Annotated in this window: 40 protein-coding genes and 1 pseudogene (1 of these 41 running past the window's edge); 31 read left to right on the forward strand and 10 right to left on the reverse strand. The window is 62.7% G+C overall.

Annotated elements, in window-relative coordinates; translation table 11 throughout:
• A partial coding sequence (locus ACTHNE_RS11740) for a UTP--glucose-1-phosphate uridylyltransferase (RefSeq protein ID WP_440269337.1) occupies positions 1 to 804 on the forward strand: 804 nt, incomplete at its 5' end.
• 120 nt (positions 805 to 924) lie between these two features.
• Here ACTHNE_RS11740 and ACTHNE_RS11745 read toward each other — a convergent pair.
• Positions 925 to 1,683, reverse strand: coding sequence for a DUF2182 domain-containing protein (locus ACTHNE_RS11745; RefSeq protein WP_324946590.1), 759 nt, complete (start codon positions 1,681 to 1,683; stop codon positions 925 to 927).
• A 76-nt stretch (positions 1,684 to 1,759) separates the two neighbouring features.
• Positions 1,760 to 2,527 carry a DUF899 domain-containing protein gene (locus tag ACTHNE_RS11750; protein ID WP_440269339.1) on the reverse strand — a complete coding sequence of 256 codons (768 nt, stop codon included), beginning with the start codon at positions 2,525 to 2,527 and terminating at the stop codon, positions 1,760 to 1,762.
• A gap of 94 nt (positions 2,528 to 2,621) precedes the next feature.
• Between ACTHNE_RS11750 and ACTHNE_RS11755 the strand changes: the two genes are divergently transcribed.
• From ACTHNE_RS11755 to pbpC, 4 genes are all read left to right on the forward strand, one after another.
• Complete coding sequence (locus tag ACTHNE_RS11755) at positions 2,622 to 3,848, forward strand: helix-turn-helix domain-containing protein (RefSeq protein ID WP_440269340.1); 1,227 nt, start codon at positions 2,622 to 2,624, stop codon at positions 3,846 to 3,848.
• 299 nt (positions 3,849 to 4,147) lie between these two features.
• Positions 4,148 to 4,780 carry a Vgb family protein gene (locus tag ACTHNE_RS11760; protein WP_324942515.1) on the forward strand — a complete coding sequence of 211 codons (633 nt, stop codon included), beginning with the start codon at positions 4,148 to 4,150 and terminating at the stop codon, positions 4,778 to 4,780.
• 274 nt (positions 4,781 to 5,054) lie between these two features.
• Positions 5,055 to 11,141: an alpha-2-macroglobulin family protein gene (locus ACTHNE_RS11765; protein ID WP_440269341.1), complete on the forward strand. Its 6,087-nt coding sequence runs from the start codon at positions 5,055 to 5,057 to the stop codon at positions 11,139 to 11,141.
• A gap of 186 nt (positions 11,142 to 11,327) precedes the next feature.
• Positions 11,328 to 13,706, forward strand: a complete 2,379-nt coding sequence (gene pbpC / locus ACTHNE_RS11770) for a penicillin-binding protein 1C (RefSeq protein WP_440269342.1) — start codon at positions 11,328 to 11,330, stop codon at positions 13,704 to 13,706.
• 12 nt (positions 13,707 to 13,718) lie between these two features.
• On the opposite strand, the gene ACTHNE_RS11775 is transcribed toward pbpC, so the two are convergent.
• The gene (locus tag ACTHNE_RS11775; RefSeq protein WP_440269343.1) at positions 13,719 to 13,916 is read right to left on the reverse strand and encodes a type II toxin-antitoxin system HicA family toxin; all 198 of its coding nucleotides are present in this window, start codon (positions 13,914 to 13,916) and stop codon (positions 13,719 to 13,721) included.
• A gap of 3 nt (positions 13,917 to 13,919) precedes the next feature.
• Entirely contained in the window at positions 13,920 to 14,198 is a 279-nt protein-coding gene (locus ACTHNE_RS11780; RefSeq protein WP_440269344.1) for a DUF1902 domain-containing protein, read from the reverse strand.
• A gap of 116 nt (positions 14,199 to 14,314) precedes the next feature.
• Between ACTHNE_RS11780 and ACTHNE_RS11785 the strand changes: the two genes are divergently transcribed.
• The 4 genes from ACTHNE_RS11785 (at position 14,315) to ACTHNE_RS11800 (ending at position 16,837) form a co-directional block, all read left to right on the forward strand.
• On the forward strand, positions 14,315 to 15,604 hold the full coding sequence (locus tag ACTHNE_RS11785) for an NAD(P)/FAD-dependent oxidoreductase (protein WP_440269345.1): 1,290 nt from the start codon (positions 14,315 to 14,317) through the stop codon (positions 15,602 to 15,604).
• Complete coding sequence (locus tag ACTHNE_RS11790; protein WP_324937014.1) at positions 15,601 to 15,948, forward strand: tRNA-binding protein; 348 nt, start codon at positions 15,601 to 15,603, stop codon at positions 15,946 to 15,948. The genes ACTHNE_RS11785 and ACTHNE_RS11790 overlap by 4 nt, the downstream gene beginning before the upstream one ends.
• 1 nt (position 15,949) lies before the next feature.
• Complete coding sequence (locus ACTHNE_RS11795; protein WP_440269346.1) at positions 15,950 to 16,405, forward strand: GNAT family N-acetyltransferase; 456 nt, start codon at positions 15,950 to 15,952, stop codon at positions 16,403 to 16,405.
• Positions 16,406 to 16,501: 96 nt separating this feature from the next.
• The gene (locus ACTHNE_RS11800; protein ID WP_324937010.1) at positions 16,502 to 16,837 is read left to right on the forward strand and encodes a hypothetical protein; all 336 of its coding nucleotides are present in this window, start codon (positions 16,502 to 16,504) and stop codon (positions 16,835 to 16,837) included.
• Positions 16,838 to 16,874: 37 nt separating this feature from the next.
• On the opposite strand, the gene ACTHNE_RS11805 is transcribed toward ACTHNE_RS11800, so the two are convergent.
• Positions 16,875 to 17,771, reverse strand: a complete 897-nt coding sequence (locus ACTHNE_RS11805; RefSeq protein WP_440269347.1) for a glycosyltransferase family 2 protein — start codon at positions 17,769 to 17,771, stop codon at positions 16,875 to 16,877.
• Positions 17,772 to 18,766: 995 nt separating this feature from the next.
• Between ACTHNE_RS11805 and ACTHNE_RS11810 the strand changes: the two genes are divergently transcribed.
• From ACTHNE_RS11810 to ACTHNE_RS11820, 3 genes are all read left to right on the forward strand, one after another.
• Positions 18,767 to 19,135, forward strand: a complete 369-nt coding sequence (locus ACTHNE_RS11810; protein ID WP_324937006.1) for an HU family DNA-binding protein — start codon at positions 18,767 to 18,769, stop codon at positions 19,133 to 19,135.
• A gap of 276 nt (positions 19,136 to 19,411) precedes the next feature.
• The gene (gene aqpZ / locus ACTHNE_RS11815; RefSeq protein WP_440269348.1) at positions 19,412 to 20,155 is read left to right on the forward strand and encodes an aquaporin Z; all 744 of its coding nucleotides are present in this window, start codon (positions 19,412 to 19,414) and stop codon (positions 20,153 to 20,155) included.
• A gap of 164 nt (positions 20,156 to 20,319) precedes the next feature.
• Positions 20,320 to 21,312 carry a DedA family protein/thiosulfate sulfurtransferase GlpE gene (locus tag ACTHNE_RS11820; RefSeq protein ID WP_440269349.1) on the forward strand — a complete coding sequence of 331 codons (993 nt, stop codon included), beginning with the start codon at positions 20,320 to 20,322 and terminating at the stop codon, positions 21,310 to 21,312.
• Positions 21,313 to 21,666: 354 nt separating this feature from the next.
• Here the strand turns inward: ACTHNE_RS11820 and ACTHNE_RS11825 are convergent.
• Positions 21,667 to 21,957: pseudogene (locus tag ACTHNE_RS11825) on the reverse strand (IS5-like element ISCARN85 family transposase); the annotation flags it as partial.
• Positions 21,958 to 22,277: 320 nt separating this feature from the next.
• Between ACTHNE_RS11825 and ACTHNE_RS11830 the strand changes: the two are divergent.
• From ACTHNE_RS11830 to ACTHNE_RS11855, 6 genes are all read left to right on the forward strand, one after another.
• Positions 22,278 to 24,074, forward strand: a complete 1,797-nt coding sequence (locus ACTHNE_RS11830; protein WP_440269350.1) for an alpha/beta hydrolase family protein — start codon at positions 22,278 to 22,280, stop codon at positions 24,072 to 24,074.
• A 298-nt stretch (positions 24,075 to 24,372) separates the two neighbouring features.
• A complete protein-coding gene (locus tag ACTHNE_RS11835; RefSeq protein ID WP_440269351.1) occupies positions 24,373 to 33,000 on the forward strand; it encodes a GH36-type glycosyl hydrolase domain-containing protein in 8,628 nt (2,875 codons plus the stop codon).
• Positions 32,997 to 33,683, forward strand: a complete 687-nt coding sequence (locus ACTHNE_RS11840; RefSeq protein WP_440269352.1) for an HAD family hydrolase — start codon at positions 32,997 to 32,999, stop codon at positions 33,681 to 33,683. Before ACTHNE_RS11835 ends, ACTHNE_RS11840 begins: the two co-directional genes overlap by 4 nt.
• Positions 33,684 to 33,846: 163 nt before the next feature.
• On the forward strand, positions 33,847 to 35,496 hold the full coding sequence (gene pgm / locus ACTHNE_RS11845; protein WP_440269353.1) for a phosphoglucomutase (alpha-D-glucose-1,6-bisphosphate-dependent): 1,650 nt from the start codon (positions 33,847 to 33,849) through the stop codon (positions 35,494 to 35,496).
• 116 nt (positions 35,497 to 35,612) lie between these two features.
• Complete coding sequence (locus tag ACTHNE_RS11850; RefSeq protein WP_324936990.1) at positions 35,613 to 35,936, forward strand: type II toxin-antitoxin system RelE/ParE family toxin; 324 nt, start codon at positions 35,613 to 35,615, stop codon at positions 35,934 to 35,936.
• Positions 35,933 to 36,274 carry a helix-turn-helix transcriptional regulator gene (locus ACTHNE_RS11855; protein WP_324936988.1) on the forward strand — a complete coding sequence of 114 codons (342 nt, stop codon included), beginning with the start codon at positions 35,933 to 35,935 and terminating at the stop codon, positions 36,272 to 36,274. Before ACTHNE_RS11850 ends, ACTHNE_RS11855 begins: the two co-directional genes overlap by 4 nt.
• 29 nt (positions 36,275 to 36,303) lie before the next feature.
• Here ACTHNE_RS11855 and ACTHNE_RS11860 read toward each other — a convergent pair whose 3' ends face one another.
• Complete coding sequence (locus tag ACTHNE_RS11860; RefSeq protein WP_324936986.1) at positions 36,304 to 36,795, reverse strand: DUF6496 domain-containing protein; 492 nt, start codon at positions 36,793 to 36,795, stop codon at positions 36,304 to 36,306.
• Between the two features lie 177 nt (positions 36,796 to 36,972).
• On the opposite strand from ACTHNE_RS11860, the gene ACTHNE_RS11865 reads away from it, so the two are divergent.
• Entirely contained in the window at positions 36,973 to 37,995 is a 1,023-nt protein-coding gene (locus ACTHNE_RS11865) for a cupin-like domain-containing protein (protein ID WP_440269354.1), read from the forward strand.
• Between the two features lie 92 nt (positions 37,996 to 38,087).
• On the opposite strand, the gene ACTHNE_RS11870 is transcribed toward ACTHNE_RS11865, so the two are convergent.
• Positions 38,088 to 39,860, reverse strand: a complete 1,773-nt coding sequence (locus ACTHNE_RS11870) for a DUF2334 domain-containing protein (RefSeq protein ID WP_440269355.1) — start codon at positions 39,858 to 39,860, stop codon at positions 38,088 to 38,090.
• 408 nt (positions 39,861 to 40,268) lie between these two features.
• Between ACTHNE_RS11870 and wecB the strand changes: the two genes are divergently transcribed.
• Genes wecB through ACTHNE_RS11890 form a run of 4 tightly spaced genes read left to right on the forward strand, consistent with a single transcriptional unit; the run spans position 40,269 to position 47,418 of the window.
• Positions 40,269 to 41,381, forward strand: coding sequence for a non-hydrolyzing UDP-N-acetylglucosamine 2-epimerase (wecB, locus tag ACTHNE_RS11875; RefSeq protein ID WP_324946771.1), 1,113 nt, complete (start codon positions 40,269 to 40,271; stop codon positions 41,379 to 41,381).
• Between the two features lie 15 nt (positions 41,382 to 41,396).
• Positions 41,397 to 43,619 carry a glycosyl transferase family protein gene (locus ACTHNE_RS11880; RefSeq protein WP_440269356.1) on the forward strand — a complete coding sequence of 741 codons (2,223 nt, stop codon included), beginning with the start codon at positions 41,397 to 41,399 and terminating at the stop codon, positions 43,617 to 43,619.
• Positions 43,616 to 46,522, forward strand: coding sequence for an NfrA family protein (locus ACTHNE_RS11885; RefSeq protein WP_324940916.1), 2,907 nt, complete (start codon positions 43,616 to 43,618; stop codon positions 46,520 to 46,522). Before ACTHNE_RS11880 ends, ACTHNE_RS11885 begins: the two co-directional genes overlap by 4 nt.
• Positions 46,516 to 47,418, forward strand: coding sequence for a DUF4434 domain-containing protein (locus tag ACTHNE_RS11890; RefSeq protein WP_324940914.1), 903 nt, complete (start codon positions 46,516 to 46,518; stop codon positions 47,416 to 47,418). The genes ACTHNE_RS11885 and ACTHNE_RS11890 overlap by 7 nt, the downstream gene beginning before the upstream one ends.
• 98 nt (positions 47,419 to 47,516) lie before the next feature.
• On the opposite strand, the gene ACTHNE_RS11895 is transcribed toward ACTHNE_RS11890, so the two are convergent.
• Positions 47,517 to 48,491, reverse strand: a complete 975-nt coding sequence (locus tag ACTHNE_RS11895; RefSeq protein ID WP_324940910.1) for a hypothetical protein — start codon at positions 48,489 to 48,491, stop codon at positions 47,517 to 47,519.
• Between the two features lie 534 nt (positions 48,492 to 49,025).
• Here ACTHNE_RS11895 and ACTHNE_RS11900 point away from each other — a divergent pair.
• From ACTHNE_RS11900 to ACTHNE_RS11925, 6 genes are all read left to right on the forward strand, one after another.
• Positions 49,026 to 50,015: an LLM class flavin-dependent oxidoreductase gene (locus ACTHNE_RS11900; RefSeq protein WP_324940907.1), complete on the forward strand. Its 990-nt coding sequence runs from the start codon at positions 49,026 to 49,028 to the stop codon at positions 50,013 to 50,015.
• A 328-nt stretch (positions 50,016 to 50,343) separates the two neighbouring features.
• A complete protein-coding gene (locus ACTHNE_RS11905) occupies positions 50,344 to 52,353 on the forward strand; it encodes a PAAR domain-containing protein (RefSeq protein ID WP_440269357.1) in 2,010 nt (669 codons plus the stop codon).
• Positions 52,354 to 52,361: 8 nt separating this feature from the next.
• On the forward strand, positions 52,362 to 53,033 hold the full coding sequence (locus ACTHNE_RS11910; RefSeq protein ID WP_440269358.1) for a DUF2931 family protein: 672 nt from the start codon (positions 52,362 to 52,364) through the stop codon (positions 53,031 to 53,033).
• A 72-nt stretch (positions 53,034 to 53,105) separates the two neighbouring features.
• The gene (locus ACTHNE_RS11915; protein WP_324940898.1) at positions 53,106 to 53,762 is read left to right on the forward strand and encodes a DUF2931 family protein; all 657 of its coding nucleotides are present in this window, start codon (positions 53,106 to 53,108) and stop codon (positions 53,760 to 53,762) included.
• Positions 53,763 to 53,842: 80 nt separating this feature from the next.
• Positions 53,843 to 54,502 carry a DUF2931 family protein gene (locus tag ACTHNE_RS11920; protein WP_440269359.1) on the forward strand — a complete coding sequence of 220 codons (660 nt, stop codon included), beginning with the start codon at positions 53,843 to 53,845 and terminating at the stop codon, positions 54,500 to 54,502.
• A 71-nt stretch (positions 54,503 to 54,573) separates the two neighbouring features.
• Complete coding sequence (locus ACTHNE_RS11925) at positions 54,574 to 54,759, forward strand: hypothetical protein (protein WP_324940892.1); 186 nt, start codon at positions 54,574 to 54,576, stop codon at positions 54,757 to 54,759.
• Here ACTHNE_RS11925 and ACTHNE_RS11930 read toward each other — a convergent pair.
• Positions 54,753 to 56,219 carry an MFS transporter gene (locus ACTHNE_RS11930; protein WP_324940889.1) on the reverse strand — a complete coding sequence of 489 codons (1,467 nt, stop codon included), beginning with the start codon at positions 56,217 to 56,219 and terminating at the stop codon, positions 54,753 to 54,755. The genes ACTHNE_RS11925 and ACTHNE_RS11930 overlap by 7 nt on opposite strands.
• Positions 56,220 to 56,491: 272 nt before the next feature.
• On the opposite strand from ACTHNE_RS11930, the gene ACTHNE_RS11935 reads away from it, so the two are divergent.
• Together ACTHNE_RS11935 and ACTHNE_RS11940 are read left to right on the forward strand one after the other, a co-directional pair.
• The gene (locus tag ACTHNE_RS11935) at positions 56,492 to 57,148 is read left to right on the forward strand and encodes a response regulator transcription factor (RefSeq protein ID WP_324940886.1); all 657 of its coding nucleotides are present in this window, start codon (positions 56,492 to 56,494) and stop codon (positions 57,146 to 57,148) included.
• Positions 57,145 to 57,671, forward strand: partial view of an ATP-binding protein gene (locus ACTHNE_RS11940; protein WP_440269360.1) — the beginning only. 883 nt of this gene lie beyond the right edge of the window; the window shows 527 of its 1,410 coding nt (coding positions 1-527); the start codon lies at positions 57,145 to 57,147; the stop codon falls past the right edge of the window. The genes ACTHNE_RS11935 and ACTHNE_RS11940 overlap by 4 nt, the downstream gene beginning before the upstream one ends.

Raw genomic sequence — 57,671 nt, forward strand, 5'->3', positions numbered from 1 at the left:
AAGGTGGTCGCCAAGGAAATGCTGCCGGTGCTGGACAAGCCCCTGATCCAGTACGCCGTCGACGAAGCCGTCGATGCCGGGGCCGATACGCTGGTCTTCGTCACCAATCGCTACAAGCACGCCATCGCCGACTACTTCGACAAGGCGTACGAGCTGGAAGCGAAGCTGCAGGAAAAGGGCAAGGACGAACTGCTCGCCCTGGTGCAGGGCACGCTGCCGCGCCACGTGCGTGCCATCTTCGTCACCCAGCCCGAGGCGCTGGGCCTGGGCCACGCAGTGCTGTGCGCCAAACCGGTGGTGGGCGACGAGCCGTTCGGCGTGGTGCTGCCCGACGACCTGATCTGGAACCGCGGCAAGGGCGCCCTGCGCCAGATGGCGGAACTGGCCGAATCCGAATCCGCCGGCGTGATCGCGGTGGAAGAAGTGCCGCACGACCAGACCGACAAATACGGCATCGTCGACGCCGAACCGATCGATGAGCGCAGCGCGCGCATCCGCTATATGGTCGAAAAGCCCAAGCCGGCCGATGCACCGTCCAACCTGGCCGTAGTCGGCCGTTACGTGCTGCCGGGCCGTATCTTCCAGTTGCTCGAACAGACCAAGCCGGGTGCAGGCGGCGAAATCCAGCTGACCGACGCGATCGAAGCACTGTTGACGGAGCAGGGCAAGGTGCTCGCCTATCGCTTCGAAGGCACCCGTTTCGACTGCGGCAACAAGGCTGGCCTGGTGCGCGCCACCATGCATATGGCGATGCAGGACCCGAGCCTGGCGAAGGTCGTGCGCGAAGTCGCCAAGTCGTATTGATTTATGCCGAAACATCGTCCCGGCATTCGCTGGGGCGATGATCGTAGGTTGGGGTGCAAACCCCAACATCGCCACGTCTGGTAGATTGCAAATGTTGGGGTTTGCACCCCAATCTACGAGCTAGACGATCAAAACCAATCCCGCACCGATCGCTATGACGCCGATGGCCTGCGCCACCAGCTTGCTTGCCGGCACAAGCCGTTCCGCCGTAATCGCCGCCGTCACGAACACCATGGCGCGCAGGTCCATCACACCGATCACCAGCTGAATCGCCGTCAAGTTGGTGCAGCTCAAGCAGCAATGCAGCCCCAGGCACATGCCCTGCCGCCACGCGTTGCCGGTGTGCGCATGCCGCAGTACTTCCCGGCACCGAGCAAGCTGCCGCGCTTTCCAGGGCGTGAATTGGAATACGCCAGCGACCAGGGCGATCGCGCCAGCTGCCTGCGGTACGACGCGCGCCAAGGCCGGCCACCGCATTTCCACCGCCGCCAGCGTGACGCCCAGCGGAAACACGAGCAGGCCGAACACCGTCCATACGAAGAAATAACCCGCACCCATCAGCATGGTGAGCCGTTCCACCTGCACGCCATCGCGCGCACGCACGGTCTGGCGGTAGCGCTGCAACGCAGGCACCAGGGACGGCAGCATCATTGCGGCCATCATCAGATCCCACATCAGGATGAACGATGCCGCCGCGCCGCCCCAACTCTGGCCGGGCATGCGCATCCAGGTCATCGACATCGTCCAGCCACCCGGCATCGGCATCGCATCCATGCTGGACATGGATGCGCATCCGGCGATGGTCAGCACCGCGCTGATGGCGAAAAGCATCGCCGAGGTGGCGAAGAAGGCGCGTTCGGAAGTCTGGGCGGCGATCATGGGAATGCCTCGATGCGGCAGGGTCATGGGATCGACGAAGCCGGTACCGCGTTTTCGACACCGGCCGGAAAGTGCGTCAGCGCTTGCCGTACTCGTCGTGGCGGCGCCACCACACGCCTGTCTCGTTGCGTCCCTTGGGCGCCCGGTCCAGCCACTGGAACATGCCCCACAGGCCGTCCAGGCCGCGCGCATAGGTGGAATAGCTGTGATAGACAACCCCGTCTTCCAGCACGAATGCGCTCATGCCCGGCCGTTCGCGCACGTAGGACAACGCATCCGTTCCGCTTGCGCGCGCGTGATCGATCACCACCTGCGGGAACTGCGCCGTCTCATCCATCGCGTGGCCGCCGCGCTGGTAGTTGTATTCGTAGTTTCCCTCGCGCTGTTGTTCCTCGGTGATGGAAACGGTGAAATCGAAATTGAAATCGCCGCCCAGCGAGGACGCCCACGGAAACGTCCATCCCAGACGCTTCTTGTAGGCCTGCAGTTTCCCCAGCGGTGCGCGCGACACGGCCCACAGCATCACGTCATGGTTCGCCAGATGTTCGGCAATACCGTTGAAGCCATCGGCGATCGCCGAGCAGGACGGGCAGCCGGCGGCAAAATCAGGTCCGAACATGAAGTGATAGACGAGCAGCTGCGAGCGTCCGCCGAATAGGTCCGCCAGCGAAGCTCCGCCTTCATCGGTATCGAAGCGATAACCCTTGTTGACTGGCACCCACGGCAGTTCCTGTCGCTGGCGCGCCAGCTCGTCGCTGCGATGGGTGAGTTCCTTCTCCCCCTTGAGCAGTTCCAGCCTCGCTTCCAGCCATTGTTCGCGTGTTCCAACCGTATGCGTGGTCATGATCGTTCCTCCGTTCGTGAAATAGCGGGTGTCTAACCGTGGGATATAGTTGACGCTTAGGCTCCGAACGGGTGGGAGTGACAAGTGTGGCGCGATGGCTATGGACTCCCTGATCACCGCCGCGGCGCGCGCACTTGCCGCCGGTGATCCGCTTGGCGCGCTGAAGCGGGTCGCCTTGCGCGAAGATGCGCCCAGCCTCGCGCTGCGCGGCATCGCCATGGCGCAGCTCGGCGACCTGGCTCGGGCCAAGGCGCTCTTGCGCAAGGCAGCGCGCGGATTCGGTCCCAAAGAGGCAGTGGCCCGGGCGAGGTGCATCGTGGCCGAGGCGGAAATCGCGCTGGTCTCGCGCGAACTGGGCTGGCCTGCGAAGGCGCTCGAAGCCGCACGTGCAACGCTTGAAATGCATGGCGATCGCGTCAACGCCGCACACGCGCGGAATATCGAGGTTCGCCGTCTGCTCCTGCTCGGCCGTCTAGACGACGCCGAACACATGCTGGCCGAACTCGACCCCACGCCATTCCCACCCGCGTCGCGGGCCGCGCACGAACTGGTCGTGGCAGGCATCGCGATCCGCCGTCTGCAAACCCAACGGGCACGCGCTGCGCTCGACCGGGCCGCGCACGCGGCGCATGTGGCGCGCATCCCCGCGTTGATGGCGGAGGTCGAAAGCGCCGCGCACGTACTGAACGCACCCGCCGCACGCCTGATCGCACGCGGCGAAGAACGTCTGCTGCGGCTGGATGAGGTCGAAGCGTTGCTGACTTCGCCGGCGTTCGTGGTGGATGCATGCCGCCATGTGATCCATGAGGCAGGTAAGGCGATTTCGCTTGCCACGCGTCCGGTCCTGTTCACGCTTGCGCGGCTCATGGCTGAAGCCTGGCCTGCCGATGTACCGAGAAGCATGCTTGTCGCGCACGCCTTTCGCGCCAGGCACGCCGATGAATCGCACCGTGCGCGCTTGCGTGTCGAAGTCGGGCGACTGCGTGCGATGCTGCGAACGGTGGCGGAAGTAAGCGCGACGGAACGAGGCTTTGCGCTGACGCCACGCCACGCACGCGAGGTGGTCGTGCTGGCGCCGTCCGTCGAAGACCGGCATGCGGCCGTGCTCGCCTTGCTCGCCGACGGCGAGGCATGGTCGAGTTCGGCCTTGTCGATGGCGCTGGGTGCTAGCCCACGCACGGTGCAGCGAGCGCTCGATGCGCTGGCGGCAAGCGGCAAGGTGCAAGCGATCGGCCGCGGCCCTGCGCGTCGCTGGATGACGCCGCCGGTACCGGGTTTTCCGTCGATTTTGTTACTCCCAGGCCCGTTGCCGGGTGACTAGGGCCTGTTCGCACTATTGGCGTGGCCCGCGCGGGGAGCTTGTTGCCCGCCAGGAAAGGAAGAGCGAGGGTGTGTTCGTCGGAACACGACTGAGCGATGACGCGGCATGGCGCGCAAACAGACCCGGCCCTTCGGGTTGTCGTTGAGTGGCCGTCATGCGGCAGCGCGCGGCTTGCCTTGGCAGCCAGCCAAGGCTGCGCCACGCACTACCACCTGACAGCCACTCAATGACAACGCGGGCTACGCCAATAGTGCGAACAGGCCCTAGGATGGCGATCACCGACTGACCAGGACAGAACCATGAAACGATCCGCAGCCCAGATTCTGCGCGAGTACGGCCCCTTTCCCGGCGTCGACCAGGTCGGAGGCGTGACCTACGATGGCCAACAAGTCTGGTTTGCCGCCGGCGACAAGCTCAACGCCCTCGATCCAGCGACCGGGAACATGCAGCGCTCGATCGACATCGCCGCACATGCGGGCACGGCGTTCGATGGCCAGCATCTGTTTCAGATCACCGAAGATCGCATCCATAAAATCGATCCGGCCACCGGCCAGGTGCTCGCCACCATTCCAGCGCCCGGAGGCGGCGGCGATTCAGGGCTCGCCTGGGCCGAAGGGTCGCTATGGGTAGGTGAATACCGAGCCCGCAAAATCCACCAGATCGATCCCGAAACCGGAGCAATTCTTCGCACCATCGAATCGAACCGTTTCGTCACTGGCGTCACCTGGATCGACGGCGAGCTCTGGCATGCCACGTGGGAAGGCGATGAGAGCGACGTGCGGCGGATCGATCCGCAAACGGGTGAAGTGCTGGAGCGATTGGATATGCCGCCTGGCATAGGCGTATCGGGGCTCGAATCCGATAAGGAGGGGCGGTTCTTTTGTGGGGGTGGTAAGAGCGGGAAGATAAGAGCTGTTTTGCGGCCAAAGTAAAGCGTCGGTGCGAGCAGGTTGCTGGTGTCGCCTAGCGTAGTGGCTTATAGAACTTTCTGAGCGAGCCCCACAGCACTTCGCCATCCTTCTGCCCTTACGCTTCCACTCATGCCAGAATTGCGGCGGCGCTCTGCCATGATTCCTTGGCAGTATGCACATGGGGAATTCCATTCGTAGCCGTTCATGCCATCCGGCCTGAGCCTCCCTGTAGCTGTGCGAACGCCACGGCAAGTATTGCCGTGGACCATTAACGGATTGAACTTCGGAAAGCATTATGGATTTGCTGCGTTTTCTGCTTCTGTTGCCGGTACGGCTGCTGCGTGGCGTATTGAGCGCGCTGGGATGGATGTTGCGCCCATTGCTTGGCCAGGTGAGCTGGTCTGCGCCGGGCTGGATGCTCGCCGCGCGGCGGCGTCCCCTGCATACGCTGGGCGTGATGGCGGCCAGCCTGGCGGTGATTGCCGGTGGCTGGTTCGGCTGGCATTGGTACAAGCATCGGCCACGGCCCCACGAACCGGTGCGCATCACCTGGAAGGTCGAAGCGCCGGACGTTACGGACTACAGCAAGCTGCCGATCACGATCCACCCGTTGGAGATCGCGTTTTCGGCCTCCGCCGCGCCGATCGAGCTGGTCGGCAAGCCAGTGACCGACGGCATCGTCATGCAGCCGCAGACGAGCGGCCAGTGGACCTGGGTGGACGACAAGACGCTGCGCTTTACGCCGGCCGCCGACTGGCCGATCGGGCAGCACTACAAGATTCGCTTCGACATTCCCAAAGCCTTCGCCCATCACGTGCTGATGGCCGATGACCATTTCGAGTTCGACATACAGCCGTTCAAGGCCGTGCTGGGCAAGGGCGAGTTCTACCAGGATCCACAGGACCCCACCGCCAAGAAAACCATCATTCCGGTCGACTTCAATTATCCGGTCGACCCGGCGCAACTGGAAAAGCGCATTGCGCTGAGCCTGGCCGGGCAGGGCGATCGCTCCTCGACGCCGTTGAAGTACAGCGTTACCTACGACCAATACAAGCTGCGCGCATGGATCCACTCGCAACCGCTGGACCTGCCGCGCGACGATGGCGCGGTGGCGCTCACGCTCGACAGCGGCGTGCGCAGTGCGCGCGGCGGCAACGGCACCGAGGCCGAATTGAAGACCAGCGTGCGCGTGCCGGGCTTATACAGCCTCACTGTGGACGACGTGAGCCCGACCCTGGTCGACAACGATAAATACGAGCCCGAGCAGGTGCTGGTGGTCAACCTGAGCGGCGCCGTGCGCGACAGCGACCTGGCCTCGCTGGTGCACGCCTGGGTATTGCCGGAGCGCAATCCGAACGCCGAGCGCAGCGACGAGGAAGGCAGCCAGGACGGTGAGAACAATGAAGAACCGGCCGCCTACGACTGGAGTGCCGGCGAAGTCGGCGAGGACGTGCTGCGCAAATCGCAGAAGCTTCCGCTGGAAGTGGTGCCGACCGAAAACGACTACCAGGCGCTGCAGAGCTTCAAGTTCCACGCCAATCCGCGCCAGCGCATCTATGTGCGCGTAGAGAAAGGGCTGAAATCCTTCGGCGGCTACGTGCTCGGCAAACCGGCGAGCGCGGTCGTCACCGTGCCGGATTATCCGAAGCTGCTGCGCTTCATGGCCGACGGCTCGCTGCTTTCGTTGAGCGGCAGCAAGCGCGTCTCGGTGGTGTCGCGCAACATGGCCGGCATGCGCCTGCAGATCGGCCGCGTGCTGCCGGATCAGTTGCAACACCTGGTCAGCCTCAACCAGGGCGACTACAAGCATCCGCAACTGCCTTACGACTTTACCGAAGAACACATCGTCGACCGCTTCGAACTCAAGCGTGCATTCCCCGCCGGCGATCCGGCCCATGCGCATTACGAGGGCGTGGACCTCGGGCAGTATCTGCAGTCCGGCAAGCGTGGCGTGTTCCTGCTGCATCTGTACGATTTCGATCCGGCGCAGGCCAAGAAGCAGGCCGAGCAGGAAGCCAAGGCGAAAGCGCGCGCGAAGCAGGGCATCGCACCGCCGCCGCCCGGTGCGCAGCCTGATCCGGAGCCCGATACGTCGGCGGCAACTTCCAGCGATACGCCCAGCGATGAAAGCGGCAATGGCGAAGAAGAAGGCGGTCCTTCCGCGCAGGACAGCCGCCTGATCGTGGTCACGGACCTCGGCATGCTGGTGAAGCATGCGCTTGACGGCAGCGAGGACGTGTTCGTGCAATCGATCCGCACCGGCCAGCCGGTGGCGGGCGCGAACGTCTCCGTGTTGGCGGTGAACGGCCAGACGCTGTTCGCGCAGGACACCGGCGCCGATGGCGTGGTGCATTTCCCCACCTTCAAGGGCCTGGATCGCGAGAAGCGTCCGGCGCTGTTCGTGGTGAAGAAGGCGGATGATCTATCGTTCCTGCCGATCGGCGGCGCCGACCGACAGCTCGACTACTCGCGCTTCGACATCGGCGGCGAAGCCAGCGCAGTCAATCCGGGCACCTTGTCGGCGTATCTGTTCTCCGATCGCGGCATCTATCGTCCGGGCGATGAGATGCACATCGGCCTGATCGTGCGCGCCGCCAGCTGGCTGCGCAACGTCGCCGGCATTCCGCTGCAGGCCGAAGTGGTCGATCCGCGCGGCGTTACGGTGAAGCAATTGCCGTTGAAGATGGACGATTCCGGCTTCGGCGAGCTGAGCTACACGCCGGCCGAAACCGCGCCGACCGGCACCTGGACGATCAACCTCTACATCGTGCGCGACGGCAAAGCCGACACGCAGATCGGCAACACCACCGTACAGGTGAAGGAATTCCAGCCCGACCGTATGAAGGTGACGGCGAAGCTGTCCAGCCAGGTTGCCGAAGGCTGGGTGAAACCTACCGGGCTCAAGGGCCTGGTCGATGCGCAGAACCTGTTCGGCACGCCGGCGGCAGATCGCCGCGTCGAAGCCTCGCTGACGTTGCGTCCGGCATGGCCGTCCTTCCGTAGCTGGCCCGATTACCACTTCTACGACGTCCATCGCGCCAAGGACGGTTACGACGAAAACCTGCAGGACGGCCAGACCGACGACAAAGGCCACGCCGAATTCGATCTGGACCTCAAGAAATACGCCGACGCGACCTATCAGCTGTATTTCCTGGTCAAGGCGCACGAGCCCGAAGGTGGCCGCAGCGTGGCCGCCGCCACGCAAACGCTGGTGTCGAGCAACGATTGGCTGGTCGGCTATCGCAGCGACGACGCGCTCGATTACGTCAGCCGCAACGCCGTGCGCAAAGTGCACCTGGTGGCGATCGACAACCAGGCCAAGTCGATCAAGCTGGACGGACTCAAGGCGCAATTGATCGAACGTCGTTATGTGTCCGTGCTGACCAAGCAGGATTCGGGCGTCTACAAGTACGAATCCAAGCTCAAGGAAATCCAGCTCAGCGAGCAGCCGCTGAGCATTCCAGCCGGAGGGTTCGATTACATCCTGCCCACCGACAAACCCGGCAACTACGCGCTGGTGATCCTGCGCGGCAGCGATCGGGTGGAAGTGAACCGCGTGGGCTACTCGGTGGCGGGCGACGCGAACCTTTCGCGCTCGCTCGACCGCAATGCGGAACTGCAGCTCAATCTGGAAAAGGCCGATTACAACCCCGGCGACACCATCAACATTTCCATCCGAGCACCGTATGCGGGCAGCGGCCTGATCACCATCGAGCGCGACAAGGTGTATGCGCACGCCTGGTTCCATGCCGATACCACCAGCTCGGTGCAGCAGATCACGCTGCCGAAGGATTTCGAAGGCAACGGCTATATCAACGTGCAGTTCATCCGCGATCCGTCGTCGGATGAAATCTTCATGAGCCCGCTAAGCTACGGTGTGGTGCCGTTCTCGGTGAACCTGGATGCACGCCGCGATGTGCTCAAGGTGGATTCGCCCGACGTGGTGAAACCGGGCGATACCGTCACCTTCAAGCTGCATGCGGAGCATCCGGCCAAGGCGGTGGTGTTTGCGGTGGATGAAGGCATCCTGCAGGTGGCGCGCTACAAGCTGGGCGATCCGCTGAAGTTCTTCTTCCGCAAGAAGATGCTGGAAGTGCAGACCTCGCAGATCCTCGACCTGATCCTGCCAGATTTCGAAAAGCTGATGGCCTTGTCGGCAGCGCCCGGCGGTGACGCCGATGCGGCGATCGGACGCCAGCTCAATCCGTTCAAGCGCAAGCGCGACAAGCCGGTGGTGTTCTGGTCGGGCATCGTCGATGTCGATGGCGACAAGGACTTCACCTACACCGTGCCCGATTACTTCAACGGCAAGCTGCGCGTGATGGCGGTGGCGGTATCGCCGGATCGCGTCGGCACCTTTGAAGGCGCAACCACGGTACGCGGCGATTTCGTGCTTTCACTCAACGCACCGACCACGCTTGCGCCGGGTGACGAAACCGAAGTGAGCGTCGGCGTGGCGAACAACCTCACCGGCCTGGGCGGCAAGCCGGTGCCGGTGGCGGTCACGCTGCAAACCGGACCGCAACTGCAAGTGGTCGGTGCGGCCACGCAGAACGTGAGCCTGGCCCAGATGCATGAAGGCGTGGTGAAGTTCCGCGTCAAGGCCACCGACAAACTCGGCTCCGGCCATCTCGCTTTCACTGCAGCATATGCCGGCAAATCCGCGCGCCAGGCAGTGGATGTGTCGGTGCGACCGGCAGCGGCGTATCGTACCCAGGTCGATGTCGGCCAGGTATTCACGCGCAGCCAGTCGGAACTGTCGCCGCTGCGGCAGATGTTCGATGCGTACGCGGCGCGCGATGCGGCAATCTCACCGTTGCCGATCGTGCTGGCGCAGGGCATCACCAGCTACCTGGTGAACTACCAGCACTATTGCAGCGAGCAGGTGGTGAGCATGGCGATGCCGCGCCTGATCGTGGCCAAGTGGCCGCAGGTGCCGGTGTTCGCACATGCGCTGCAACCGGCCTTCGGCGGCGAAGACGCCAAGAAGATCAGCAACGAGGAGGCCATCACCAAGCTGCTGGACGTGCTGCATGCACGCCAGAACAGCGAAGGCGGTTTCGGCCTTTGGGTGGCCACGCCCGATTCGGAGCCGTTCGTATCGGCCTATGCGATGAACTTCATGCTGGAGGCACGCGATCGTGGCACCGTCGTGCCGCAGGACATGCTCGATGCCGGCAACAAATACCTGCAGCAGTTGGCCGCCAACGATGGCATGGATTCGCTGGATCAACTGCGCCAGCGCGCCTATGCCGCGTATCTGCTGACGCGCCAGGGCAACGTCACCACCAACGCGCTGGCGTCGATCCAGAAGCGCCTGCAGGAAGCGTATCCGAAGGTGTGGAAGAACGACCTGGCCGCGGCATGGCTGGCCGCTTCCTACAAGCTGCTCAAACAGGACGACGAAGCCAATCGCCTGATGGCGGGCCCCGAGCAGGTGCTGACGCGCTCGAAGCAGGACGACAAGTTCGTCTACAGCTACTACTACGATCCGCTGGTGCGCGATGCGAGCGTGCTGTACCTGTTGTCGCGGCACTTCCCGGAGCGCGCAAAAGCGCTGCCGGCGCGCGTGTTCGAAAACATTGCCTGGCCGTTGGCGCACGACAACTACAATACCTTGTCGTCGTCGATGACGATCCTGGCGCTGGACAGTTACGCCGGCCAGAACGGCGCCGAGCTGGACAAGCTGGGCATCCAGGAAGTGCATGCCGACGGCAGCACCAAGACCATCTCCAGCGTGCAGGGCAACCTGCTGCAGGCCGGTAGCTGGGACGCGGCGGCGACCAAGCTGCGCTTCCTCAACCAGAGCGACCTGCCGGCCTGGCGCGTGGCCAGCCAGAGCGGCTACGACCGCGTGCAGCCGGACAAGGCGATCGCCAACGGCATCGAGATCATTCGCGAGTACACCGATGCGCAAGGCAAGCCGCTGGACGCGATCACCTTGGGCGAAGAGATCGACGTGCACGTGAAGATCCGTGCCACCGGCAGCGATGCGGTCGGCAACGTGGCGATCGTGGACCTGCTGCCCGGCGGTTTCGAACCGGTGATCGAACCGCCGCCCGCGGTCAGCGCACCGCAGAGCGATGACGCTTCCAGCGACAACGCAAACGGCGACAGCAACGCCAGTCCACCACAGGCATGGCGTTCGCCGATCGGCCTGGGGATCTCGACCTGGCAGCCGGAATACGCGGATATCCGCGAGGATCGCGTGGTGATCTACGGCGAGGCGACGCCGGACGTGCGGCAATTCGTGTATCGGATCCGTGCCACCAACGCGGGTACGTTCGCAGTGCCGCCGGCGTATGCCGAATCGCTGTATGACCGGACTTGTCAGGCGCGTTCGGCGGGTGGGTTGTCGTTGAAGGTGGTGGCGAAGCCTTGAGCGTAACGAAGCCGAAGATGTTGCTCCCTCCCCTACGTGTTGTAGGGGAGGTTTGGGGTGGGGTGAAGCAACCTCGCGGGAAATGACTGCCGTGCGGCAAGCTTGCATAACCCCACCCCAGCCCTCCCCTGCTTGCAGGGGAGGGGGCCATTTCCCGCGCGCGTGCAGATTGAGCTGGCTGCACCCATGAAACTCCTGCACATCACCCATCGCTGGATCGTGCGATGGCAAAACTGGCTCATGGCAGCGCTGCTGCTGTTCGCCATACTCGCCGGCTGCCGCCTGTGGCCGCATCCACCGCTGCGCAGCTGGTTGCCCTCATCGACCGCGGTCTACGACAGCAAAGGCCATCTGCTGCGCCTGACGCTCGCCAGCGACCAGCAATATCGCCTGTGGGTGCCACTGAAAGACATCTCGCCGCAACTGGTCGATGGTGTGCTGCTGCATGAAGACCGCTGGTATCGGTGGCATGCCGGCGTCAACCCGTACGGCTTGTTGCGTGGCGCGTGGATCACCTACATCCGGCACGGTTCGCCGCAGGGCGGTTCCACCATCACCATGCAGCTCGCGCGCTTGTTGTGGGGACTGAACACGCGCACCCCCCTGGGCAAGCTGCGGCAGATCGCGCGCGCGATGCAGCTGGAACTGTTCCATTCCAAGCGCGAGATCCTCGAGGCCTATCTCAATCTCGCGCCGTATGGCTCGAACGTGCAGGGCATCGCCACAGCAAGCCTGGTGTACTTCGGCAAACCGGCCAGCCAGCTCTCGCTGCCCGAAGCGCTGACGCTGGCGGTGATTCCACAGAATCCCTCGCGCCGTTTGCTGGCCGGGCAGGGCGGCAGCAGCGCATTGATCAGCAGTGGCCTGGCCGATGCGCGCAATCGCCTGTATCAGGCATGGCTGGCTACACATCCGCACGATGCCAACCTGAAACCGCTGTTCGCGCTGCCACTGACGCTGCGGCCGCTCAGCCGTTTGCCGTTCGAGACACCGCATGCGGTGGAGCAAGTTCTGTCCGCGCAATCGCTGAATGGCGAAGCGCGCAGCGCCGTGGTCACCACCACGCTCGATCTGGATCTACAGCGCACGCTGGAGCGCCAGATTGCGCTGTACATCAAGCGCAAGGCATCTAGCGGCATCGCCAATGCGGCGGCGATCCTGGTCGATACACGCGACATGGGCATCAAGGCGATGGTGGGCTCGGCCGATTACCGCAACGCCGCCATCCAGGGCCAGGTGAATGGCACGCTGGCGAAGCGATCGCCGGGCTCCGCGCTGAAGCCTTTTATCTATGCGCTGGGTTTCGACCAGGGGGTGCTGCATCCGCAGACCGTGCTGCGCGATGTGCCCACCGCCTTCGGCCCGTATACGCCGGAAAACTTCGACGGCAATTTTCTCGGGCCGATCACAGCTACGCAGGCCTTGATCCGCAGCCGCAACATCCCCGCGGTATGGGTGGCCTCGCAGTTGCATCAACCCAGCCTTTTCGATTTCCTGCAGCAGGCCGGCGTCAGCCGCATGGCCAGCGAGCAGCATTACGGTTTGTCGCTGGTGCTGGGCGGCGGCGAAGTGAGCATGCAGGAGCTGGCCGGGCTCTACGCCATGCTCGCCAATCGCGGCGTACTGCGTCCCTTGCGCCTGCGCGTGGATGATCCCAAAACCGATGGAACGCGCCTGCTCAGCGACGAAGCCAGCTACATGGCGATGGACATCCTGCGCCAGAACCCGCGCCCCGACGATGCCGCGGACATGCAGGGCACACGTTTGCCGGTGTACTGGAAAACCGGTACCTCCTGGGCCTTTCGCGATGCCTGGACGGCAGGCAGTTTCGGCCCCTACGTGCTGGTGGTATGGATCGGCAATTTCGACGGCAGCGGCAACCCTGCCTTCGTCGGCATCGACGCGGCGGCGCCGCTGTTCTTCCAGATCATCGATGCGATGAATGCCGAACACGTGCCGCTCAACGAGCCCATTCGCGCCATGCCGCCAAACCTGCGGCGCGTACAGATCTGCCTGGCCAGCGGCAACCTGCCTACGCAATGGTGTCCACAACGCGGCATGACCTGGTTCATTCCCGGCAAATCGCCGATCCGCGTCGACAGCATCTACCGCCCCGTGGTGATCGACGATGCGACCGGCAAGGCCGCCTGTCCGCCGTTCGACGACAAGCGCACGCATGTGGAGGTATACGAATTCTGGCCTTCGGACTTGCAGCGCGTGTTCCAGCAGGCCGGCATGCCGCGCCGGAAGCCTCCTGTGAACGAGGCCTGCAACGACAACGAACGCATCAGTGGTGCGCCCCCGCGCATCACCTCGCCCTTGCGCGGCAGCACCTACACCTTGCGCCTGAAGCAGCTCGCTGAAGAAAGCATTCCGTTCACCGCCACCAACGATGCGGACGTGCGCGCGCTGTACTGGTTCGTGGACGATGCCTACGTCGGTCGCAGCGCGCCCGGCGAATTGATGTATTGGCAGCCGCACGGCGCAGGGCGGCATACAGTGCGGGTGGTAGATGACCATGGACTGGCGGATCAGCGGATTCTGGATATCACGCTGGCCGAATAACGTCGGCGAGGATCAAAGTTTCCTGTTGATGCCGGCTTGCTTGAGGATGACGTTGGCGGTGTGCCTGTTCTCCACCGTCACCGCAACCGGGAATCTCGCCTTGTTGATGGGGCTGTACCATATTTCATGGCTCCCCTTTCCTTGGCGGATGCGCTCACATCCGTGAGCGAGCAAAATTTCGCGCAACTGCGCGTAGAAACCGGAACCCATGCCTTACAGCGCGATGGGATGGTTTTGAGCGGAGTCCTCGAACTCGAACCGCAGCCGCATGGTGGCAATATCGATGCCGGGCTGGTTGTATTCGGCCAGTTCCGGGGCGATTTCCCACACTCGGTCGATCAGGCCGTCATAGCTGGCATGCTCGGTGACCAGATGCAAGTCATCGCAGGTCGCAACCCACATCGTGCGCTCGTTTTCGTCTTGCGCGAGCGCATGGATGACCTGGACGTGGAACACCGCGTTGCGGCGCTTGGCGTGGATGACATGGGGCATGGGCGTTAATTTAGCACAGGCCTTTTTTCAAGGCCTGAACCTGCATCCGTACACGCCGGACAGGTAGCCCGCCAACTGCGTTATGCTCGCCAACATAACCGCCCGGCCTATCCCACATGATGCAACCCCCGGTGCCGTCTTATTACCGCGCCACGGCCATGCCGTACGAGCCTTATGCCCCTTTGCAAGGGCGGCAGGAAACGCGCGTGGCAATTATCGGCGGCGGCTTTGCCGGGCTGAATACGGCATTGGGTCTGGCCGAACGCGGTGTGCGGGACGTGGTCGTGCTTGAGCGCGAGCAGATTGGTTTCGGTGCGTCCGGCCGCAACGGTGGCTTCGTGTTCGGCGGGTATTCGCTGGGCGAGGAGGCGCTGCACCATCAGTTGGGTGCGGAGCGCGCCAGGCGTATCTTCGATCTCACCACCGCCGCCGTGCGGCGCATACGCGAACGCGTCACGCACTACGCCATGCAATGCGACATGGTCGACCAGGGCGTGATCTGGGCGAACTGGTTCCGCGATCCCAACGTGCTGCGCAAACGCCAGCGTCTGCTCGCCGACCATTACGGCGTGCATTGGGAATGGCTGGCGCAGGAAGAACTGCGCGAACGGGTGCGCAGCGAACGCTATTTCGATGGCCTTTACGAACGCAATGCGCTGCACCTGCATCCGTTGAACTACGCCATCGGGCTGGCCGCGGCCGCAACGCAGCAAGGTGTGCGCGTGCACGAAAACAGCGACGTCTGGCGCTTGCGCCGCGAAGGCGCGCATTGGCGAATCAGTACACCGCAAGGCGAATTGCAGGCCGAACAGGTGGTGCTGGCCTGCGGCGGGTATCTGGCCGGACTGCGGCGGCAGATCGACCGCTCGGTGCTGCCGATCGCCACTTACGTAATGGTGACCGAGCCGCTCGGCGAACGTCTCGACGAATGCCTGCAAACGCGCGCCGCCGTATACGACACGCGGTTCGCCTTCGACTATTACCGCCCGCTGCCGGATCGCCGGCTGCTGTGGGGCGGCAGGATCTCCGTACGAAACCGCTCCGCATCAGCGGTGCGGCGCGTGCTGATGCGCGACCTGCTGCGCGTTTTTCCGGTCTTGAAAGGCGTGCGTATCGACTACGCATGGTCTGGCCTGATGAGTTACGCGCGCCATCAGATGCCGCAGATCGGCACGGATGGCCAAGGCTTGTGGTGGGCGCAGGCGTTCGGCGGACACGGCCTGGCGCCAACTTGCGCCGCCGGCGAACTGTTGGCGGCGGCCATGGCCGAAAGTGACGAAGGCTGGAAACAGTTCGCCGATTACGGCCTGGCCCACGCCTACAAACCCTTCGGCCTGTTGGGTGCGCAGGCGAGCTATTGGTGGCAGGAGTTCAACGATTGGTTCAAGCGGAGCCTTGAAGGATGAGCGAACAACAACGCGAAGAAATCAGCTGGGCGGATTTCGAAAAAGTGCTGATCGTGGCCGGCACGATCCTCCGCGTGGAGCCTTTCCCCGAAGCGCGCAAGCCGGCATGGAAGGTATGGGTTGATTTCGGGCCGTACGGCGAGCGCAAAACCAGCGCGCAGATCGCCGCGCTGTATACGCCCGAATCGCTGCTTGGAAAGCAGATCGTGGGCGTGATCAATTTTCCCGAGAAGCAGATCGGCCCATTCCGCTCGCAATTCCTGCTTACCGGTTTCCCGACCGAGCAAGGCGTGGTGATCACCACCGTCGAGCGTCCGGTGCCGAACGGCACCAGGTTGGCCTGATATGACGAAAGCGCCCCTCTTGCGCAAGGCGCGCGTGGAGGACGCCGCCGAAGTCGCACGCCTGGCTGGCGAGCTGGGCTATGCGACGTCGGTCGAGACGATGCACGAACGATTGACGGTATTGACCGCGCATCCGGATCACTGCATTACCGTCGCCGAACGCGACGGGCATATGCTCGGCTGGATCGCCGTCGAACGTCGCCGCACGCTGGAGTCCGGCGAACGCGTGGAAATCGTGGGCCTGGTGGTGGATGCGCAACACCGCGGTGGCGGCGTAGGGCGCTTGCTGGTGCAGGCCGCCGAGCAATGGGCGCAGCAGCGTGGTTTCGACACGCTGTGCGTGCGTTCCAACGTGCTGCGCGATGCGTCGCATCCGTTCTACGAGCGCATGGGTTATGTGCGGCGCAAGACGCAGCACTACTACGTCAAGACACTCTTCCATGCAGGCGAACCATGAAGCTGTGCGCCAGCATGAATCCTTGAGGCTCCGTGAACATCGGCGCTTGCATACTCGTGACGGCGACTTGACTACCATGAGGGAGCCATCATGCGTATGAATTCGATCAGGTGCGCGCTGCTGCCGTGCATGCTCTTGCTGGCGGGCGCGGCCATCGCGTCCACACAGGACGAACCGCCGCCCGGTTCCGCCCCAGGCGCGGGTGCGCATATGGCGCACGCCATCAAAGGCAACGACATGGTCAACATGCATGGCATGCACACCATGCCGGCCACGGTCACCGCCGCGGACCCCAAGACCGGCATCGTGGATGTGACGGCCGAAGGCATGGCGCTGCGCGTGCACTTTCCGCCCGCGTCCATGGCGAGCCTGAAAGCCGGTGACAAGATCGGCCTGTATATGGGCTACAGCCAGGCCAATGTGGTGAAGTGACGGCCTTAAGGCAACACTGGATCAGTGTTGCCTAACCTTACGGCTTCAATGCGTGACGCTGCGAGGCCACGCCGGGCGTGGGCGTAAATCCGGGCGGCTTGAACAATGCCCGACGTATGCGTGCCACCAGCCCTACCGCACGCGTGAACAGATATTCGGGAAAGCTGATGAAGCCTTCGCGCCACAGCCGTCGGCGCATGATGCGGCGTGCGCTGTGCACTGCCGCGAAGTTGTCGCTGAGCCCGTGCTGGCCCGGGCTGCGCTTGTTCCAGATCGCCAGCACCTGATCGATCTTGGCGCAGCGGTGGCCGGAAAACAGGACCTGCGACCACAGCAGGTAATCTTCCGAATACCAGACCTGCGGATCGAAGCGGTAGGGCAGGTCGCGGCGCAGCACCACCGAGGCGGTGGGGAACGGATTGTGGAACAGCACGCGGCTTCGGCCGATGATCTGCGCCTGCGGCGAGCCTTGCGGTTCGGGAACAGGGGTGCCGCGCGCGGCCACGATCATCCGGTGCGCGATCAGCGCAATGCCGGGATCGGCTTCCAACGCCGCCATCTGCCATTCCAGCTTGCGTGCGCCCCAGGTGTCATCGGCATCTAGAAAGGCAATATAAGGCTGCGTGGCGCGCTCCCAGCCGATGTTGCGCGCACGCGACGGGCCGCCGTTGGCCTCCAGCGCGATCACTTTGATCCAGCCGTCCTCGTACGCCGCGGCAACGCGATGCAAGGCGGCGAGCGTACCATCGCCGCTGCCGTCTTCCACCAGCAGCACCTCGGCGGGGGGCAGGGTCTGCGCAGCGATCGACGCTACCGCGTCATCGATGGTGGCGGCGCAGCGGAAACAGGGCACCACAACGCTCACCGGAGCCCGCTTGACGGCGGATACGCTGGGGCCTGGCGCGCGGGTTGCGGTCTTCGTTTCGTAAGGCATCGGATGAAATTCCAGGGCCATGCCGCTGGCATGCGAGAGCGCGGCTTCCCTTTGCAGGTTGCGGGCGGCCACCGTGGCGTTTGCGCGCGCTTCCTGGCGCCTGTGCAGGTGCCGTTGTTTGTACGGCAGCTGCGGTGAGTGCGGAATGAAAGGGGTGTCTAGGGGGCGTCATGCGTGTGTATCGCGCAAATGCCTGGCCGTCGGAGAACTTGCGGTCATATCAGAGATGAGGTTGAGCGTTGTCTCATGCTCGTTCGTCACCGACGAACGCTCTCTGCCGCCGGAGAGATGGTTGCCACAAATGTCCCGTCATCCCAGCGAAAGCTGGGATCCAGCGACTTGCTAAGCGTGAACGGCACTGGATTGACCAGCTTCGCTGTTGTGAAGCGCCTCAGCTTTCGCTGGAATGACGAATCGGTAGTACTGAATTTGCAGGCAAAAATCGAGCACCTGGATTACGCGCCAGAAGTCGCTGGACCCCGGCGTTCGTCGGAGCAACGAACATGAAATGAACAGGCCCTAGCTGAGGGTTCGGGCGAAGAGGGATGCAGACATACAACGCAACCCGCAATCGTCGCACGCTGCTCATGCCCTCATCGCATTCCCAAGTTTTGGATAACGATGCGAGAAGGAAGCCGCACGCAACGGACCATGTCCGGAGAGCTCGCACAAAGGGAATCCAGCTTCACTCGCGCATGGCATGTCCGCGCTTCGCTTGGTTCGCCTCGTACGACTATTGGCTCAAAGGGGGATGGCTTTCGATACCGCACGGAGTGCTCAAAAAATGCCCAGCGCACGCCATCTTTTTGCACGCCATAAACCCCGATCGGGTTGGCAAAAAGCTTGCTTCCCGGGGTTTTCCTGCTTCGGGGTGTGCCCGGATGCATCTTTTTGGGCTTTTTTTGCATTTACCAGTTGGCGAAGGCACAAATTTCCCCTACATTTCGCTCGCCGAAAGGCGTATTTCAACAATCCATATAACGATGGGGTAGTCCATGGCAAAGAAGGCAGCAAAAGGCAAGTCGGCATCCAAGGCCGCAGCAGCTCCGAAGCCGATCAAGGATGCATTGAGCAAGTCCGGTCTGGTTGCGCACCTGGCGGAGACCACGGGTCTTGCATCCAAGGATGTGCGTGGCGTTCTGTCCGCGCTGGAAGGTGTTGTGCACGCTTCCATCCATAAGAAGGGCGCTGGCATGTTCACCCTGCCTGGTCTGCTGAAGATCACCGCCGTCAACGTGCCGGCCAAGCCGAAGCGCAAGGGCATCAACCCCTTCACGAAGGAAGAGCAGTGGTTCGCCGCCAAGCCCGCCACCGTGAAGGTCAAGATCCGTCCGCTCAAGAAGCTCAAGGACGCGGCGCTCTGATCTTCGCTTAAGGCTGTTGCGTACGCAGCGGCCCTGCAAACCATACGGGATGCGTCACGCCAGTGGCGCATCCCGTTTTTACGTTTGGCGTTGAGAAAAATCTCAACGCAGCGGCTGCAAAGCGGCAATCTCTTTCATCGAAACGAAAGGCGTGGTATTTACCCGCCTATCCATCGGCATGCGCAGGACTGCGTGCGTGGATGCGAGGGGGCATAAGGCACCACAAGAAAGACGCGTAGCGTTTTCGCTAACCCTTTTGTCGATGGGAGACAATCCATGTTTAAACGACTCTGTGCAGAGTTTTTCGGCACTTTCTGGCTGGTGCTCGGCGGTTGCGGCAGCGCCGTATTGGCCGCGGCCTTTCCGAATCTGGGCATTGGTTTCGCCGGCGTGGCGCTGGCCTTCGGCCTTACCGTGGTCACCATGGCCTATGCCTGCGCGGGCATTTCCGGCGCGCATTTCAATCCGGCAGTGACGGTGGGGCTGTTTTTCGGCGGGCGCTTCAGCGGCAAGGACGTGGTGCCATATATCGTTGCGCAAGTCGTGGGCGCGATCGTCGCGGCCGCGGTGCTGTACGTGATCGCCAGCGGCAAGCCCGGCTTTGACGCCACCGCCAGCGGTTTCGCCTCCAACGGCTATGGCGAGCATTCGCCGGGCGGCTATTCGCTGCAGGCCTGCGTGGTGAGCGAATTCGTGCTTACCGCGATGTTCCTGATCGTGATCCACGGCGCCACCGACCGCCGCGCGCCGGCCGGCTTCGGCCCGCTGGCGATCGGCCTGGCGCTCACGTTGATTCACCTGATCAGCATCCCGGTCACCAATACCTCGGTGAACCCTGCGCGCAGCACCGGCGTGGCGGTGTTCCAGGGTACGTGGGCGCTGCAGCAATTGTGGATGTTCTGGCTGGTGCCGCTGCTCGGCGGTGCGGCGGGCGGGCTGATCTTCCGCTTCCTGCTTGGTGAGGACGTGTCCAAGCCGAGCCTGACCACGACTGCGCAGCCGGGCATAAGCAACGCGTAGCCTGCGCCAGGTTGCAGCCGAAACCCGGCATGACCATCCCAGGCATGTCGGGTCCGGCGGTGTCTCTGCGCCAACCCAAAAAAACCTGCGCGGAGCCCGCCAAAAACCTTGCAATCCAGCGCGTTCGGCCCAACGATGCACTCGTTCCGACCGAGGGTTCCCAGGTGACGCATGCGATCGTCGCGCTGATTGCCGAATACGGCTTGTTGCTGGTTTTCATCAACGTATTGGTGGAGCAGGCCGGGTTGCCGTTGCCGGCCGTGCCGACCTTGGTGGTGGCCGGCGCGCTGTCGTCCGTCGGCAAGCTTCCGCTGGCCACGGTGGTGTTGGTGGCGTTGCTTGCATGCCTGATCAGCGACGTCGCCTGGTACTGGGCTGGCCGCCGGCTTGGTCCCTCGGTGATGCGCACGCTGTGCCGCATTTCGCTCTCGCCCGATTCGTGCGTGAAGCAATCGGAATTGCGCTTCCAGCGCTGGCGCGGGCAGATCCTGCTGATCGCCAAGTTCGTGCCGGGCCTTTCCACCATCGCACCGCCGCTGATGGGCGCCATGAAACTGCGACCGCATATCTTCGTGCTGTTCGACGCCCTGGGTTCGCTGCTCTGGATCGGCGTCGTGGTCGGCCTGGGCTACGTGTTTTCGCAGCAAATCGATTATGTGCTGTTCGCCCTGGCCAGCGCCGGCACGGTGGCGGTGGAAGTATTGTTTGCACTGCTGCTCGCCTACGTCATCGTGAAATGGTGGCAGCGCAAACGCCTGCTGATGTCCCTGCGTCTCGCACGCATCACCGTGGACGAACTGCATCGGCTCGTCGAGGAAGGCGAGGCACCGGTGGTGGTCGACATACGCTCGCAGGCATCGCGCCTGGCCGATAACCGCGTGATACCCGGCGCGCTGCTGATCAACCTGGGCAGTGTCGAGCGGGAACTGGATCACGTGCCGATCGACCGGGACGTAGTGATCTACTGCAGTTGCCCGAACGAAGTCTCCGCCGCAAAAGCCGCCAAGGGGTTGATGGTGCTGGGCTACCGCAAGGTGCGCCCGTTGCTGGGCGGCCTGGATGCATGGGCGGATGCGGGATATGCCGTCGAACACCTGGCGCAGTCGCAGCCGGTGGTTGTGGATGATGCGGCGATGATGTCAGGGCACGCCTCGTAAAAAAAGTTAGTCACCGAAATGCGTGAACGGCGGCGGCTCGTCGTTTCGGGATTTATGGTGTTAAGCGATTGCCCCTGGTCAAGTCTCCTCAAGACAGCGAAAGAAAGTTGGTTTGAATATACTAAATGAAGAATCCTATTGTTTTCATATTTTTAACGTTCCTTGTGCTTGCAGTTGCATGCCTCATTTTTTTTGTCTACGGATTGTCGCTCCTAAATCAGCCCGTAGGATGCCACTATGGTGGCGGCATGAAATCATTCGGATGTTCGACGTCGTTTGGGACGTTTATGACGTTCTTGGGGGGAGGTGTGGTATTGACGATTGTCGCAATATGGAATCGATTTGGTAGGTAACCTAGGGCGTGTTAACACTACCTTTGAGCCCGTCGACGATGAGCGCGAAATGGACGAAGCCAAGAAACAGGACATCCAGTTTGTCGAATCGGGAAAAGACGCGACGAAACCCTTTCAAACGTCGGAACAGCCGCTCCACCTCGTTACGACGCTTGTACATTTCTCGATCATATTCCCACGGCTCAAGACGATTGCTCTTGGGTGAAACAACGGGAATAAAGCCTAGCTCGAGTGCCAGTTGACGTGTCTCGTCGCCCTCGTAGGCCTTGTCCATCAAAAGATGCAACGGCTCCACTCACTCCTTATAGTCTAAGCATCCATAAAGTCTCTAATGTCACGCGTTCTACGAATTGATATACCCACGGAAGACTTGGATGTATGGCCTTCGTTGGAGAGGCGTAATTCTATTTAGACTGGCGAAAATCTCATCTCGCGCGCACAGGGGAATAAAACATGAAGAATGGACGTACGCGTGCCTTCGCGGCCGTGCTGTGTTTGCTGATTCCTGTCGTTGCCGTCGCTGGCGACCAAGTGCCGGTGGAGGCGTTTGCGCGCCGTAGCAGCTTTTCGATGCCCAGGCTTTCGCCTGACGGTAAGTATCTGGCGGTAGCCATGGAGCAGGGCGAAGACCATGCCGTGCTGGTCTACCACCTCGATGACATGAACCACCCGAAAAGCTTGCGGCTACCCTTTCATCAGCTTCCGTACGATATCCAGTGGACTGCGTCCGAGCGCCTGGTAGTCGAACTGGCCAAGTTCGTGGGTTCACTCGATCGTCCGGAGCGGTTGGGCGAAATCGTCGCGGCCGACGCGGACGGCAAGCGGGTCCAGCCCATGTTCAATCGCGAATGGGGCATAACCGGGCGTGGTGGCCTGGAGCGCGTTGCCGACGATGGCTATGGCACTGTCGCCAGCTTGCCGTCGAAAGCCAACGGCCATTTCTACATGCAGACATACATGTGGAACGACGAGAAGAATACCTGGTTGTACGATGTCAATGCCGACAACGGTGTGCGCCATCTGATCGGCCAGATCAATGTCGGCGACATGGACTTCACCTTGGATCCGGATGGCAAGGTGCGCTACGCGCAAGGCCTGGACATAAACAATAATTACGTCGTCTACCGCTTGCAGAACGGCCAATGGGCGCAGCTTGGTAGCGCAGAGCACGGGGATCGCTTCGAACCCATCGCTTTCTCGCAAGACAAACAGCACCTGTATGCAAGTACCAGTGTTAAGGGCGGCCCATTGTCGCTGGTGCAAACGAACGCGGACGGCACCCAGACCCAACTGCTGGCCAAAGACGACTTTGGCAGCATTGGCTACGTACAGTGGACGCCGCAAAACCAGCCTATCGCCGCTGCGCCCGTCACCGGCATTCCGACTCCGACCGTCATCAACGGCGATCAGCCGCTGGCGCAGATTTATCAAGTGCTCCTCGGCAAATTTCCAAACGAGTTCGTCAGTTTTTCCAGCTACAGCGAGGACGGAACCGTATTGATTTTTGAGGTCAGCAGTGATCGCGAGCCTGGCACGTATTACCTGCTCGACAGAAAGGCGTGGAAAGTAGCGAAACTGTTCTCGCAGAACGCAAACATCGATCCTGACAAAATGGGGTCGCGCGTGCCCATGCGTTTCACCGCCAGCGACGGCATGCCGCTGGAAGCGATCCTTACCGTGCCACGCGGTGCTGCCATGAACAATCTGCCGATGGTGCTGATGCCGCACGGTGGCCCGTTCGATATCCACGACAGCTGGTTCTTCGATACGGATGCGCAGTTCCTCGCAAGCCGCGGCTATCTGGTTCTGCAGGTCAACTACCGCGGATCGGGCGGTCGCGGCCCTGGGTTCGTCGACGCTGGGTATGGTAAATGGGGAACGCGCATTCAGCAGGATCTGATCGACGGAGTGAAGTGGGCTGAAGCACAACACTACGGGGATCCCAAGCGCGTCTGCGTTTACGGCGGCAGCTTTGGCGGCTATTCGGCGATGATGACCGTGATTCGCGCGCCCGGCCTGTTCAAATGCGCGATCGGCGAAGCGGGCATTTACGATCTTTCCATGATGTACGACAAGGGCGATATCAAGGATCGGAAGGCAGGGAGAAACTATCTGCAGCAGGCCATTGGCAAGGATGCTGCCGAATTGGCGGCCAATTCACCCGACAAACTCGCCGACAAGATCGATGTGCCCGTGCTGCTGATTCATGGTGAGGCGGATGAACGCGCCCCCTTTGCGCAGGCCAAGGCCATGCGTGCCGCATTGGATGCTGCGCACAAGCCGTATGAATGGCTGACCAGGCCAAACGAAGGGCATGGTTTCTACAAGGAAGAGAACCTCGTGGACATGTACAAGCGTGTGCAGAGCTTTCTCAAAAAAAATATAGGGCCTGGCGTACAAGTGAACTGAGCGGGCCGCCATTCCACGGGAGACCGGAGTCCGTGATTCGTAACCCGACGCCGCCATGCATAGGGCGACGTCAGGTTTCGTCCTGAAGCGAGCCTGGAGCGAAGCCCCAGCCTACTTTCCGCCACACCCGAATATTGCGCCGATAACAACCACCGCAGGCTTTTGCGTACCTTAATTTCACGCTCCGAACGCTATTTTTTTTACGTTGCAGCGCACCGTGACGCATGCCCGCCGGCGTGCGGAAGAACGCCAGGGCATTGCGCTCTGACGGGGAGGTGGCACCACTCGGAACGAAACGATGTTGAGGAGCGAAAACTCTCTTTTGCACGTAGCGCTGCATCCGCAGGCGGCTGCGCGTTATGGCGAAGGGGCTTCGGGCGATGAGCCGATGGAGCCGGCGCTGCGCGCGGAGCTGTTCAGTGCCGAGCAGATGGAGCAGCACGGCATTGCGCTGGCCAGGCAGCACAAGCTCAGTCCGCGTTCGTCATCCGATCACTTGCTCAAGCGCCTGGACGAGAACGCCGGCCTGCTGCTGCAAACCTGCGAATCGCTGACCGCCGCGGCCAAAAGCAACCGGCGCATTTCGCCTGCGGCCGAATGGTTGCTGGACAACTATTACCTGATCGAAGACCAGATCCGCATCGCACGCCGCCATCTGCCGCGGCGCTACAACCGCGAACTGCCGCGGCTGGTGCGCGATGATGCCGAAGGCGACGACTTGCCGCGTGTGTACGTGCTGGCGCTGGAAACCATCGCACACGGCGATGGCCGCGTGGACGACGAAAGCCTGGGCCGCTTCATTTCCGCCTACCAGACCGTGCGGCCGCTGACACTGGGCGAGCTGTGGGCGATTCCCATCATGCTGCGGCTGGCGTTGATCGAGAATCTGCGCCGCGCGGCCGTGCGCGTGATGTCAAACCGGCATTACCGCGACCAGGCCGGAAAATGGGCGGACGTGCTGACCGAAATCGCCGAGCACGATCCGAAGAGTGTGGTAATCGGCGTGGCTGACATGGCGCGCTCCGATCCGCCGATGACGCACGCCTTCGTCGCCGAACTTGCACGCCGCCTGCAAGGGCAGAGCCCGGTGCTGGCGATGCCGCTGACCTGGGTGGAGCAGCGCCTGGCCGAAAACGGCTCCAGTATCGAACATCAGCTGCAGGTGGAAGCACAGGAGCAGGCCGCCAACCAGGTTTCCGTAGGCAACAGCATCGGCAGCTTGCGCCATCTGTCGGCGATCGACTGGCATGCCTTCGTCGAGCGCTCGAGTATCGTCGACCAGACGCTGCGCAAGGATCCCGCCGGCGTCTATGCGGAGATGGATTTCGCCACGCGCGATCATTACCGCCACGTGATCGAGCGCCTGGCGCGTTCCTGCAACCAACCCGAAGAAGCCGTTGCCCACGAAGCACTGGAGCTGGCCGTGGCGTGCGCCTCCGAAAACGCGGTGGCCGGCATTCGCGCGCATGTGGGCTATTACCTGATCGACGAAGGCCTGCCAGCGCTGGAGAAAAAAGTCGGCTACCGCTACCACCGCTGGATGAACCTGCGGCGCACGCTGCAGCGCTGGGCGCTGCCGTTGTATGCGGGCACGGTGCTGCTGCTCACGCTACTGCTGACCGCACCGATCGTCGCGGCCGCCAGCAGCGACCGTTATCCTGCGTGGGCGCTGGTGCTGATCGCCATTCCATCCTTGCTCGCCACCAGTCAGTTCGCGCTGGGGCTGGTGAACTGGATCGTCACCCTTTGCACCAGGCCGAGCATGTTGCCGCGCATGGATTTCTCGCGCGGCGTGCCGCCATCGGCGCGCACGCTGGTGGCGGTGCCGGCGCTGTTGGGCAGCACGCAGGATGTCGAGGACATGATCGAGGCGCTGGAAGTGCATTTCCTGGCCAACCGCGACCAGAATGTTCATCTCGCCTTGCTCAGCGACTTCAAGGACGGCGATGAGGAATGGGAGGAAAACGACCAGGCCCTGCTGCGGCTGGCGCGCCAGCACGTGGATGCGTTGAATGCGAAATACGCCCCCAGTTCGCGCGACCGTTTCTTCTTGCTGCATCGTCCGCGGCGCTACAACCCTGCGGACAAGGTATGGATGGGTTATGAGCGCAAGCGCGGCAAGCTCAATGATCTCAATCATCTGCTGCTTACCGGACGGACCACGCCGTTCATGCTGACCGTTGGCCCGATCGACGTGCTGCGTGGCATTCGCTACGTGATCACGCTCGACGCCGACACCCAGCTTCCGCGCGACGCCGCGCAGGCGTTCGCCAGCGTGATGGTCCATCCGCTCAATCGCCCTGTTTACGACGCCGAGCGCGGGCGCATGCTGCGCGGCCACGGCATCCTGCAACCGCGATTGGGCATCAGCCTGCCGAGCAGCGGACGGTCGCGTTACGCCGCGCTGTTTGGCAGCGAGGTGGGTATCGATCCATACACGCGCATGGTGTCGGACGTCTACCAGGATCTGTTCGGCGAAGGTTCCTTCATCGGCAAGGGCATCTACGATGTGCAGGCGATCGCGCAATCGCTGGACGGCCGCTTTCCGGAAAACACCATTCTCAGCCACGACCTGATCGAAGGCTGCTATGCGCGCTCAGGTCTCTTGAGCGACGTGCCGCTGTACGAGGAATATCCCGCCAGCTATCTCGCCGATTACCAGCGCCGCCATCGCTGGACCCGCGGCGACTGGCAGCTGCTGCCATGGATGTTGCCGCGCGTGACGAATGCGCAAGGGCAATGGGTGAAGAACACCCTGGATGGCCTGTCGCGCTGGAAGATCTTCGACAACCTTCGGCGCAGCCTGGTGGCGCCTTCGTTCGTCGCCTTGTTCCTGATCGTGTGGCTGTGTTTCGTGCAACCGATCGTCTGGACGGTGGCGGTGCTGGCGCTGCTGTTCACCTTGCCGGTGCTTTCGGCGCTGTTGGCGATCGTGCAGAAGCAGGAAGACATTACCGTCGCGTCGCACCTGAAATCCGCGCTGGCGCCGGCAGGGCAGCACATTGCGCGCGCGCTGTTCAATCTCACCAGCCTGCCGCACGAGGTTTACTGCAGCGTGGATGCGATCGCAGGCACGGTGTGGCGCATGGCGGTGAGTCGGCGCAACCTGCTGCAGTGGCGAACCTCGCGCGAGGTACAACAGGAAGACACGCAATCGGCCTTGCGCACCTATCGCATGATGTGGATCAACCCGGCGCTGGCGCTGCTGGGCGCGGTGGCCATCTGGGCCCGGCAGCCGCTCGCCTTGGCGCCGGCTTTGCCGGTGCTGTTGCTGTGGCTGGTCGGCCCTGAACTGGCGTACTGGTCGAGCGGGCGGCGTAAGGAAATCGCGTTCACGCCATCGCGGCGGCAGCGGCGTTTTCTACGCGCGTTGTCGCGTCGCATCTGGGCGTTCTTTGAAACCTACGTGGGCGAGGAAGACCATTGGCTGCCGCCGGACAATATGCAGGAAGTGCCCGCCGCCGTGGTGGCGCATCGCACCTCGCCCACCAATATCGGCCTGTCGCTGCTTTCCTGCCTGGCTGCGTACGATTTCGGCTTCATCACCGCCGGACGCCTGCTCGATCGCGTGGCCAAGACAGTGCACACCTTGCAGAACATGCAGCGCTATCGTGGACATCTATACAACTGGTACGACACCACCACGCTGCAGCCGTTGACGCCGCACTACATTTCATCGGTGGACAGCGGCAATCTCGCCGCGCATCTGCTGACCTTGCGGCCCGGCTTGCTCGCGCTGCTGGAAGATCCGTTGTTCCACCCACGCCTGCTGGACGGCTTGCGCGATACGCTGACGCTGTTGCGCGACGCCTTGCCGGACGGTCAGCACAATGCGGCCATCGCCAGCCTGCGCCATCTGCTGCGCGATAACGTGCAGACGCCACCGCCGTCGCTGGAACGGGTGATGGTGCACGTGGTCGATCTGCAAATGCGCATCGACGATCTGCATACCCTCGTTCCGAACGACCCGGAATCCGAAGCGCACTTCTGGTACCAGCGCCTGCGCGAGCAGTTGGCCGATCTTCGGCACGAGATGGACCTGGTCAGCGCATGGACGGCCGGCATGCCCGAGCGCGACGGCATTCCCACCTTGTGGCAGGTGCTGGTGTCCAACCATCTTGCCGCGGAAGGCACGCCAGCATCGACGCCGAAAGGGCGCCGCGACGAAATCCTGCGTTTGACCGCGGTGATTTCGGAACTGGCCACGATGGACTTCCGTTTCCTGTACGACCCGCGCAAGAAGCTGCTTTCCATCGGCTACAACGTCGACGAACGCCGGCTGGACGCCAGCTGCTACGACCTGCTTGCCTCCGAAGCGCGCCTGGCCAGCTATCTGGCCATCGCGCAAGGTCAATTGCCGCAAGAGAGCTGGTTCGCACTGGGACGCCTGCTCACCGCATCCGGCGGCAAGCCTGTGCTGCTGTCGTGGTCCGGCTCGATGTTCGAATACCTCATGCCGATGCTGGTGATGCCCACCTACGAAGGCACGCTGCTGGACCAGACCTGCCGCGCGGCGGTGGAGCGGCAGATCGAATATGGCCGCCAGACCGGCGTGCCGTGGGGCGTATCCGAATCGGGCTACAACATCGTCGACGTGCATTTGAACTATCAATACCGCGCGTTCGGCGTGCCGGGCTTAGGGCTGAAACGTGGCCTCGGCGAGGATGTGGTGATCGCGCCGTATGCCTGCGTGATGGCCTTGATGGTGGCGCCATCGGAAGCCTACGCAAACCTGGAACGGCTTGCGAGCGAAGACAGGCGAGGGCGTTTCGGTTTCTACGAAGCGATCGACTACACCCCTGCGCGCGTGCCGCACGGGCAGAACTCGGTAGTGGTGAGCTCGTTCATGGCACACCACCAGGGCATGAGCCTGCTGTCGCTGGCGTACCTGCTGCTGGATCGGCCGATGCAGAAGCGCTTCGACAACGATCCGCAGTTCCGCGCCATCGCCTTGCTGCTGCAGGAGCGCGTACCCAAGAATGCCACCGAATACCTGCATGCGATCGGTTTCGAAACGTTGCAGACCGGCACTGTGATGGCCGACAACCCGCTGCGCGTGTTCACCGATCCGAACATGCCGCGGCCGGCGGTGCAACTGCTGTCGAACGGCCGTTATCACGTGATGGTGAGCAGCGCCGGCGGCGGCTACAGCCGTTGCCGCGATCTGGCCGTGCACCGCTGGCACGAGGATTATACGCGCGACAACTGGGGCCAGTTTTGCTATCTGCGCGATGTGGAGACCAAGGAATTCTGGTCGGCCACCTATCAGCCAACGCTGGTCAAGCCCGATCACTACGAAGCGATTTTTTCCGATGCCCGCGCCGAGTTCCGCGTGCGCAAGCATCATTACGACGCGCATACCGAAATCGTGGTGTCGCCGGAAGACGACATCGAACTGCGTCGCGTGCGGCTGACCAATCGCGGCCGTCGTCCGCGCAGTATCGAAATCACTACCTTCGCCGAGCTGGTGATCGCGCCGGCGATGGCCGATGCCTCGCATCCGGCTTTCAGCAATTTGTTCGTGCAGACCGAATGGGTGGCGTCCGCGCAGGCGCTGATCGGCACGCGCCGCCCGCGCGCCAACAACGAACGGGTGCCATGGCTGTGCCACGTGCTGGCGGTGCACGATGCGCAGATCGATGACATCTCCTACGAAACGGATCGCGCGAAATTCATCGGCCGCGGCCGTACTGTCGCCCGGCCGCTGGCCTTGAGCCGGATGGAATCGCATGCGCGGCTTTCCAACACGGTGGGTTCGGTGCTCGATCCGATCGTTGCGATCCGCGTGCGTATCACGCTGCCGCCGGAGCAGTCGGCCACCATCGACATCGTTACCGGCATGGCGGAAAACCGCGACGCCTGCCTGCACCTGGCCGAAAAATATCGCGATCGCCACCTGGCCGATCGTGTGTTCGACCTGGCCTGGACGCATAGCCAGGTACTGCTGCAGCAACTCAACGCCGCGCATGCGGATGCACGGCTGTACGAACGCATGGCCGCCTCCATCCTGTACGCCAACACGCTGCTGCGCGCCGAAACCAGCGTGCTGCAAGCCAACCGACGCGGCCAATCGGGATTGTGGGGGCAGGCGATTTCCGGCGACCTGCCGATCGTGCTGCTGCGCATCGGCGATATCGCGAACATCGAACTGGTGCGGCAGCTGGTGCAGGCGCACGCCTATTGGCGGCTGAAAGGGCTGCCGGTCGACCTGGTGATCTGGAACGAAGACCAGGCCGGTTATCGGCAGGAACTGCAGGATCTGATCCTCGGACTGATCGCCTCGAGCACCGAAGCGGGCATGGTCGATCGCCCCGGCGGCATTTTCGTACGCCCGTCGCAACAGCTTTCGGCGGAGGATCGCGTGCTGGTGCAATCGGTGGCGCGCATCGTGCTCTCCGATAGCCGTGGTGTGCTGGCCGATCAAATTGAGCGCCGCCGCGTGGAAGCGCAGTTGCCGGCGCTGGCGATCAACCGGCTGATCCGCCCGGTGGAGGTGATCGGCGAGGACACCACGCAGGCCTTGATGGACAGCCTGCAGTTGAGCAATCGCTACGGCGGTTTTTCGCCGGACCTGAGCGAATACGTGATCGTGCTGCGTCCGGGCCGTCCCACGCCGGCGCCGTGGGCGAACGTGCTGGCCAATCCCGATTTTGGTTGTGTGGTGTCCGAGGCGGGCAGCGCTTATACCTGGGCGGAGAACTCGCACGAGTTCCGGCTTACGCCATGGCACAACGATCCGGTGAGCGACAGTTGCGGCGAAGCGATGTACGTGCGCGACGAGGAAACCGGCCGCTACTGGTCGCCGACGCCGCTGCCGCATCGTGGCAGGGGCACGTACGTGACGCGGCATGGCTTTGGCTATTCGGTGTTCGAGCACGTCGAGGACGGCATCCACACCGAGCTGTGGATGTACGTGGCCTTGCATGCGCGGCTGAAATTCTGGGTGTTGCGCGTGCGCAACCGTTCCGGCCGCGCGCGGCGGCTGTCCGCTACCGGCTACGTGGAATGGGTGCTGGGCGATATGCGCAACAAGTACGCGATGCATATCGTGACCGAATCGGACCCGGCCACCGGCGCCTTGCTGGCGCGCAATGCGTACAACACCGAGTTCCCGGGGCGGGTGGCGTTCTTCGATACCGATGCCGCCACGCGCAGCGTCACCTGCGATCGCATGGAGTTTCTCGGTCGCAACGGCGGCCCGCGCATACCGGCGGCCATGGGTCGCGCCGGCTTGTCGGGACGCATCGGCGCCGGCCTGGATCCCTGCGCGGCGATCCAGGTGCCGTTCGAGCTGGGCAACAATGAAACGCGCGAAGTGATCTTCCGCCTCGGCGCGGCGCCCGACGCCAAGAGCGCCAGCGATCTGGCCCATCGCTATCGCGGCGGCAGCGCCGCCATCGCTGCGCTGGAAGAAGTGCGCATGCACTGGCGCTGGACGCTGGGCAAGGTGCAGGCGAAGACGCCCGACGTGGCGGTGAATGCGCTGGCGAACGGCTGGTTGATGTACCAGGTGATCGCGGCGCGCTTCTGGGGGCGCAGCGGGTATTACCAGTCCGGCGGCGCGTTCGGTTTCCGCGACCAGTTGCAGGATTCCATGGCGATGATCCACGCCAGTCCGTACAACGCGCGGCAACACCTGCTGCTGTGCGCGGCGCACCAGTTCGTGGAAGGCGACGTGCAGCACTGGTGGCATCCGCCTACGGATCGCGGCGTGCGCACGCATTGCTCGGATGATTATTTGTGGCTGCCGCTGGCGCTCAGCCGCTACGTGCACACCACGCACGACACCGGTGTGATGGACGAACGCATCGGCTATATCGAAGGCCGTCCGGTGCGTCCGGACGAAGAGTCCTATTACGACTTGCCCATCCACTCGCAGCAGAACGCCACGCTATACGAGCATTGCGTGCAGGCGATCGAGCGCGGCCTGCAGGCGATGGGGCCGCACGGCTTGCCGCTGATTGGCACCGGCGACTGGAACGACGGCATGAACAAAGTCGGCGAGAAGGGCGTCGGCGAAAGCATCTGGCTGGGCTTTTTCCTATGCGAGGTGCTGAGCTCGTTCGCCGAAACCGCGCGCCGCCACAACGACGAGCCCTACGCGCAGCGTTGCGAAAACGAAGCGCGCAAACTGGCTGCTGCATTGAACGAACACGGCTGGGATGGGGAGTGGTACCGCCGCGCGTATTTCGACGACGGCACGCCGTTGGGTTCCAGGCAGAACGAAGAGTGCCGCATCGATTCGATCGCACAGAGCTGGTCGGTGCTGTCGAACGTGGCGCCGCCGGAGCGACGGCAGCAGGCGCTGGCCTCGCTGGACCGGCACTTGGTGAAGCGCGAGGCCGGCATCGTGCAACTGCTCGATCCGCCGTTCGACCGTTCCGCGCTGGACCCGGGCTACATCAAGGGCTATGTGCCGGGCGTGCGCGAAAACGGCGGGCAATACACGCACGCCGCGATCTGGGCGACGATGGCCTTCGCCGCCAACGGCGACGCGCGGCGCGCCTGGGAACTGCTGCATATGATCAGCCCGATCAGCCACGGCAGCGGCGAACGCATCGACGTCTACAAGGTGGAGCCGTACGTGGTCGCCGCTGACGTCTACTATGGCGGCATCCACGACGGCCGCGGCGGCTGGACCTGGTACACCGGCTCGGCCGGCTGGATGTATCGGCTGATCATGGAATCGCTGCTGGGTTTGCGCGTGGAAGGCGAAAGCCTGTACATCACCCCCGTGCTTCCGCCAGACTGGACGGAGTACCACCTGAGCTACCGCCACCGCGAGACCGACTACCAGTTCGTGGTGCATGCGGGGCAAGGGCAGGGTGAACCGCGCCGCATCCTGTTCAACGGCAAGCCGGTCGAGGGCGACCGCCTGCCGCTGATCGACGACGGCGGCGAGCATCATGTGGATGTCTATTTGTGAACCAGGCCAATACCAACGCTGCGCACGTATTTCTGCTGGATGTCGACAACACCTTGCTCGACAACGACCGCTTCGGGAACGAACTGCGCGCGCACCTCATGCGCGAGTTCGGGCAGGCCGAATGCGATCGCTACTGGGCGATCTACGAAGAACTGAGGAACTCGCTGGGCTACGTCGACTATCTCGGCGCGCTGCAGCACTTCCGCCTGGAAAACGATACGCGCCCAGGCGTATTCAACCTCGCGTACTGGCTGCTCGATTATCCGTTCGAGCACCAGCTGTACCCGAAAGCGCTGGAAACCATCGATGAATTGAACCGGCTCGGCCGCGCGGTGATCCTTTCCGATGGCGACGTGGTGTTTCAGCCGCACAAGATCGAACGCGCCGGCATCCGAGCCGCGGTGCGCGGCGAGGTGCTGATCTTCGTGCACAAGGAACTCGCGCTTGACGCCATGCAGGAACGCTACCCCGCATCGCACTACGTGATGGTCGACGACAAGCCGAACCTGCTCGCCAAGATGAAGCGCAAGCTCGGCGACCGGCTCACCACCGTGTTCGTGCGCCAGGGCCACTACGCCCTCACCACGGACCTGGGCGACCTCCAGGCCGACCTGGACTACACCATCGAGGCGATCGCCGAGCTGCCCGCCCTGGCGGCCGAACTGGTACAGGCGGAGGCCTGAACAGACGGCCACCCGCTGGGCCCGGCGCAGACGAAGGATTGATGCGGCTTCCCGGATAATTGGTAGGTTGGGGTGCAAACCCCAACATCGTCGACCTGATCGACATGGCACCGTTGGGGTTTGCACCCCAACCTACGAACGTATCTGTGAGGATCTTGTACACGTGAACCCGAACGTCGACGCGCTCGCCGGAAAACCCGCCCCGGAAACCCTGCTGGTGGATGTACCGAAGCTGCTGGAAGCCTATACCGCGCTTCGCCCGGACCCGGCCGAACCCACCCAGCGCGTGAGCTTCGGCACCTCTGGCCATCGCGGCTCTTCGTTCGATCGCAGCTTCAACGAATGGCACGTGCTGGCCATCACCCAGGCGATCTGCGACTACCGCCGCCAGAAGGGCATCAACGGACCGCTGTACATCGGCATCGACACGCATGCGCTGTCCCAGCCCGCGTTCGAAAGCGCGCTGGAAGTGCTGGTGGCGAACGAAGTGGCGGTGGCGATTTCGGCCGGTGGCGAATTCACGCCCACGCCGGCCGTGTCGCACGCGATCCTGGTGCACAACCGCCAGCGCGTGGACAGCCTGGCCGACGGCATCGTGGTGACGCCTTCGCACAACCCGCCCGGCGACGGCGGCTTCAAATACAACCCGCCCAACGGCGGGCCGGCCGAAACCGACGTCACCAGTTGGATCCAGCAGCGCGCCAATGCCTTGCTGGAAAGCCGCCTCGATGGCGTAAAGCGCATCAGCTATCGCACTGCGCGCCGTTCCAGCCTGGTGCAGGAACACGACTTTCTCGGCCGCTATGTCGACGATCTGAAAAACATCATCGACTTCGACGTGATCCGCAGCGCCGGCGTGCGCATGGCGGTGGATCCACTCGGCGGCGCCGGCGTGCATTACTGGCAGCCGATCGCGCAACGCTATGGCATCGACCTCACCGTGGTGAGCGACGTGGTCGATCCCACCTTCCGCTTCATGACGGTGGATTGGGACGGCAAGATCCGCATGGACCCTTCCTCGCAATACGCCATGCAGCGCCTGATCGGCCTGAAGGACCGCTACGACGTGGCAGCCGCCTGCGATACCGATCACGACCGCCACGGCGTGGTGTCGCGCAGCGCCGGCCTGATGCAGGCCAATCACTATCTGTCGGTGATGGTCGATTACCTGTTCCGCCATCGTCCGCAATGGGCGGATCGCGCCAGCGTCGGCAAGACCGTGGTCAGCAGCTCGCTGATCGACCGCGTGACGGAGCGCCTCGGCCGCCGGTTGTACGAAGTGCCGGTCGGCTTCAAGTGGTTCGCCGATGGCCTGTTCGACGGTTCGCTCGGTTTCGGCTGCGAAGAAAGCGCGGGTGCTTCCATGCTGCGTCACGACGGCAAGGTGTGGACCACCGACAAGGATGGCATCGTGCCGTCGCTGCTCGCTGCGGAAATGACCGCACGCACCGGCAAGGATCCGGGCGAGCTGTACGCCGATCTCACGGAAACACTGGGCAAGCCGTATTCCAGCCGCGTCGACGCCGCCGCCAACACCCAGCAGAAGGCCCGGCTCGCCAAGCTCTCGCCGCAGCAGTTGCAGAGCAAGGAACTGGCCGGCGAGAAGATCGTAGAAGTGCTCGATCGCGCACCGGGCAACAACGCGCCGATCGGCGGCATCAAGGTCATGGCCGAAAGCGGCTGGTTCGCAGCGCGTCCTTCGGGTACCGAGGAGATCTACAAGATCTACGGCGAGAGCTTCCGCAGCGATGAGCATCTGCGTGAAATCCTGCGCGAAGCGCAGGGGATTGTGGATGCGGCGTTGGCGGGGTAAGGGAAAAAACCTTACCGGAAAAGCAGCGGGCGGCGGGTTACCACGGATTGGCGCTAAACCGAACATAGTCGAGGGGTACCGACTGATTTCCTGTTAATAACAAGGATGTTATATTCGTGACGTGGCAAATCAGCTACTACAACACTCGGGTCACCGCGTACATAGAGAACTGGCCGGCGGGTGTACGTGCCAGTTTCCTGCGTATTGTCGAGACAATGGTCGAGCTTGGCCCCGACATCGGAATGCCTCATACGCGGGCGATGGGAGCGAGTTTGTTCGAGGTTCGGGCAAAAGGTCGCGAAGGTATCGGGCGCGCGTTCTATTGCACCGTGGTCGGGCGCCGCATCGTGATCCTGCACGCCATCATCAAGAAGACAGAGAAAACCCCGGCGCATGATCTGGACATTGCGCGGGCGAGGTTGAAGGAGGTCAAGGCATGACACGCGAACGGTACAAGCCGGTGCCGCTGGACGTTAAGGCTACGCGCAAGCGTTGGCGCAAAGATCCAGCGTTTGCAGCAGCCTACGATGCGCTGGCCGATGAGTTTGCCGCCTTGGCTGAGTTGGTGCGTGCGCGCCAGGGCGCCGAGCTGACGCAGGCGGACGTGGCTGAGCGCATGGGTGTTGCACAGGCGTCGGTGGCGCGATTAGAAGCCAATGCAGGCAGCCGCAAGCATGCTCCGTCAATGGCGACGCTCAGGCGTTATGCCGATGCGGTGGGTTGCGAGCTACGCATTACATTGGCTGCGAAGCCTAAGGAAAGACGGCGCGCTGTCTAGCCCAACTGCCTCGCACGAGCCGAACTGCACTAAGCCCTTACCTTCCGCGTTCTAGCCGCCTTCTTTGCCGCCGCCGACCGCTTCGCCGGCCCCTTGGTCCGCGCCGCCTTCTTCGCTGCGGCCGAACGCGCGCCGCTGCTGCGCTTGGCCGCAGCTGTCCTGGCCTGTCGTGACAGCGCGCTTTTCGACGCGGGCTGCCGGCTTTCGCGCTTCAGGGCGTTCTCGGTAGCGCGCGCACGCCGTGGGGATTTACGGCGATGCTGTGCACCGGCTTCCAGATCCTGCTCGGCCTTCTCCTGCACCTGTTTGCTGGCGTTCTTCTTGGGCGCCGGCAGGCGCACGCCGGCGCGCCGGGCCTTGGACAGGCCGATGGCGATGGCCTGCTTGGACGAGCGCACGCCGTGCTTGCCCTCGCGGACGTGTTCGATTTCCTCGCGCACGAATTCGCCGGCTTGCGTGCTGGGCGATTTGCCTTCGCGCCGATCCCGTTCGGCGGCGCGCAATGTGCGTTCCTCAGGCATGACGGGCCTCCGGCTGAAACTTAAGGGATAACCACTTTTCCACTTCGGGGGTCGATCGGGCGTCAAGGAAAACAGGCTATGGACATCGTTGTCATTTCGCCGACACAATCGACACCGCGGTGGGCTTGGCGTGTGCCAGGCTCGTCGCTACGGCCGGGCAACACGCGAGGGGATGTCATGGCGAACGTCGAGTTGAAGCCGGTAGTCCACGTCGACAACGAGTGGCGCCGATGGATTGCGGAGAACCTGCTGCTGGACGGTCCGCCGCAGGCCATCTACGAACAGATGCTACGTGCCGGCATTCCGCACGAGGAAGCCGTGCAGGAAATGCAGCAGGCCATGGCCAGCCCGTATCTCGCCGGCGCGCAGCGGCTGCGCAACCGGCTGGCCAAGCACGATTGGGTGCTGGAAACGCAGCGCCACATGAACCGCCTGCGCAGTACCGAGGTGCCGCGCAGGCACAAGCTGTCGCGCGATGAATTCCTCGATGCCTACTACACCGCCGGTCGTCCGGTGATCATCACCGGCATGCTCGATGACTGGCCCGCGATGACCCGGTGGAACCTGGACTACTTCAAACGATGCTGCGGCGAGCGCGAAGTGGAGATCCAGTTCGGGCGCGACGCCGACGCGCAATACGAGCTGCGCAAGACCGCGCACCGCAAGACGATGCCGTTCGGCGATTACGTGGAAATGGTGCGCAGCGCCGGGCGCAGCAACGATTTCTACATGACCGCCTACAACGAGGGAACGAACCGCACGGCGCTGGCCGAACTGTGGCAGGACATCGTGCAGATTCCCGAGTACTTGAACGGCGAGGGCGCCGCGCAGGGTTTTCTATGGTTCGGCCCGGCCGGCACCATTACCCCATTCCATCATGACCTGACCAACAACTTCATGGCGCAGGTGCTGGGCCGCAAACGCATCCTGATGATGCCGGCCTGCGAGATCGCGCACGTCTACAACCATGAGCACTGTTTTACGCACGTGGATGGACGGCAGATCGACCTGCAACGCTATCCGCGCATGGCGAACGTGCAGGTGCTGGAGTGCGTGTTGAACCCCGGCGAGATTCTGTTCCTGCCGGTCGGCTGCTGGCATTTCGTGGAAGGCCTGGATATTTCGGTCACCGTCTCATTCACCAATTTCCTGTGGGACAACGATTTCACCGCCGAATACCCGCAGCAGCAGGCGTTCTGAAGAACTGTGGCGAAAAAAAGTGAGCCCCTTTCCCGAAGGAAAGGGGCTCTTCATGCCGGGGCCTGCAGGGGACAGTCGCCGGCGATGAACCATCAACCCTGCGAAACCACGCTCGCGGGCACGAAGGTATAGCCCATGGCCTGCAAGCCTTCGACGATCTGCTTGAGATAGCTGATGTTCAGGTAGGGATGGAAGAAGAAGCTTTGCACGCTGTCCTGGATCACCGTATTGCAGTTTGCGCTGTAGAGGATGTCGGCAGGAAAACGCGGCGGATTGTTGTTGAACTCGACCAGTTCCACGTTGCCCAGTTGTTCGGGCACGATCGTCGCGCCGAAAATGTCGCGCACCAGATACGGATAGAACTGGCCGTAGATCCGCGTGTAATCAGGCGTACCCGTTCCGCATGCACCGTTCGGGCACCAGCCGGAGGCGAACAGGCTGCGCTGATACAGCGCCGCGAATTGCGAGTGGAACACCTGGTAGTCGATCGCCGAAGCGGCATAGTGCGGCGGCACGAACACGGTGGGAGCGAAAAAGCCCGCTTTGGTGAACTCCTGGATACCTTTGGTGATGCGTCCTTGCGCCCATGACATGCTGTCTTCGGCCACCGGTGTGTCGAACACCACGTAATTGTTGCTGTCGATGTGCGCACGGTAGAACTCGAAATCGTCGCCGCTGACGCCGCTATAGGGGTTGGGGATGTTCGAGTACTGATGCGTGTAGCCGTGCATCAGCAGGGTGCCGCCCTTGGACTGCATGTATTTCAACGCGCTTACCACGCCCTTGGCCTGGTAGAGATGGATCGACATCGGTATGCCGTTGTTGTAATAGCCGTTGGGATCGACGTAGAACGGAATCACCGCCACGCTGAACGGCACGTTCTTGCTGTACAGGTAATCGGCGACCGCGCGCAGCTCGGCCGGATCGGCATCCGGTCCCACGTCCTCGATGCGCACCAGCGCGCGCTTGCGTGACAGCATGTTCGGGTTGGATACCTTGCTGATCAGGTCGATGGAGGCAAGGTAGCGATCGTTCGGGCCGGTGTAGCTGAAGGGGATCTCACCGATGTAGGTGAGGTTGGCACCGCGCGTGGCCCAGTTGATGGTGCCGCCGGTATCGTTGGTGGCGACGGCCAGCACCTGGGCCTTGGTCGCATCGTTGATCACCGTCTGCAGCAAACCGGAGGGAACGGCCAGCGAATTACGCTGCAAGGCCACGCCTTTGTACGTCACCGTCAAGGCATTGGAGAAATCGAAGTACATCGGCGTGAAGCCGTACTGTCCTGCGAAATTCGCCGCGCGCGCGGACAGCTGCCAGATGTTGTCGTTCATCCACAGCACGGGCTTGGCGGTGGCCAGCACATCATCCAGCAAGGCGGTGGGCAACGGCTCGTTATAGGTCGAGCCGATGTAGATCAGGCCGGTATAGCCGCTGAGTTCGCCCGCAATATAGTTCACCGCTGCGTGCAGCGTGTACTTGCTGCCGTGCGTGACCAGGTTGCCGGCCATTACGCCGTACGCTTCGCCCAGCCATCCCCATTGGCCGGTGCTGTCATACAGCACCAGCGTGTTCTGGTTGGTGTTGGCGCCGGGCGCGCCATTGAATGCATTGGCGGCCTGGGTCAATGCCGTCGTTGCGCTGATGGTGAATGTCGACAGCGTGGTCGATGTCGATGGTTTTATCGTTGCCTGTTTGACGGGCAATGTCGCTTGCGGTGGTGGCGGCGGTGCGGGAAGTGTGCGTGCGCCCGCAAACAGCGTTTGCGCTGCAGTGGAGGGTGCGCCGCATGCAGCGACCACGGCCAGTGCGAGGCCGGCAAGGAACGACGTGAGCGTGGATGGTCCACGGAAAGCTGGTCGGATCATGGAAAGCCCCCTAACGCAAAAGACGGAATCGATGCGTAGCAACACCATCGCTTGCGCGCGCGTTGCCCTGGTGCGATCAACATCCCGAATGCGCAGGCCCCTGTCCCGTGAAAATGGAACGCCTCGCTGGGGGTGAGCTTACGGCGGCACGGTTGATTTGTCGACTAGCAAATTGATTGGATCGAGTCAAGTGCCAAATAACCAAAAACTAATCAATTTAATGTGTATGCTTAACTTCTAGTTGGCAATATAGCGATCAAAGCAGCTGCTTGCGCTGCTTGTACCAGCGAATCTCCCGATTCCGTCCATTCGGCAGGTCCGCTGTCCGCTGCTCGAAAACGAGCGTCAGGGGGCGAGACAGGGACGTCGGCACGCGGGGTGGCATTCCCACTCTGCAAAGGGGGGAACATGCAAGACATACTCATCATTTCCGGTACGCGTCCGGAGATCATCAAGCTTGCGCCGCTGTATCACTGCCTGCGTGGCAGTGGATGGGCACGGCCGCATTGGCTGCACACCGGACAGCATGGCGAGATGGCGCGGCAGATGCTCGGTTGCTTCGAGATCCATCCGGACATCTCGTTGGAACGCAGTGGCGATGGCCTGTGCGAGTTCAGCACTTGCTGCCGCGGCCTGCTCGACCAGGTATTGAGCGATACGGCGTGGTCGCTGGTGATCGTGCAGGGCGATACCGAAAGCACATTCCTGGGCGCGCTGTCCGGCTTTCACCATCACATTCCCGTGGCGCATATCGAGGCGGGTCTGCGCACCCACGATCTGGAGCGGCCGTTTCCGGAAGAGGGTCTGCGCCAGATGATCAGCCGCATTGCCCGTTTCCACTTTGCGCCCACCGAACGCGCCGCGCAGGCGTTGCGCGAGGAAGCCATCGCGCGCGAACGCATCAGCGTTACCGGCAATACCGTGATCGACGCACAGCACTGGGCGATGCAGCACTATGGCATCAAGCGTCATGTCCGAGGGCGCGGGCATCTGCTGGTCACGGCGCATCGGCGGGAAAACTGGGGCAGCGATTTGCGCGAAATCTGCTATGCGATCGCCGACGTCGCCGGCAATCATCCCGATTTGCAAGTGCTGTTTCCGGTGCACCTCAACCCGACCGTGAGCAAGCCCGTGCACGCCATCCTCGGCGGCCTGACCAATGTGTGCCTGAGCCCGCCGCTGGATTACCTGCAGATGCAGCAGGCGCTGATCGACGCCTGGCTGGTGCTGACCGATTCGGGCGGCTTGCAGGAAGAGGCGCCGACGTTCGGCGTGCCGCTGCTGGTGCTGCGTACCGAAACCGAGCGGCCCGAAGCGATCGAAGCAGGTTGCGCACGGCTGGCCGGTACGCGGCGTGCGTCCATCGTCGGTCAAATCGAAGCGCTGTGGTCGGATGCGGATACGTACAGTGCGATGGCCCATGCGGGCAATCCATTCGGCGATGGCAAGGCGAGCGTGCGCGTGGTTGAGCGGCTAAGGGACGCATTGGCATACGAAGAGTGCAAGCGCGAAGCAATCTGAGCGAAGGGGGCCCCTATGTGGTGGCTGGATGCGTTCACGAGCTATCTTTATGCCCTCGGCGTGGTCGTTACCGTGGTTGCGGTGATGATCTTCATCAGCGGGCTGGACGACTTTTTCATCGACAGCGTTTATTGGGTCCGGCGGTTGTGGCGTTCGCTGTTCGTCTACTACTCCTGCAAGCACACGCATTACCACGAGCTGTACCGCCCGGCGGAAAGGCCGCTGGCGATCATGGTGCCGGCATGGAAGGAAACCGGCGTGATCGGCCACATGGCCGAACTGGCCGCCACCACGCTCGATTACGAGAACTATCACATTTTCGTCGGCACTTATCCGAACGATCCGGATACGCAGCGTGACGTCGATGAGGTTTGCGCGCGCTTTCCCAACGTGCACAAGGTGGTGTGCGCGCGTCCTGGTCCGACCAGCAAGGCCGACTGCCTCAACAACGTGCTGGATGCGATCATGCAGTTCGAAGGCCGCGCGCACGTGGCCTTCGAAGGTTTCATTCTGCACGATGCGGAAGACGTGGTGTGCGAGCACGAGCTTCGGCTGTTCAATTACCTGGTGCATCGCAAGGATCTGATTCAGATTCCGGTCTATCCGTTCGAGCGGCAGTGGAACAATTTCACCAGCCTGCATTATCTGGACGAGTTCGCCGAGCTGCACGGCAAGGACATTCCCGTGCGCGAGGCGCTGGCCGGCCAGGTGCCCAGCGCCGGTGTCGGCACCTGCTTCAGCCGGCGCGCCATGCTGGCGCTGATCGAGGACGGCCATGGCATTGCCTTCGACGCGCAAAGCCTGACCGAGGACTACGACATCGGCCTGCGCCTGAAGGAACGCGGCATGGAAGAAATCTTCGTGCGCTTTCCGGTATTGCGGCATGAGCGGCATCCCAAGCGCGGGCAATTGGGCCAGAACCCGCGCGACGCGAACGTGGTGTGCGTGCGCGAGTATTTTCCCGACCGGCTGGCGACGGCGGTGCGCCAGAAGTCGCGCTGGATCATCGGCATCGTCTACCAGGGCTATCGCACGCACGGCTGGAAGCACAGCCTGGTGCTCAATTATTTCCTGTGGCGCGACCGCAAGGGCGCCATCAATAACTTCGTGAGTTTCGCCGCCATGCTGATCATGGTGCAGCTGGCGATGATCTGGCTGCTGCAGATGGTGTGGCCAGAAGCGCCGCGGTTCGTGTCGATCTTCGAAGGGCAGCACTGGTTCCACGCGGTGCTGGCGGCGAATGTGGGGCTGATGGGCAATCGCATGCTGCAACGGGTGGTATTCGTCTCCGGTTATTACGGCCTCAAGCAGGGCCTGCTGTCGATACCGCGACTGCTGTGGGGCAATCTGATCAATTTCATGGCCAATTGGCGCGCCATCAGCCAGATCATCCGTTGTGGCGATCCGCGGCGCGTGGCCTGGGACAAGACCACGCACGATTTTCCCAGCATCGGTGGCGAGAACCGCGGCAAGCGCTCGCTGGACGAGATGCTGGTGGCGAACGGCGCGATTTCCGAAGCGGATCTACAGGATGCGCAATTGCACCGCATCGACGGTCTGCAACTGGGCAGCTCGCTGATTCATGAAGGGCGGATCACCGCCGAGCAACTGGCGCGGCAGGTTGCCGAGCAGATTGGCGTGCCATGTGAATCCATCGACCCCGCGCGGCTGCGGCGTGAACTGTTGAACGAGGTTCCGCGCCACATCGCGCTGCACTATGCGGTCGTGCCATTGCGGGTGGACGACGGCGTGCTGGTGCTGGCCAGCGAGTCGTACATCGATCCCGTTTCGCTGGCCGCCATCGCGCGCCAGCTTGGCCGCCGCGTGCGTTACGTGATTGCCTACAAGGGGCAGGTCACGGTCGGTTTGCGGCGCTGGTATGCGCAAGTGCACGGCGATGAGCGCGACCCTTATCGTCTGTTGCAAGCTGCCGCAGACAAGGGCCTGATCGGCCTTGATCGCGTGCCGCAGTTGTGGGACGGATACATGTCGCGCCAGGTGCTGCTGGGCGAGATACTGGTGGCGCAAGGCCTGCTGGATGAAGTCGCCTTCAGGGCGCTGTTGCTCAGCTACGCGCGCAGCGAGCAGCGCCTGGGCGAGTTCCTGATCAGCCAGGGCGTGATCAGCCAGGACACGTTGAATCGCCTGCTGGCGCTGCAAGCCTCGTTGCAGCCGAGCGTCACCAGCATGTTCGAGCAGGAGCGCATCGCGTTCGCGCGAATGGGGCGTGCCTCATGAAACGACCGTTACCTACCCGTTGTGCGTTGGCGCTGCTGGTGATGGCGCCGACATGGCCGTTGTGTGCACAGAATCAGGACGCCGCTGGCGGTGACAGCGGCTATCAGCACTTCATGCTCTATCCGCATCGTCAGGCCGGCTATGCGGCGCTGCGCGCAGGCAACGAGCGCAACGCCATCGCCGAATTCATGCGCGCGCGCGAACTGGCGCCGCAAAGCGTTGACACGGCACTGGACCTGGTCGAGGCCTACCGGCATTTCGGCCATATGGGGCAGGCGCAGGCAGTATTGAACGAACAACTGCGCTACACCCCGAACGATGCGCGGCTGCGTGCGGCGATACCCCCGCCGGCGACGGCCGCCGTCGATTGCAGTCGCGACAATCGGCCGGTATGCCGCGCCAAGCGCGGCTTCGACGATTTGCAAATCGGCGATATGGCCAAAGCCGAGGCGGAGCTGTCTGCGCCGGATTTTGCACGCAGCCGCGAAGGCCTGGCCTTGCGGCATGCGCTAGTGCAGCGGACGATTTATCTGGGCGATGATCAGCGCGCTGATGCGCAGCTGGCGGCATTGAATGCGCAGGGTCAGCTCAGCGACGACGAGCGCCGGCAGTGGTTCACGCTGCAGCTCAAGCTCGGCAAACTCGACGTTGCGCGTCAGTTGCAATCGCAGGGTGGCGGCCTGGATGCCCCGGAACAGGATCTGGCCATCGCGCAAGCCATCAGCAACCGCGATGACCGCAAGGCGCTTGTCTCGTACATGGCTGCGCACCAGCCGGCGTTCACCAGCGAAAAGGACGAGCGGCGATGGGTGAATCTGCTGGCGATCGCCGCGCGCGATCAGTCATCGCTGCTGGATCGTTACGTAGCGCGTTATCCCACCAATGCAGCATGGCAGGCGCAGTTTTCGTTGTCGCTGGCGATGGCGCGCGGCGATCATGCGGTGGCACGCAGCATGCTGTCGCGTCTGCCGGCCGAGCGTTTTCGCGAACAGCGTTTCGGGCTCGACCTGGAGCAGGGGCGCTACGCCGAGGCTTCCTTACAGGCGAAGGCGCTGATCGCGCAGCCGGAAGGCTATCGCCTGCTCGATCCTCTCAGCTATCGGCTGTTGGAAGCCGGTGCGTTCACTGAGGCTAAGCAATTGTTGCTGGATGCCTATCCGTTTGCCGGCAACTCGCATGCGGCGGCCTTGTTTGCCCGCTTGGCCGTATTGGCGCAGCAGCAGCCAAGCTGGTTCACGGCGGACGATCGCGAACGGTTGCGGCGCCCATTGGAGAGCATGCCGCTGCGCATCGAGCAACTGCACATTCTTGGCGCGCTGCACGATTGCGATGGCATTCGCCAGGTCATGGCTGATCTATCGCCGGATTATCCCGCCAGCTCGTGGCGCCAGCTCGGCGACTGCTATGGCAGCGAGCGGCCCGGTCTGGCCGAATACGCCTATGCGCAAGCCGGCAGGCAACAAAGCGATAGCGCCACCATGCGAGCGCTGGCTTATCAGGCCTATGGCGCGCAAGACTACGAAACGTCCCTGCAGGCGTGGCGTGCGGTGCCGCCAGCGCACATGCAGCCGGCGGACCTGATCGCCGCGGCTACCACCGCGCTCACCATCCATGAAACGGCTGTGGCGCGGTCATGGCTGGATACCTACGCAGCGCAAGGCGGAAACCAGGACGGTACTTACTGGTGGCTGCGTGCCCAGGCCGATGAACCACATGATCCGGCGCTGGCGCGCAACGATCTGGAAAATGCCGTGGCCCTGCATCCGGATGCGCGTTACTACGCCCGCCTGGCGGCGTTGCAAAGCCAGGCGGGCGATGCATCGCAAGCGCTGGCGTCGCTGCAGCGGGCCAGCATGCTTGCGCCCGGCGACAGCCGGCTGGCCGCTTCCCTGGGTTACGCCTATCTGCAAGCCGGTGCGCCGGACCAGGCGGTGCTGCAATTCGAGCGGGCGCATCAGGCCGATCCACAGAACGCGGCACTGACCCGCCAATTGCTGTACGTGCACCAGAAACTGGGCGATACCGCGCAGGCACGCTGGTATGCCGCGCAGGCGATCGACCAGTTCGATGTTGCCGGCGAGCCGGCGACGGATGGTGCCGGTGCCGACACGCGTGACCAGGACGATCAGCGCTTTGCCTTGCAGCGGTTGCACGAAGACCTTGGCCGCAAATGGAGTGTCAACGCGGACATGTCGCTGGGCGATACGGTGTCCTCGGCGGCCAACACGGTGGCACCTGGTGTTTCCTACCGCAGCTACGCGCAACTGGAAGCGCAATATCGGCTGCTGTCCGGCGCGGATACCCATACCTTGGCCGCCTACGCGCGCCTATTTGCCGGCAGTGGTGCCACCGGTTCGGTGTGGCCGGTGCATGCGACGATGCTGGGTGTGGGGCTGCACTGGAAACCGCTGATCTCGCAGAACATCGTGTTGTCGGTCGAACAGCAGACGCCGGCCGGCAATAACCGTGGCACGCATAACGACACCATGCTGCGCGCCAGCGGTTCATGGTCGTTCGGTCCCAAGCTCAGCGATGATTGGCATGCCAGCGGATGGGGCTGGTTTACGCAAAACTTCTACGTCGATCTGGCGCATTACCTGCGCGCCAAGCAGAGTGTGTTCACGCTCGACTACCGCTTCGGCCTGCAAGACAAGCTGGTGCAGGGGCAGACCGTCGAGCCCTACGTCCATCTGCAGTACACCGGTATCGACCGTGCGCAGGGTTTGGGTTACATGCGCGACGGGCGTGTCGGGCTAGGCGTGCAATGGAACATCTGGTTTGGCCAGACGCATTACGATGCTTATCCGCACCGCTTCAGCGTGGCGCTGGAAGGGCAGCATGCATTTACCAGCTACCTGCGTGAACGAAACGCCGTGTTCCTGATCATGAGGGCGCAATGGTGAAACGCATCCTGCTACGGTTGATCGTTGCGCTGGGCCTGCTGGCGCCGCTGCTTGCCTGCGCATCCACGGCGATCATCTACCAGCCGCAGCTGCGCGATCGCGACGTCGCGCAGGTACAGTGGCCGGCGTTGTTCGGGCAATTGCGCGGACAGGGTTTCGATACGCTGGTGCTGCAGTGGACGGCCTATGGCGATGCCTTCGCCGATCCGCAAGGGCACGCATGGCTGCTGCAGCGTGTGCGCGAAGCGCGCGCTGCCGGGCTGCGCGTGGTGATTGGGCTGGATAGCGATCCTGCGTTCTTCCAGCGCCAGCAGGCGTCGAACGCACAGCTTGGCGATTACCTGCATACGTTGTCGCGCCGCAACGGTGACCTGGCGCGCCAGTGGGTGGATGAATTGGGCGCAGACGCGGTAGCCGGTTGGTACCTGCCGATCGAGATCGACGACAAGCGTTGGCGCGATCCGGACGCACGCAAGCCATTGCAGGACTATCTCGCCTCCGAACGCCGCCAGCTCGACCGCATCGCGCGGCGGCCGGTGTACGTGACGTCGTTTTTTGCGGGAAACATGGCGCCGTCGCGTTACGCCCAACTGCTCGATGACGTCCAGCAAAGCGGCGTGCACGCGTGGGTGCAGGACGGCGCAGGCACCGGCCGCCTCGGCGAGGGAGAACGCAAACTCTATCTCGATGCAGCCAGCCAGTGCTCGGCGGCCCACGCACGCGGCGTGGTGTTCGAGATTTTCCATCAGACCGGCAATGACCAGGCGTTCAGCGCGGTTCCCTTGCCGGCGGCCCAGGCCCATGCAGCCTTGGCGCAACGAGCGCCATGCCAGGGCGACAGCGTGTTTTTCGAATTGCGTTATTTACCGGCGTTGGCGGGGGTGATGCAGCGCTAGGATGCGCGAGATGTGGAAAAAGAACCCCAACATCGCCGTCGGCGATGTTGGGGAACCGGCATCGTTCTTCCTTGCACGCGTAAGGAAGAAGACCCGCGTTATTGCGGAACCTTCAGCGGCGCAACCGTCTGATCGAGCACGCTCCAATACGTCTTGGTGTACGGCACCATCTCTTCGGCGTAGTACCACCAGAAGAAGCCGCCGACGAACTTCGGATCGCTGAAGCTGTTCACCATCGGGTAGTAAGTCTTGATCAGGCTTGTCTGTACCGACGTGGGTGCGCCCGTGCTGGACGTACCGATTTCGCCGAAGCCTACCTTCGCGTTCGGGAAGATGCTCTCCAGTGCGCTGAAGTCCGAAGTCCACGACGGCGACAGCCCCGGGCAATCCTGGTAGGGGTAGTAGCTGAAGAGGACATAATCCGCGCTCTGGCGCACGCTGGAGGGCAGGAAGCTGGTCGGCCACGTCTTCCAGTAATCCTGCGGTTTTTCCCAGCAATTGTTGCCCTTGCTGTCGTCGTTGTAATACAGCGTCACTGCGGTTTTTCCGCCCACGCCCTTCACGATCGAGCTGGCGGCGGCGACCATCTGGCCGATCGCGGTTTCTTCGGCATTGACGGTGGCGTTGTTGCCGCTAGGGTTCTGCCGCAGCCATTCGCCATTGATCTCGTTGGCGATTTCCCACACGTCTACGGTGCCGTTCAACCCATAGACCAGCTCCTTGGTGCGCGCGGTGTAGGTGTTGATATCGGTCGGGAAGTAGTAGGAATCCATGATCTCGCCCATCACGTACGCGACCGTGTGCAGCTTGACCAGGGCAGGGTAGTACTGGGACGCGCTGGTGCCTGGATCGAACACGACGCGCACGGTCGGCCGATACGGCAGTTTGGTCAACGAGGTGATGATCGCGCTGAGATTGGACAGGTCGTCCAGTGTGACGCCGTAGATCGGTGCCTTGATCGGCGTTGCCTGCGCGTTTGCGTTCGACGATAACGGTGCGCTGGCGGCGAAAAGTGCGAGGGATACAGCAAGTGGAGCAAGAAGTTTTTTCTGAACGGTTGCAAGTAGTTTCATTGATTCACATTCATATGCTTTGGTGTTCCTTCACCTGATTTGAGTAGTGGCGATAACGCGAGTTTTTGCCACGACATGACGGCGGCGCCGCAAATAAACGATGCGGAACCGGGCTTGGTCGTGCTTTTCCGAGCACCCATGAAGGTCGTCCGTAGAACGGCCTATCGTCTTCCCCTGAGCGCCGAGACGCGAAAGATGATGCAGCAGCCGTTTGAAGCCAGCGAAGACATCCAACACGGCAGTGATGCCGTATCCCGGCCGACTTCTCTCGTGGAGTGAAGCGGCGCGGTACCAATCCTGGGAATGACGCACCTGGATTTCGCTGGCTGGTCGAGTCTAGCGTTCGTGTGTTCAGTGGCATCAAAATTTGGTTAGGTCGGCGCCTCGATGACCGTTTTTGGGATTTGCGTCACAAAACGTTTCTTGAAAAAAGTTGCTGAAACCGTTCAGCAGCCAGCCAGGCGGCTGTGGTAATCGCGCTGGCATTTCGGGCAACCATCCCCAGATCGTGGCTTCCTCGCCAAAGGCCTTCGCATGATTCCTCTCTCCGTACTCGATCTGGCCCCCGTCACCGAAGGCAGCACGCCGGCGCAGGCGTTCGCCAACATGCTCGATCTGGCGCGATGGACCGAGCAGCTCGGCTATCACCGCTACTGGCTGGCCGAACACCACAACATGCCCGGTATCGCCAGCGCGGCGACGGCGGTGCTGATCGGTCACGTGGCGGGCGGCACCTCGCGCATCCGGGTGGGGGCAGGCGGCATCATGCTGCCCAATCACGCGCCGCTGCAGGTGGCCGAGCAGTTCGGCACGTTGGCGTCGTTGTATCCGGGGCGCATCGATCTGGGCCTGGGCCGCGCACCGGGTACCGACCAGCCGACCGCGCGCGCATTGCGGCGTTACTACGAAGCCGCCGAAACCTTCCCGAACGACGTGCAGGAATTGCTCGGTTACTTTGCGCCCGCATCCGCTGCGCAAGTCGTTCGCGCCGTGCCGGGCGCCGGCATCGATGTGCCGGTATGGCTGCTGGGCTCGAGCCTGTTCAGCGCGCAACTTGCCGCCGCACTGGGTCTGCCGTTTGCGTTCGCGTCGCACTTCGCGCCGGATGCGATGGACGAAGCGCTGATGCTCTATCGCCGCGATTTCAAACCTTCCGCGCGACTGCACGCGCCTTGCGCCATGCTCTGCGCCAACGTGGTGGCCTGCGAAACCGACGCGGAAGCGCGGCGGCTGTTCACCACCCAGCAGCAGAGCTTCGTGAACTTGCGCCGTGGGCGCCCCGGTTTGATTCCGCCGCCGATCGACGATATCGAAAGTTTCTGGTCGCCGGCGGAAAAACACATGGTGGAACGCGCTTTGGCTTGTGCCATCGTGGGATCGCCGCAGACGGTACGTGAAGGGTTGTCGGCATTCATCGAACGGCATCGGCCGGACGAGCTGATGCTGACGGCGAATATTTTCGATCACGCGGCGCGCAAGCGGTCGTTCGAGTTGGCGATGCAGGCGGCGCCGGAGAAGATGTAGGCCGTGGATGGAGCACCGGCTCTCTGACTGCAGGCCGCATTTGCAGGCGGCCGTCAGCGAATAGGGACTACGGCCGGCAAGCGCAATCGTATGCAAACAAGGTATTTTGCTGACCTTGCTGCCCGCCAAATACCGATGACTTCCAGGCGCTGACGTTATTTGCTTTGCACCTCGCGACGCATTTCGCGTCACCCAGGGAAGCATCGATCATGAGGATGGGCAAGCACGGGGACCCCACCACCATTCACGGCGTTGTCATCGCCGTACTTTCGGAGCTGCACAACCAGGATCTGCGCCCGGCCGTGGCGGGCGCAGATAGAAAAACCATGTGGCCTTTACCTACTCGCTCCGGCCCGCTACGGATGATGTGGGGTGGAGGAGCCAGGTCATGACGTTCTTCTATCACATCGTGGAGGATGACCCGCTCGACAGCGGTTCTGGCAGCAGGGTTATTCAAGGAACGCCCCAGTGCACCATCGAAGGCCACGATGGGCGTATGCGCAATCAGACTTTTATCGGACATCTCGCCTATTGCGGGGTATGCCAGAGCACCGGGAAAATCGTGCAGGGCAACGGAACGCCGCGCGACAGCTTGCGCATGTACGACGAGACCATCCAGGCACGCGAAGCGGTCGAAGGGGATATCGTGCTGTGCAAGTGCGAGCGCCCTCCCAAACTCATCGCTGTCCATGGGCGGCGTTCGTATATTCACGACGTTAGCGCAGCGAAGGTCGACGTCGTCGGTGAGGGTGCTGCTTTTACTCTCACCGCGCTTGCGGCGAGGAGCGCTGGCGCGCGCTACGCGTCATCCTCCGACCTTCAGTCGCGCAACGAGCGGCACAGGGCGAACGAGCGCCGCTGCGCCCTGCGCATCGGCGTGTTCTTCGACGGCACTGGCAACAACGCCGGCAACACCGACCTGTTCGCGCAGTGCAAGGCTTCCAGCGGCGATGCGCTCGGGCAGAGCGCGCAGGAACAGCAGGCCATCGCCGCGCATTGCGAGCCGTACATGCTGAAGGAGCGTTCCAGCTACGAGGGCGGGTATACGAATGTGTGGCGGTTGTATCAGTTGTATCGGGACAGCGCCACGACGGGGTTTAACGAGGCAGATAGCGAATACTTCATCCCGATCTACATTGACGGTATCGGCACCACCGCAGGCAAGCCCGACACGCTAATGCCCGGCTACGCCTTCGGCACCGGCGAAACCGGCATGCTCGAACGTGTCAAGCACGCGATCACGGTATTGATTCCCAAGCAGATGGAGCTATTCGGTCAGCGCCATCCTGATGCCGCCATCGAAGCGATCGAATTCGACGCCTTCGGCTTTAGCCGCGGCGCGGCGGCGGCACGCCACTTCGTCAACGAGATCAACCGCAAGCGGCAAGGCCCGCTCGCGTCCGCCTTGCCGGCCAGCGCTGCGCGTTTCACCGACGCCTTCGACGCCGATCACGACGTCCGCGTCGGCTTCGTCGGCCTGTTCGATACGGTGGTGTCGTACGCCAGCCTCGCCGACGGCTTCAACGTGCGCGCCGGCCATACCGGGTCGCTGCGGATCGGCCTGCCTGCCGGCTGCGCCCGCAAAGTAGTGCAGATCGCCGCGCGCGACGAACACCGCGCCAACTTCATGCTCACCACCGTCGTGCCCCAGCATCAGGAGATCCCGCTGCCCGGCGTGCATTCGGATATCGGCGGCGGCTACCGCCACCGCGAAGAAGGGCCGCTGATGCTGATCGAGCCGGTGCGCCACGACGAGCCGCTGGGCGCGCTGCCCGCGCTACGCAACGACCTCTCGCAAAGCCGGGCCTGGCGGGAAGTGGCGCAACAGTTGCCCGCGTGGAAACAGCGGCTCGGCGGCATAGATATCGACACCTCCACCCCGCCCGACAAGAACGGCGAGCCCGCCCAGGCGCTGACGGTCGACGCCTGGCTGGTGCTGCAGCACCGGCAGCAATCGCACCAGAGTGTGGTGAAGCAGACCCTCCCCACCGTCTACGCCACGCTGCGCCTGAAGCGCTCGATTGAGGCCAGCTACCAGCTGATCGCGTTGCGGATGATGCATAAGCTGGCAATCGATGCAGGGGTAATGTTCAAACCCGTTCCCAACGATCAGGCCCATCGTCTGCCGGATGAGCTGCAATCCGTCGCCACCAAGCTGCTCGCGGGCCAGTTGCTCGATGCGCAGGAACAGGCACTACTGGCACGCAAATACCTGCATCAGTCCGCGCACTGGAACATCCTTGCGGGCAAATACCAGCACAGCGGCATTTCGCTCGACCTGCTGTACCCCAACCGCCCCGAGCGCGACGGACAACGCAAAGTGCTGCCCAACCGATGAAGCGCGCCATGAAGCCCCTCGTTTGCCTGGCGACCGCTCTGCTTGCCGGCTGCGCGGCGCTGGGCAGCCCGCGCACCGGCCTGCCTTATGACGCCTGGCGGCTGGGTTTCCTGGCACCTTCGTACATGGAGGTATGGCTGGAAACCGCCGACGTGGAAGACGTGCAGGGGCGCATTTTCCATGGCGCCATGTCCGGCACCGTCGCCATCAACTACAGCGGCGATCCCACTGGCTGGCCCCAGCCGGTGGGTTGGGGAAAAGGCCGCAATATAACGGGTGGCGCTTTACCTCAGCGGATATACGTCCGCTGGCAATCGCTGGCCGAACCGCAGACCTATCGCGCCGTGTTGCACATTCCCGCATCGGCACGCCAACGGATGCGCGAAAAGGCTCCATCGATGCGTCCGCCCATCAAGTACGAATATCAGGAAGCGCTGGCGATCGGCTTGGCGCCGGGCGGTTGGATCAGAGCGTGGGTGATGAGCCCGAGCAGCACGCCGGTGGAAATCCTTTGCCAGAAAGCCGAGATCGAGCCGAAGGGCCCGGATGAGGGGCGCAATCAAGGACAGTATGCCTATGCGTTTGACCAGCTCGAACCGGCGGCGCAGCGGTACATCACTTCTCACCCCATTCCTTACGAATCTTGGAAATGCCCCGCTGCAACAGCATCAGTCCAATGAGCGGGGGACGCTCAACCTGCTGTATCCCAACCGTCCCTAACGCAACAGGGAACGCAAGGTGCTGCCCAACACATGAGATACCTCTCTTATAGCCTCGTAGTGCTAGCGGGTTGCGCGCTGGTGGGTGCAACACCGACGCGGCTTCCTTACGATTCGTGGTACCTGGGCTTTCGCGCCCCGCGCTACATGGAGGTATGGTTGGAAACCGCCGACGTGGAGGATGTGCGCGGTAGGGTGTTTCCCGGCGCCATGTCCGGCACGGTGGCGATCAGCTACAGCGGCGAGGCCGGTGGCTGGGGCCAGCGCATTTCCATGGGCGCAGGCCGTGATGTTACGGGCGCGGCCCTGCCCAAGCGCATCTATGTGCGCTGGCAATCGCTGGTGGAACCGCAGACCTATCGCGCCGTGCTGGATATCCCGGAGTCGACGCGGCGGCTGATGCTGAGCAAGGCGCGCTCCACCACCGTGCCGGTGGTGGAGGAATACCGCAACATCCTCACCATCGCCTTGGCGCCCGGCGGATGGGTCAAGGCATGGGTGAAGAGTCCGGGCAGTAAGGCGGTGGAAATCCTGTGCCAGAAAGCCGAGATCGAGCCGAAGGGCCCGGATCAAGGTAAATACGAAGGACGGTACGTAACGCTTGGCCCAGAGTCGAAGGAATATCTGCGGCTTCATCCGGTTCCCTACGATTCCTGGAAATGCCCCTCTGCAACCGCGTCAGTCCTATGAGCGGACACGCTCAACCTGCTGTACCCCAATCCCGAGCGCGATGGGCAACGCAAAGTGCTGCCCAACCGATGAAACGCGCCATGAAGCCCCTCGTTTGCCTGGCGACCGCTCTGCTTGCCAGCTGCGCGGCGCCGGGCAGCCCGCGCACCGGCCTGCCTTATGACGCCTGGCGGCTGGGTTTTCTGGCGCCCTCGTATATGGAGGTATGGCTGGAAACCGCCGATGTCGAAGACGTGCATGGGCGCATTTTCCCTGGCGCCATGTCCGGCACCGTCGCCATCAACTACAGCGGCGATCCCGCCGGCTGGTCCCAGCCGGTGGGTTGGGGAAAAGGCCGCGATATAACAGGTGCCGCTTTACCTCAGCGGATATACGTCCGCTGGCAATCGCTGGCCGAACCGCAGACCTATCGCGCCGTACTGGACATTCCCGCATCGGCACGCCAGCGGATGCGCGAAAAGGCTCCGTCGATGCGTCCGCCCATCAAGTACGAATATCAGGAAGCGCTGGCGATCGGCTTGGCGCCGGGCGGCTGGATCAGGGCGTGGGTGATGAGCCCAAGCAGCACGCCGGTGGAAATCCTGTGCCAGAAAGCCGAGATCGAGCCGAAGGGCCCGGATCAAGGTAAATACGAAGGACGGTACGTAACGCTTGGCCCAGAGTCGAAGGAATATCTGCGGCTTCATCCGATTCCCTACGATTCCTGGAAATGCCCCGCTGCAACCGAGTCAGTCCAATGAGCGGACGCGCTCGACCTGCTGTATCCCAATCGTCCCGAGCGCGACGGGCAACGCAAAGTGCTGCCCAACACGTGAGATACCTCACGTACGGCCTTGTTCTGCTGCTCACTGGCTGCGCGCTGGCGGGCGCAACGCCAACGCGGCTTCCTTACGATTCGTGGTATCTGGGCTTTCGCGCCCCGCGCTACATGGAGGTATGGCTGGAAACCGCCGACGTGGAGGATGTGCGCGGTTGGATTCTCGCGCCAGCTCAATGATTGATCCGCTCCAGCGCAACGCCTTTCGTGGAAGGCCCGAACACGCCGATGACGGTAATACCCACCACCATCGCAATGGCCACGAACGTGGCTACCGCAAGCGCACCACCAAGATTGAGGAAATACCCGATCGCAAGCCCCGCAAACGCGGCGGCGAAGCGGCTCCATGAATAGACGAAGCCGACGGCGCGGGCGCGAATGCGCGTGGGATACAGCTCCGCCTGATAGTTGTGATAAGCGTAGGACATGATGTTGGCGGCCAGCGTGAACACCACGCCCAGCGAAATCAGCAGTACCGGTGAATTGGCATGCGCGAAGCCGAGCATCGCCACGCCCATCACGGTCAGGCCAAGAATGATCTGCGTTTTCCGCTCCAGGTGATCGGCGAACCAAGTGCCGAGCAGCGGGCCGAACGGATTGGCGATGGCGATGATGAAGGAGTACTGCAGGCTGTGCGTGATGTTGATGCCGCGCGCGATCAGCAGCGTCGGCACCCACGCCGCAAAACCGTAGAAACCGATCACCTGCGCCATGTTGAACACCGACAGCATCAGCGTGCGGCGCCAGTAGTGCGTCGAGAAGATTTCACCGAAGCGGCCCGGTATTTCTTCCTCCGGCGTTTCCAGGTGCGGCGCCGGCAGCGGCTTGCGGGTATCTTTTGCGACGCGGCGCTCCAGATCGGTAGTGATCGTATCGGCCTCGGCGATGCGGCCGTGCAGGACCAGCCAGCGCGGACTTTCCGGTATCCGTTGAATGAGGAACCACGCCACCGTGGCGCCGGCCGAGCCGATCAGGACTACCCAGCGCCAGCCATCCAGCCCGAACGGCGCGGTGGGCACCAGCAGCCAGGCGAACAAAGCCACCACCGGCACGATGCCCAACGATACGAACTGGTTGAGCGAAAACGCGCGCCCGCGCAACGCCAACGGGGTGAGCTCGGAAATATAGGTATCGATGGTAACCAGCTGCACGCCGAAACCCACCCCGGCAATGAAGCGCCACAGGTTGAGCAGCTCGCCGGTGTGCTGAAAGGCCATCACGGTGGTGCTGCACACGTACCACACCAGTGACCAGGTAAATACCGGCCGCCGGCCAAATCGATCGGCCAGATGGCTGAAAAACGCCACGCCCACCCACAGGCCCGCGAAGGTGCAGAAGATGAAGGTGCCGACGCCCGCCACCTTGATGCCGGCCAGGCTGGCGAAGAAGCCGAGCGAGTCGGCCGAAAACAAGCCGGACTTGGCCATGCCCGGTGCGACGTAGCCGGTAAAGAACAGGTCGTAGTACTCGAACAAGCCGCCCAGGGAAATCAGCGCGATGATTTTCCACAACGTGGCCGACGCCGGCAGTCGATCGAGGCGGGCGGCGATCGTGGCCTGTGCGTCCGGCAGGGCGACCGGTTCCTTCTCCGCGACAGGAGCGGGATCGGGTGAAGGGGGTGTACCTGCCGATAACTTCATGAGGGCCTCGATGCGCGAGTGTGAGATGTGACTGTGCATTAAAAAACATTCCGGGTGGGCGTTGAATTTCAGCACGATCGAAAAGTGAAAGTTTGCCGGGACAATGGATGCACTGCTGCACGATGTCATGACCATAGAGCCGTTTCCTGTCGCGCTCATGAAAGCATCCTTAAAAAAATTTCAGATAAGCGCTGCGAGCTTGTGCGGCGCGTCAAGCAAGTGCAGGCATTCGGCGTAGACTCGAAAACGTCCGGGGAGGGCGAGTTTCGTCAATGAAAGTCTTGATCGTCGAGGACCAGTACAAGCTGGGCCAATTCCTGAAACGTGGTTTCAGCGAGCGTTCCTATACCGCGGAATGGGCACAGAGCTGCAAGGCAGCGCGCGATACGCTGGCCGAAGACAACTTCGACGTGATCATTCTCGATTTGGGCCTGCCCGATGGGGATGGGTTGGATCTGTTATGCGAGTGGCGCCGCTGCGGTTTCAACGAACCGGTGTTGATCCTGAGTGCGCGCGACACAGTGGACGATCGCATCGCCGGATTGAATCTCGGCGCCGACGACTATCTGCCCAAGCCCTTCAGCTTCGAAGAACTGCTCGCCCATGTGCGCTCGCTGATGCGCCGGCAATCGGCAGTCAAGAACACCGTGCTCGAGCATAAATCCATCAAGCTCGACCTGCTGAGCCGCACTGTGCGCTTGCGCGGCCAGCCGGTGGAGCTCACCAGCCGCGAATTCGCGCTGCTGGAAATATTCATGCAGAACGCCGGACGCACCCTGACGCGCTCCTACATTTCCGAGCGCATATGGCCCGGTCTGGTGGAAGACAATCTGCTGGACGTCTACATGAGCCGGCTGCGCGCCAAGCTCGAAGATGACGCCACGCCCATGTTCAAGACACTGCGCGGGATAGGCTACCAGCTGGTATGAAGTCGCTGCGGGCACGCATCAGCCTGTGGTACGCCATGAGTGCCACGATCACGCTGGTGGTGCTGTTCGTGGTCGGCTACCTGCTGCTGGAAAATTATATTCAGCGCGACCTGGACCTGCTCAACAAGACCGAATTCGAGCAGATTCGTGCGCGCCTTGGCACCGACTACAGCGCGCTCACCCCGCAGATCGTGGACCAGCGCATCCGCGAAACCACCAACTACGCTTCGGTGCTGTTCTACATCAACATCGACCAGCCGCCGCACGACATTCTGTTCTATTCCAACAACCTCGATGGCAAACCGATTCCCGACGTACCGGGCCAGCACGTCTACTACACCTCCGTAGCGGGCGTGGGCGAATTGCGCGTGGGCGAATTCATCATGCCGCCGTTCGACGTCACCATCGGTACGCCCACCCGGCAAATGCGGCAGAGCCTGGCGGCCTATGTCGAAGTGTGCGTTGCGCTGGTGGTGATCATGCTGCTGGCCAGCGGGCTGATCGGCATCGGCACCAGCCGCAT

Source organism: Dyella sp., assembly GCF_051954575.1.
Lineage (GTDB): Bacteria > Pseudomonadota > Gammaproteobacteria > Xanthomonadales > Rhodanobacteraceae > Dyella_B.

What these genes read in the sequence shown, in the direction of transcription:
- ACTHNE_RS11745 (WP_324946590.1), bottom strand. Translation starts at nt 1,683, where the DNA reads ATGATCGCCGCCCAGACTTCCGAACGCGCCTTCTTCGCCACCTCGGCG.
- ACTHNE_RS11750 (WP_440269339.1), bottom strand. Translation starts at nt 2,527, where the DNA reads ATGACCACGCATACGGTTGGAACACGCGAACAATGGCTGGAAGCGAGG.
- ACTHNE_RS11755 (WP_440269340.1), top strand. Translation starts at nt 2,622, where the DNA reads ATGGCTATGGACTCCCTGATCACCGCCGCGGCGCGCGCACTTGCCGCC.
- ACTHNE_RS11760 (WP_324942515.1), top strand. Translation starts at nt 4,148, where the DNA reads ATGAAACGATCCGCAGCCCAGATTCTGCGCGAGTACGGCCCCTTTCCC.
- ACTHNE_RS11765 (WP_440269341.1), top strand. Translation starts at nt 5,055, where the DNA reads ATGGATTTGCTGCGTTTTCTGCTTCTGTTGCCGGTACGGCTGCTGCGT.
- pbpC (WP_440269342.1), top strand. Translation starts at nt 11,328, where the DNA reads ATGAAACTCCTGCACATCACCCATCGCTGGATCGTGCGATGGCAAAAC.
- ACTHNE_RS11775 (WP_440269343.1), bottom strand. Translation starts at nt 13,916, where the DNA reads ATGGGTTCCGGTTTCTACGCGCAGTTGCGCGAAATTTTGCTCGCTCAC.
- ACTHNE_RS11780 (WP_440269344.1), bottom strand. Translation starts at nt 14,198, where the DNA reads ATGCCCCATGTCATCCACGCCAAGCGCCGCAACGCGGTGTTCCACGTC.
- ACTHNE_RS11785 (WP_440269345.1), top strand. Translation starts at nt 14,315, where the DNA reads ATGATGCAACCCCCGGTGCCGTCTTATTACCGCGCCACGGCCATGCCG.
- ACTHNE_RS11790 (WP_324937014.1), top strand. Translation starts at nt 15,601, where the DNA reads ATGAGCGAACAACAACGCGAAGAAATCAGCTGGGCGGATTTCGAAAAA.
- ACTHNE_RS11795 (WP_440269346.1), top strand. Translation starts at nt 15,950, where the DNA reads ATGACGAAAGCGCCCCTCTTGCGCAAGGCGCGCGTGGAGGACGCCGCC.
- ACTHNE_RS11800 (WP_324937010.1), top strand. Translation starts at nt 16,502, where the DNA reads ATGAATTCGATCAGGTGCGCGCTGCTGCCGTGCATGCTCTTGCTGGCG.
- ACTHNE_RS11805 (WP_440269347.1), bottom strand. Translation starts at nt 17,771, where the DNA reads ATGCCTTACGAAACGAAGACCGCAACCCGCGCGCCAGGCCCCAGCGTA.
- ACTHNE_RS11810 (WP_324937006.1), top strand. Translation starts at nt 18,767, where the DNA reads ATGGCAAAGAAGGCAGCAAAAGGCAAGTCGGCATCCAAGGCCGCAGCA.
- aqpZ (WP_440269348.1), top strand. Translation starts at nt 19,412, where the DNA reads ATGTTTAAACGACTCTGTGCAGAGTTTTTCGGCACTTTCTGGCTGGTG.
- ACTHNE_RS11830 (WP_440269350.1), top strand. Translation starts at nt 22,278, where the DNA reads ATGGAGCAGGGCGAAGACCATGCCGTGCTGGTCTACCACCTCGATGAC.
- ACTHNE_RS11835 (WP_440269351.1), top strand. Translation starts at nt 24,373, where the DNA reads ATGTTGAGGAGCGAAAACTCTCTTTTGCACGTAGCGCTGCATCCGCAG.
- ACTHNE_RS11855 (WP_324936988.1), top strand. Translation starts at nt 35,933, where the DNA reads ATGACACGCGAACGGTACAAGCCGGTGCCGCTGGACGTTAAGGCTACG.
- ACTHNE_RS11860 (WP_324936986.1), bottom strand. Translation starts at nt 36,795, where the DNA reads ATGCCTGAGGAACGCACATTGCGCGCCGCCGAACGGGATCGGCGCGAA.
- ACTHNE_RS11865 (WP_440269354.1), top strand. Translation starts at nt 36,973, where the DNA reads ATGGCGAACGTCGAGTTGAAGCCGGTAGTCCACGTCGACAACGAGTGG.
- ACTHNE_RS11870 (WP_440269355.1), bottom strand. Translation starts at nt 39,860, where the DNA reads ATGATCCGACCAGCTTTCCGTGGACCATCCACGCTCACGTCGTTCCTT.
- wecB (WP_324946771.1), top strand. Translation starts at nt 40,269, where the DNA reads ATGCAAGACATACTCATCATTTCCGGTACGCGTCCGGAGATCATCAAG.
- ACTHNE_RS11880 (WP_440269356.1), top strand. Translation starts at nt 41,397, where the DNA reads ATGTGGTGGCTGGATGCGTTCACGAGCTATCTTTATGCCCTCGGCGTG.
- ACTHNE_RS11885 (WP_324940916.1), top strand. Translation starts at nt 43,616, where the DNA reads ATGAAACGACCGTTACCTACCCGTTGTGCGTTGGCGCTGCTGGTGATG.
- ACTHNE_RS11890 (WP_324940914.1), top strand. Translation starts at nt 46,516, where the DNA reads ATGGTGAAACGCATCCTGCTACGGTTGATCGTTGCGCTGGGCCTGCTG.
- ACTHNE_RS11895 (WP_324940910.1), bottom strand. Translation starts at nt 48,491, where the DNA reads ATGAAACTACTTGCAACCGTTCAGAAAAAACTTCTTGCTCCACTTGCT.
- ACTHNE_RS11900 (WP_324940907.1), top strand. Translation starts at nt 49,026, where the DNA reads ATGATTCCTCTCTCCGTACTCGATCTGGCCCCCGTCACCGAAGGCAGC.
- ACTHNE_RS11910 (WP_440269358.1), top strand. Translation starts at nt 52,362, where the DNA reads ATGAAGCCCCTCGTTTGCCTGGCGACCGCTCTGCTTGCCGGCTGCGCG.
- ACTHNE_RS11915 (WP_324940898.1), top strand. Translation starts at nt 53,106, where the DNA reads ATGAGATACCTCTCTTATAGCCTCGTAGTGCTAGCGGGTTGCGCGCTG.
- ACTHNE_RS11920 (WP_440269359.1), top strand. Translation starts at nt 53,843, where the DNA reads ATGAAGCCCCTCGTTTGCCTGGCGACCGCTCTGCTTGCCAGCTGCGCG.
- ACTHNE_RS11930 (WP_324940889.1), bottom strand. Translation starts at nt 56,219, where the DNA reads ATGAAGTTATCGGCAGGTACACCCCCTTCACCCGATCCCGCTCCTGTC.
- ACTHNE_RS11935 (WP_324940886.1), top strand. Translation starts at nt 56,492, where the DNA reads ATGAAAGTCTTGATCGTCGAGGACCAGTACAAGCTGGGCCAATTCCTG.